Annotated in this window: 49 protein-coding genes (2 of these 49 cut by a window edge); 29 read left to right on the top strand and 20 right to left on the bottom strand. The window is 71.2% G+C overall.

The genetic code is table 11. The features are described from left to right. Window positions 1-194 carry the 5' end (the start) of a GreA/GreB family elongation factor gene (locus ACFYZZ_RS27000; RefSeq protein ID WP_389180856.1) on the bottom strand. It extends 286 nt beyond the left edge of the window, so 194 of the gene's 480 nt are visible here — the first part of the coding sequence; its start codon is at window positions 192-194; its stop codon lies beyond the left edge, outside the window. Window positions 195-631: 437 nt separating this feature from the next. Next, entirely contained in the window at window positions 632-1423 is a 792-nt protein-coding gene (locus ACFYZZ_RS26995) for an SDR family NAD(P)-dependent oxidoreductase (RefSeq protein WP_389180854.1), read from the bottom strand. A gap of 88 nt (window positions 1424-1511) precedes the next feature. Here ACFYZZ_RS26995 and ACFYZZ_RS26990 point away from each other — a divergent pair, with 88 nt between their 5' ends. Further along, window positions 1512-2090, top strand: a complete 579-nt coding sequence (locus tag ACFYZZ_RS26990; RefSeq protein ID WP_386579920.1) for a TetR/AcrR family transcriptional regulator — start codon at window positions 1512-1514, stop codon at window positions 2088-2090. Here the strand turns inward: ACFYZZ_RS26990 and ACFYZZ_RS26985 are convergent. Next, a complete protein-coding gene (locus tag ACFYZZ_RS26985; protein ID WP_389180851.1) occupies window positions 2084-2806 on the bottom strand; it encodes an FAD binding domain-containing protein in 723 nt (240 codons plus the stop codon). The two genes, ACFYZZ_RS26990 and ACFYZZ_RS26985, sit on opposite strands and share 7 nt — an antisense overlap. Before the next feature lie 212 nt (window positions 2807-3018). On the opposite strand from ACFYZZ_RS26985, the gene ACFYZZ_RS26980 reads away from it, so the two are divergent. From ACFYZZ_RS26980 to ACFYZZ_RS26965, 4 genes are all read left to right on the top strand, one after another. Next, on the top strand, window positions 3019-4734 hold the full coding sequence (locus ACFYZZ_RS26980) for a protein kinase (protein ID WP_389180848.1): 1716 nt from the start codon (window positions 3019-3021) through the stop codon (window positions 4732-4734). Between the two features lie 116 nt (window positions 4735-4850). Further along, window positions 4851-5498: an RNA polymerase sigma factor gene (locus ACFYZZ_RS26975; protein WP_389180845.1), complete on the top strand. Its 648-nt coding sequence runs from the start codon at window positions 4851-4853 to the stop codon at window positions 5496-5498. Further along, window positions 5491-6435: a CU044_5270 family protein gene (locus ACFYZZ_RS26970; protein WP_389180842.1), complete on the top strand. Its 945-nt coding sequence runs from the start codon at window positions 5491-5493 to the stop codon at window positions 6433-6435. The genes ACFYZZ_RS26975 and ACFYZZ_RS26970 overlap by 8 nt, the downstream gene beginning before the upstream one ends. 34 nt (window positions 6436-6469) lie before the next feature. Then, on the top strand, window positions 6470-7054 hold the full coding sequence (locus tag ACFYZZ_RS26965) for a DUF6434 domain-containing protein (protein WP_389180839.1): 585 nt from the start codon (window positions 6470-6472) through the stop codon (window positions 7052-7054). Window positions 7055-7176: 122 nt separating this feature from the next. On the opposite strand, the gene ACFYZZ_RS26960 is transcribed toward ACFYZZ_RS26965, so the two are convergent. Continuing rightward, on the bottom strand, window positions 7177-8118 hold the full coding sequence (locus ACFYZZ_RS26960; RefSeq protein WP_389180836.1) for an Ig-like domain-containing protein: 942 nt from the start codon (window positions 8116-8118) through the stop codon (window positions 7177-7179). 277 nt (window positions 8119-8395) lie between these two features. Between ACFYZZ_RS26960 and ACFYZZ_RS26955 the strand changes: the two genes are divergently transcribed. Next, window positions 8396-9385 (top strand): phosphotransferase family protein, encoded by a 990-nt coding sequence (locus ACFYZZ_RS26955; protein WP_389180833.1) that lies wholly within the window; start codon window positions 8396-8398, stop codon window positions 9383-9385. 16 nt (window positions 9386-9401) lie between these two features. On the opposite strand, the gene ACFYZZ_RS26950 is transcribed toward ACFYZZ_RS26955, so the two are convergent. From ACFYZZ_RS26950 to ACFYZZ_RS26920, 7 genes are all read right to left on the bottom strand, one after another. Continuing rightward, the gene (locus ACFYZZ_RS26950) at window positions 9402-10823 is read right to left on the bottom strand and encodes an aminobutyraldehyde dehydrogenase (protein ID WP_389180830.1); all 1422 of its coding nucleotides are present in this window, start codon (window positions 10821-10823) and stop codon (window positions 9402-9404) included. Next, complete coding sequence (locus ACFYZZ_RS26945) at window positions 10816-12129, bottom strand: flavin monoamine oxidase family protein (RefSeq protein ID WP_389180827.1); 1314 nt, start codon at window positions 12127-12129, stop codon at window positions 10816-10818. The genes ACFYZZ_RS26950 and ACFYZZ_RS26945 overlap by 8 nt, the downstream gene beginning before the upstream one ends. Before the next feature lie 33 nt (window positions 12130-12162). Next, the gene (locus ACFYZZ_RS26940) at window positions 12163-13233 is read right to left on the bottom strand and encodes an ABC transporter ATP-binding protein (protein WP_389180824.1); all 1071 of its coding nucleotides are present in this window, start codon (window positions 13231-13233) and stop codon (window positions 12163-12165) included. A 3-nt stretch (window positions 13234-13236) separates the two neighbouring features. Then, a complete protein-coding gene (locus tag ACFYZZ_RS26935) occupies window positions 13237-14118 on the bottom strand; it encodes an ABC transporter permease (RefSeq protein ID WP_389180821.1) in 882 nt (293 codons plus the stop codon). Next, window positions 14115-15032 carry an ABC transporter permease gene (locus ACFYZZ_RS26930; RefSeq protein WP_389180818.1) on the bottom strand — a complete coding sequence of 306 codons (918 nt, stop codon included), beginning with the start codon at window positions 15030-15032 and terminating at the stop codon, window positions 14115-14117. The genes ACFYZZ_RS26935 and ACFYZZ_RS26930 overlap by 4 nt, the downstream gene beginning before the upstream one ends. 2 nt (window positions 15033-15034) lie before the next feature. Then, a complete protein-coding gene (locus ACFYZZ_RS26925) occupies window positions 15035-16159 on the bottom strand; it encodes a spermidine/putrescine ABC transporter substrate-binding protein (RefSeq protein WP_389180815.1) in 1125 nt (374 codons plus the stop codon). 168 nt (window positions 16160-16327) lie between these two features. Continuing rightward, complete coding sequence (locus tag ACFYZZ_RS26920; protein WP_389180812.1) at window positions 16328-17506, bottom strand: aromatic ring-hydroxylating dioxygenase subunit alpha; 1179 nt, start codon at window positions 17504-17506, stop codon at window positions 16328-16330. 406 nt (window positions 17507-17912) lie between these two features. On the opposite strand from ACFYZZ_RS26920, the gene ACFYZZ_RS26915 reads away from it, so the two are divergent. The 13 genes from ACFYZZ_RS26915 (at window position 17913) to ACFYZZ_RS26855 (ending at window position 30451) form a co-directional block, all read left to right on the top strand. Beyond that, the gene (locus ACFYZZ_RS26915) at window positions 17913-18341 is read left to right on the top strand and encodes a hypothetical protein (RefSeq protein WP_389180809.1); all 429 of its coding nucleotides are present in this window, start codon (window positions 17913-17915) and stop codon (window positions 18339-18341) included. Next, a complete protein-coding gene (locus ACFYZZ_RS26910; protein ID WP_389180806.1) occupies window positions 18338-19591 on the top strand; it encodes an NADH-ubiquinone oxidoreductase-F iron-sulfur binding region domain-containing protein in 1254 nt (417 codons plus the stop codon). The genes ACFYZZ_RS26915 and ACFYZZ_RS26910 overlap by 4 nt, the downstream gene beginning before the upstream one ends. 167 nt (window positions 19592-19758) lie before the next feature. Further along, window positions 19759-19950, top strand: coding sequence for a ferredoxin (locus ACFYZZ_RS26905; RefSeq protein ID WP_389180803.1), 192 nt, complete (start codon window positions 19759-19761; stop codon window positions 19948-19950). A gap of 1 nt (window position 19951) precedes the next feature. Then, window positions 19952-22006: an acetate--CoA ligase family protein gene (locus tag ACFYZZ_RS26900; protein ID WP_389180800.1), complete on the top strand. Its 2055-nt coding sequence runs from the start codon at window positions 19952-19954 to the stop codon at window positions 22004-22006. Between the two features lie 59 nt (window positions 22007-22065). Then, window positions 22066-23238: an acyl-CoA dehydrogenase family protein gene (locus tag ACFYZZ_RS26895; protein WP_389180797.1), complete on the top strand. Its 1173-nt coding sequence runs from the start codon at window positions 22066-22068 to the stop codon at window positions 23236-23238. 39 nt (window positions 23239-23277) lie between these two features. Beyond that, window positions 23278-24450, top strand: coding sequence for an acyl-CoA dehydrogenase family protein (locus tag ACFYZZ_RS26890; protein WP_389180795.1), 1173 nt, complete (start codon window positions 23278-23280; stop codon window positions 24448-24450). Between the two features lie 36 nt (window positions 24451-24486). Beyond that, a complete protein-coding gene (locus ACFYZZ_RS26885) occupies window positions 24487-25386 on the top strand; it encodes a 3-hydroxybutyryl-CoA dehydrogenase (protein ID WP_389180792.1) in 900 nt (299 codons plus the stop codon). Between the two features lie 47 nt (window positions 25387-25433). After that, window positions 25434-26045 (top strand): TetR/AcrR family transcriptional regulator, encoded by a 612-nt coding sequence (locus tag ACFYZZ_RS26880; protein WP_389180789.1) that lies wholly within the window; start codon window positions 25434-25436, stop codon window positions 26043-26045. A gap of 231 nt (window positions 26046-26276) precedes the next feature. Beyond that, window positions 26277-26507, top strand: a complete 231-nt coding sequence (locus ACFYZZ_RS26875; protein ID WP_389180786.1) for a hypothetical protein — start codon at window positions 26277-26279, stop codon at window positions 26505-26507. Beyond that, window positions 26504-26932: a hypothetical protein gene (locus tag ACFYZZ_RS26870; protein ID WP_389180783.1), complete on the top strand. Its 429-nt coding sequence runs from the start codon at window positions 26504-26506 to the stop codon at window positions 26930-26932. The genes ACFYZZ_RS26875 and ACFYZZ_RS26870 overlap by 4 nt, the downstream gene beginning before the upstream one ends. Beyond that, entirely contained in the window at window positions 26889-27647 is a 759-nt protein-coding gene (locus ACFYZZ_RS26865) for a PIG-L family deacetylase (protein ID WP_389180780.1), read from the top strand. The genes ACFYZZ_RS26870 and ACFYZZ_RS26865 overlap by 44 nt, the downstream gene beginning before the upstream one ends. Before the next feature lie 92 nt (window positions 27648-27739). Further along, a complete protein-coding gene (locus ACFYZZ_RS26860; RefSeq protein WP_389180777.1) occupies window positions 27740-28696 on the top strand; it encodes a hypothetical protein in 957 nt (318 codons plus the stop codon). Between the two features lie 108 nt (window positions 28697-28804). Continuing rightward, window positions 28805-30451, top strand: a complete 1647-nt coding sequence (locus tag ACFYZZ_RS26855) for an APC family permease (protein WP_389180774.1) — start codon at window positions 28805-28807, stop codon at window positions 30449-30451. Window positions 30452-30493: 42 nt separating this feature from the next. Here ACFYZZ_RS26855 and ACFYZZ_RS26850 read toward each other — a convergent pair whose 3' ends face one another. The 3 genes from ACFYZZ_RS26850 to ACFYZZ_RS26840 are packed head-to-tail and all read right to left on the bottom strand — an operon-like array spanning window position 30494 to window position 33676. Further along, a complete protein-coding gene (locus ACFYZZ_RS26850; protein WP_389180771.1) occupies window positions 30494-31759 on the bottom strand; it encodes a sugar ABC transporter permease in 1266 nt (421 codons plus the stop codon). A 5-nt stretch (window positions 31760-31764) separates the two neighbouring features. Beyond that, window positions 31765-32547: an ATP-binding cassette domain-containing protein gene (locus ACFYZZ_RS26845; protein WP_389180768.1), complete on the bottom strand. Its 783-nt coding sequence runs from the start codon at window positions 32545-32547 to the stop codon at window positions 31765-31767. Window positions 32548-32587: 40 nt separating this feature from the next. Next, entirely contained in the window at window positions 32588-33676 is a 1089-nt protein-coding gene (locus tag ACFYZZ_RS26840; RefSeq protein WP_389180765.1) for a substrate-binding domain-containing protein, read from the bottom strand. A gap of 189 nt (window positions 33677-33865) precedes the next feature. Here ACFYZZ_RS26840 and ACFYZZ_RS26835 point away from each other — a divergent pair, with 189 nt between their 5' ends. The 3 genes from ACFYZZ_RS26835 (at window position 33866) to ACFYZZ_RS26825 (ending at window position 38814) form a co-directional block, all read left to right on the top strand. Continuing rightward, window positions 33866-36397 (top strand): SpoIIE family protein phosphatase, encoded by a 2532-nt coding sequence (locus ACFYZZ_RS26835; protein ID WP_389180762.1) that lies wholly within the window; start codon window positions 33866-33868, stop codon window positions 36395-36397. After that, entirely contained in the window at window positions 36394-37482 is a 1089-nt protein-coding gene (locus ACFYZZ_RS26830) for a sugar ABC transporter substrate-binding protein (RefSeq protein ID WP_389180759.1), read from the top strand. Before ACFYZZ_RS26835 ends, ACFYZZ_RS26830 begins: the two co-directional genes overlap by 4 nt. Window positions 37483-37854: 372 nt before the next feature. Beyond that, window positions 37855-38814 carry a chitinase gene (locus ACFYZZ_RS26825; RefSeq protein ID WP_389180756.1) on the top strand — a complete coding sequence of 320 codons (960 nt, stop codon included), beginning with the start codon at window positions 37855-37857 and terminating at the stop codon, window positions 38812-38814. Between the two features lie 77 nt (window positions 38815-38891). Here ACFYZZ_RS26825 and ACFYZZ_RS26820 read toward each other — a convergent pair whose 3' ends face one another. After that, complete coding sequence (locus ACFYZZ_RS26820; RefSeq protein ID WP_389180754.1) at window positions 38892-39965, bottom strand: fatty acid desaturase family protein; 1074 nt, start codon at window positions 39963-39965, stop codon at window positions 38892-38894. A 304-nt stretch (window positions 39966-40269) separates the two neighbouring features. Here ACFYZZ_RS26820 and ACFYZZ_RS26815 point away from each other — a divergent pair, with 304 nt between their 5' ends. Next, window positions 40270-41313 carry a PP2C family protein-serine/threonine phosphatase gene (locus ACFYZZ_RS26815; RefSeq protein WP_389180751.1) on the top strand — a complete coding sequence of 348 codons (1044 nt, stop codon included), beginning with the start codon at window positions 40270-40272 and terminating at the stop codon, window positions 41311-41313. Between the two features lie 32 nt (window positions 41314-41345). Continuing rightward, window positions 41346-44147 carry a SpoIIE family protein phosphatase gene (locus ACFYZZ_RS26810; RefSeq protein ID WP_389180748.1) on the top strand — a complete coding sequence of 934 codons (2802 nt, stop codon included), beginning with the start codon at window positions 41346-41348 and terminating at the stop codon, window positions 44145-44147. 23 nt (window positions 44148-44170) lie between these two features. On the opposite strand, the gene ACFYZZ_RS26805 is transcribed toward ACFYZZ_RS26810, so the two are convergent. Beyond that, complete coding sequence (locus tag ACFYZZ_RS26805; RefSeq protein ID WP_389180744.1) at window positions 44171-44707, bottom strand: 2'-5' RNA ligase family protein; 537 nt, start codon at window positions 44705-44707, stop codon at window positions 44171-44173. 337 nt (window positions 44708-45044) lie between these two features. Here ACFYZZ_RS26805 and ACFYZZ_RS26800 point away from each other — a divergent pair, with 337 nt between their 5' ends. The 5 genes from ACFYZZ_RS26800 (at window position 45045) to ACFYZZ_RS26780 (ending at window position 50620) form a co-directional block, all read left to right on the top strand. Further along, window positions 45045-45731, top strand: a complete 687-nt coding sequence (locus ACFYZZ_RS26800) for a FadR/GntR family transcriptional regulator (protein WP_389180741.1) — start codon at window positions 45045-45047, stop codon at window positions 45729-45731. Beyond that, complete coding sequence (locus tag ACFYZZ_RS26795; RefSeq protein WP_389180738.1) at window positions 45728-47167, top strand: hypothetical protein; 1440 nt, start codon at window positions 45728-45730, stop codon at window positions 47165-47167. The genes ACFYZZ_RS26800 and ACFYZZ_RS26795 overlap by 4 nt, the downstream gene beginning before the upstream one ends. Beyond that, window positions 47164-48999: a GMC family oxidoreductase N-terminal domain-containing protein gene (locus ACFYZZ_RS26790; protein WP_389180735.1), complete on the top strand. Its 1836-nt coding sequence runs from the start codon at window positions 47164-47166 to the stop codon at window positions 48997-48999. Before ACFYZZ_RS26795 ends, ACFYZZ_RS26790 begins: the two co-directional genes overlap by 4 nt. Before the next feature lie 163 nt (window positions 49000-49162). Further along, window positions 49163-49558: a GNAT family N-acetyltransferase gene (locus ACFYZZ_RS26785; protein ID WP_389180731.1), complete on the top strand. Its 396-nt coding sequence runs from the start codon at window positions 49163-49165 to the stop codon at window positions 49556-49558. Between the two features lie 96 nt (window positions 49559-49654). Then, complete coding sequence (locus tag ACFYZZ_RS26780) at window positions 49655-50620, top strand: MerR family transcriptional regulator (protein ID WP_389180995.1); 966 nt, start codon at window positions 49655-49657, stop codon at window positions 50618-50620. 62 nt (window positions 50621-50682) lie between these two features. On the opposite strand, the gene nrfD is transcribed toward ACFYZZ_RS26780, so the two are convergent. From nrfD to ACFYZZ_RS26760, 4 genes are all read right to left on the bottom strand, one after another. Next, window positions 50683-51615 (bottom strand): NrfD/PsrC family molybdoenzyme membrane anchor subunit, encoded by a 933-nt coding sequence (nrfD, locus tag ACFYZZ_RS26775; RefSeq protein ID WP_389180728.1) that lies wholly within the window; start codon window positions 51613-51615, stop codon window positions 50683-50685. Further along, on the bottom strand, window positions 51612-52544 hold the full coding sequence (locus tag ACFYZZ_RS26770) for a 4Fe-4S dicluster domain-containing protein (RefSeq protein ID WP_389180725.1): 933 nt from the start codon (window positions 52542-52544) through the stop codon (window positions 51612-51614). The genes nrfD and ACFYZZ_RS26770 overlap by 4 nt, the downstream gene beginning before the upstream one ends. Continuing rightward, window positions 52541-55837, bottom strand: a complete 3297-nt coding sequence (fdh, locus tag ACFYZZ_RS26765) for a formate dehydrogenase (protein ID WP_389180723.1) — start codon at window positions 55835-55837, stop codon at window positions 52541-52543. The genes ACFYZZ_RS26770 and fdh overlap by 4 nt, the downstream gene beginning before the upstream one ends. Before the next feature lie 79 nt (window positions 55838-55916). Next, a protein-coding gene (locus ACFYZZ_RS26760; RefSeq protein ID WP_389180721.1) for a SelB C-terminal domain-containing protein crosses the window boundary here: on the bottom strand, window positions 55917-57671 show its 3' portion. Its footprint extends 48 nt past the window's final position; 1755 of the gene's 1803 nt are visible here — the last part of the coding sequence; the start codon falls outside the window, past its right edge — the gene reads right to left on this strand; its stop codon occupies window positions 55917-55919.

Here is a 57671-nt window from a genome sequence, read left to right as displayed (position 1 = left end):
TCGGAGATGCGGGCGTCCAGGCGATCCAGTTCATCGGCGCGCCGCAACTGGTCGGCCTCGTCGGCGCGGTCGCCGGTCGTGTCACTGTCGCGCAGAGTCGCCGCGACCGATGAGCGTTCCGCGCGGACTTCGGCGAGTTCCTTTTCGAGCGCCTGACGGGCGGCCTCACTGATCGGCTCGGGTTCGCTGGTCATGCGTGCTCCTGGGGCGTGGGGGAGAGGGATGAAGTGGCTGAAAACGTGAATTTTCGGTCATGCTAGTCGAGGTGCTGCGGATGATCCCTCGGCATGGCCTGAGGAGAGCGACGACGTCACAGGGGTCGGCCAGTGGCAGGGCAGCCGCCTGATCACGGGCGACGACATCACCGGCCAGCTCCAGACCCTCAAGCAGCAGCCCGGCGGCAACATCAACGTCGGCGGCAGCATCACCCTCGTCGAGTGGCTCATGGCCAACGGCGTGCTTCGTCCCAGGCCCGCAGCCGCGCCTTGTGCACGAGACACACCAGCAGCGCGAGCCGCTTCACCAGGATCCGCGACGGCAGCGCTACAGCGCGCAGAGCGGTCAGCCCCTGATGAAACACGTCAAGGTCACGATCGAGCCCGCGACCTGACGGGGCGGCACCCTCAAAGGCTCAGCGGCTCGACTTCTGGGACGCCACGATCGTGTCGACGGTCTGCTCGGCCCCGGCCAGCCGCTGCACGCGCTCCGCGAAGCCCGGGAACTGCGAGGCGACCTTGGTGAGGAACTTCAACTCGAGCGGCGCCACGTTGAGTTCGGCGACATCGCGCTCGATCGCCCGCGTCACGCCCTTGACGACCCGCTCCGGCGCGACGGTCCGCACCCCGCCGGGCGTCGGCGAGCCCGTGTTCGCGAACATCCCCAGCTCGCGTACGAAGCCCGGCTGGACGATCGAGACACCGACGCCCGTGCCGTGCAGATCCTGGCGGAAGGCCAGCGAGAAGCCGCGGAGCCCGAACTTCGTCGCGGTGTACATGGACGACGACTTGGTGGCCGCCATCCCCGACAGCGACCCGACGAAGCAGATGTGCCCGCGTCCGGCGGTCACCATGGCGGGAGCCAGCAACCGCGCGAGCATCGCGGGCGCGCGCAGGTTCACCGCGAGCGCCCGGTCGATCTGCTCCGGCGTGTAGTCGAGCACGTCACCGCTGGAGGGCAGGGCGGCGTTGGCGATGAGGATGTCGGTCCCGGCGGCTTCCTCGGCGAGGCGCACCACATCGTCGGCGTCACCGAGATCGGCCAGGATCGTGCGCGCGCCGTAGCGTTCGGCGAGGGGCTCAAGCGCCTCGCGCCGTCGGCCGGTGAGTATGAGGTCCGCGCCGCGAGCGGACATCTCCGCGGCGATCGCGCCGCCGATGCCGCCCGTGACCCCGGTCAGCAGAACAGTTGCCCCAGCAATGTGCACGATTACCCTCCCGTACTGTTCGTTCGAACGAACAATAGAGAGGGTGCGAGGGACTGTCCACCCGAACGCGGATGGAAGAATGCGGGGCATGCCGAACGACGCTCCCGCCGCCACGACGCGCCAGCGCATCATCACAGCCGTCCTGCAGATCATCGGCGAGGGCGGGGTCGCGGCGGTCACCAACCGGCGGATCGCCAAGGAAGCCGGAGTGTCACTCGGCTCGGTCACCTACCACTTCGAAACCCAGCACGATCTGCTGCGGGAGAGCCTGCTGCACTTCGTACGCGAGGAGGCCCGGTACTTCACCGAGCTGGCCGACCAGTGCCAGACCGAGGGCATCGACATCGAGGACGCGGCATCCCTGGCCGGGCAGGTCGCGTGCGGCACGGCACTGGACAGCGCCCATCTCGCGCCGTTCGAGCTGTACATCCAGGCCGGGCGCGACGAGCGGCTGCGTGAGGCGGCGGCGGAGGCGTTCCGCGCCTACGACCGGCTCGCCACCCAGATCCTCACCGCTCTGGGTGTGCCGGATGCGGAACGCCTTGCGGCCACCACCGTCGCGGTGGTGATGGGGCTGCAACTGCGGCGTCTGGCCACCGGCAGCCCCGCCGAGGACCTGGTCGACGCCCTCCTGCTGCTCGCCCGAGGCTGTCCGCCCGCTCAGTGACCGGCGGCAGGCCGCAGCAGTTGCGTCGCCTGTTCGCCGATGATGTCCCATGCGGCGGACGGGAGATCACCCAGCGCCGTCCAGCGCAGCGCGCCTATCGCGTCCTCGCTGCCGGTGTCGCCCGTGGCGCTGCCGCTGACCACGTCGTAACCGTCGCGTACGGCGACACGGAGGAGCTTTCGCCCGCCGGCGTCGGCGTGCAGCGCCGTGGCGACGACGAGCGGCGGTGCTCCGCCCGCTGCGGCCGGCAGTTTGCGGTAGGCGGTGGCGACGGGCTCACGCCAGTGGATGCTCAGCAGCAGCGGACGCTTGGCCGTCGCCTCGGACAGGTCGATCTCCTGCACACCCTCGGGTCCCAGCACCGAGGCCCGCGCGTCCAGGACGAGTGCCGCCGGCAGCAGGCAACGCAGCGTGCTGCCCACGAGGTTGCCGCCGACCGTCGCCGTCCGGCGTACGGCGCCGGTCCCTACCGAGGCGGCGGCCAGGCGTATGACGTCCGGGACCCGGTCGTCGATCCGGTTCAGCACCACGGCGGCGCCCAGCGTCTCGCGCCCGATGACGTTGGCCTCCGGGAGGCTGCGCAGCGACATGGCCAGTTCGGGGAACCCGTCCCGCTGCCAGTCGGCCCACAGCAGCGTCGCCCCGCCGATCGGCACGGCCCCCTCGGCCAGACACTCCCGCGCCTCGGACACGGAGCTGGGCAGTCGCAACAGCATCGCAGCCGACCTGCCTTTCTGGGTAGTTGAGCAGCGGGGCCGTGAACCGGTCGCCCGCCCACAGGCATGGCGCATTCTCGTCGCACGAAGTGGGGCGCACACAGGGCTCACACGAGCATGCCGGGCGTCGTCGAATCCCCCGCTGCTCGGGCAACGGGGACCGGCCCCCCTGCGGCGAAGACGGCATCCAAGCTCCCGCTAAGCTCGCGCGCATGAACGGTGAGGGCAGCGACAACAGCGGTAGACGGGTTGTCGACGGGCGGTTCGAGCTGGAAGCACGGCTCGGCGGTGGCGGTATGGGCATGGTCTGGCGCGCGACGGACCTGGTGCTGCATAGGAGCGTGGCCGTCAAGGAGGTCCGGCCGCCCGATCCCGACCTCGCCGAGTACGACCCGGAAGCCGCCGGGATGCTGCGCGAGCGGGTCCTGCGGGAAGCACGCGCGCTGGCCCGTATCGATCACCCCAATGTGGTGACCATCCATCATGTGGTCGACGGAGGTCCGGGTACCTACCCCTGGATCGTCATGGAGCTCGTCACCGGCGGCTCCCTGGCCGACCGCCTGGCCCGCGGACCGATGTCCCCCCAGGAAGCGGCACGGATCGGACGTGAGGTGCTGGCCGCGCTGCGCGCCGCACACCAGGCCGGCATCCAGCACCGCGACGTGAAACCGGCCAACGTCCTGCTGCGTCCCGACGGGCGTCCGGTGCTGACGGACTTCGGCATCGCGGCGATCCGCGAGGCGACCTCCCTCACGGCCACCGGGTCGGTCATCGGCACCCCCGACTACATGGCGCCCGAACGCGTCTCCGGCAAGGACGGCGGTCCCGCCTCGGACCTGTGGTCGCTGGCGATGATGCTCTACACGGCCGTGGAGGGCCACCACCCGCTGCGCCGCGGCACGACACTCGCCACCCTGGCAGCCGTCCTCAGCGAGGAGATCCCGCCGCCGGTCAACGCCGGTCCGCTGCAGGACGCCCTGACGCGGGTCCTCGTCCGGGACCCCGCGGCGAGGCCCGATGCCGAGCAACTCGACCGGATGCTCGCCGACGTCGCCCGCGAGCCCGAGTCGCCCACCTCCTACCAACTGCACCGCCCGTCGGCACCGTACGTTTCCGGGCCCGCCACGGCACCCACGGGCTTCGGCCCCGCGCCCGCGATGTCCGGAGGGCCGTACGCCGCTCCTGCGGCCCCGACGACGTTCCAGGGCCCGCAGGACGCGCGTCCGGTCTCTCCCACCGTCCCGGTACGGCCGGACCGTGGCCGGCGCTGGAAGGTGGTGGGCCTGCCCGTCGCCGCAGTGGCGCTCGCCGGGGTTCTCGTCTGGGCGGGGCTTCCCGACGGAGACTCGAAGGCAACCGATTCCGCCGCGTCCGGCGGCTCCGCCGGCAAGTCGCCGTCGGGCGGCGGCCCGACCGCCCCGGACGTCACGCCATCGGCGAAGGAGTCGACCGGCGCGACGGCGAGCGCGAAGGAGAACATGCTGACTCCGGCCGGCATCCGCACCGCCATCAGCGCGTTCAAGCAGCAGACCGGACGGACCCGGTTCGGGTCCTTCGTCGTGTATCCGGAATACGTCTCCGCCGACCTGATGGTGAAGGGCAGCGACACCAAGAAGGACTCGTACACCTATCGCCCCGGCCAGGGCGTCCAGAAGGGCATCATCAGCGACACGCTCAGCGGCGAGGAGAAGCCCGTCAGCCTGGACGACTTCGACTGGGACAAGGTCCCGGCCCTGCTGGCCGAAGCAGAGCGGAAACTGAAGGTCGATCACGTCACGACCCGCTACCTGACGGTGATCCTTCCGGGCAACCCCTTCGGCGACCCTGCCGGAATGTCCGTCTACCTCACCAACGCCTACGGCCAGACCGGCTACCTCCAGGCGAACACCCAGGGCAAGGTCACCAGGGTGATGCCCAACGAGGGCTGACGCGGCATGTGAGGCAGGTCACTTGGCAGGGTGGAACTCGAGAGACGGCATCGGCGAACAGGAGGTGACCACGACACGGCTTTCGAGGGATACGACATGAACCACAGAGGTGAGGCGTGACGCTCCAGCCGGGCACCGCTGCCGCACTCGCCACGGCAACGGACGGGGTCGGTGACTCCGACGGCTCGGTGATCGAACGGTCCTGGCGGACGCCCGACGCATTCGCCCTGATCTTCGACCGCTACGCCGACGACATCCACCGCTACATCGCACGACGTCTGGGCTCCGACACCGCCGACGACCTGATGGCGGAGACCTTCGTGATCGCGTTCCAGCGTCGTCGGCGCTACGACCTGTCGCACGCGCACGCTCGGCCCTGGTTGTACGGGATAGCGACCAACCTGATCGGGCGTCACCGCAGGGACGAGGCACGCCGGCTGCGGGCACTGTCGCGCATGGCGTCACTGTCCGCGGACCGGGAGCACGAAGGCCCCGAGGACGGGATCACCGAGAAGCTCAGCACCGGCGGGACGCACGGCACCCTGGCCGGCGCTCTCGCCGCACTGCCCGCCCGGTACCGGGACGTGCTGCTGGTGATCGCCTGGGGAGAACTCGACTACACGGAGGCCGCGCAGGCCCTGGGCGTGCCCGTCGGCACCGTGCGCTCCCGCCTGCACAGGGCCCGCACCAAGCTGCGTCGGGCACTGGGCGCACCGGATCCCACCACCTCGACCGCGCCCCAGAAGGAGACGGATCATGGATGAACTGACGATGGTGCGCGGCTGGGAAGCCGACCGGCACGCCCTGTCCGACGACGCCCGCGTCGCCGCCCGGGCCCGCCTCGGAGCCGCGATGGTCGAGGAGTCCCGCAGTGGCGCATCCCGTGGACATGCACTGAGCCGACGCCTCGTCTTCCGTACCGCACTCGTCGGCGTCACCGCGGCGGCAGTGGGCGTCACGGTCGTGGTGGCCGACGACGCCAAGGACGACGACAAGCCCCGTCTGGGCGCGATCAGCGCAACGGAGGTGCTGCAGAAGGCCGCTGACAGGTCACGCGCCGCGGGCAACGACCTGCCCGTGCCGCGCAACGACCAGTACTTCTACACCAGGACCTACATCACGCGGACGCCGGTCAAGGGCGGCAGGACCAGGACGTGGACCGACGAGAGCTGGATGTCGGTGGACGGCTCCAAGCCGTCCCTGCGTCAGGAGCACGGGAAGATCCACCACGATCCGCCGCTCGGCAAGCACGAGGTGCGCTGGCCTCCCACCGTCTACTCCAAGCTCAAGACCATGCCCACGGACCCCGACAAACTCCTCGCCCAGTTCAGGGGGAGCCAACCGAGCACGCCCCACAACGACATGTACGCGTTCTTCAACGGATGCATGCTGCTCATGGGACCGCGTGTGATGCCCCCGGGCTTGCAGGCCGCCGCCTTCGAAGCGCTGGCGAAGCTTCCCCGGATCCGCCTGGACTACGACGAGGTGGACGTGGCCGGCCGGACCGCCGTCGGAGTCTCGTACCCCAAGACGGCGTGGACCTTCCTCTTCGATCGCAAGACCTACGACTACTTGGGCCTGCGGACCAAGGGGAGCAGCCCGAAGAAGGTGCACGGCGAGTGGAAGCAGGCCAACTGGTACTACGAGACCAGGATTCTGCAGGACGTCCAGGTGGTCGACCGCATCGCACAGCACGGCTGAGCATCCTAGGACGCGGTCCGGCAGAATGACGGCCATGAACGGGAACCAGAACACCAGTGCGACGGCCGCCGAGCCCAGGCCGCCGCTGACGGCCGACCTCACCGGTACCGAGCTGCTGCGCTGGTACTGGACGCTGGACGAGCTCACCGGTCTCGCCCGCACGATGGGCGTCGCGCGGCACGGCGGCAAGGCAGCGCTCACCGCCCGGCTCGCCGCGACGCTGGACGGCCTGCCGCTGCCTGCCGCCCCGGCCCGCCGTCGCCCGGCGACCGTGCAGTTGGCCGAGCCCGTCGACGGCGACACCGTGATCCCGGCCGGACAGCGGTGCAGCCAGGTCCTGCGGAGGTACTTCGTCGAGGCGATCGGCCCCGGCTTCCACTTCGACACCTTCATGCGCGACTTCATCGCTCAGAATGCCGGCCAAACCCTGGCGGACGCCGTTGCTCACTGGCACGCCACGCGCCCGGACGCGGCCCGGCCCCGCGAGATCGAGGAGCAGTTCGAGTTCAACCGCTTCACCAGCGCCTGGCACCGCCAGAACCCGGCCGGCACCCGCGCCCAGGCTCTCGAAGCCTGGTACGCCCACCGCGCACTCCCCAAACTCCCCGGCGGCGGCTGACGGGGCACGCTCGTCGGGCGAGGACGGAACGAGCCGGTTCCGGTCAGCCCGAAGGGCGCGTACAACGATGGCGGCGCCGGTCGGCATCATGGAGTGCCGACCGGCGCCGCCACCGCAGCACATCACAGCGTCGCGGTCGTCCCCTCCCCGGAGCCGCTGCCCGCTAGCCACTCGTCCCATCCCAGGTTGAAGTCGGCGTAGCCGTTGTCGGCCGGGGCCTTGGCGCGGGTCGAGCCGGTGATGGTGACGGGGTCGCCCTGCTTGACCTGGCCGTAGAACCACTTGGCGTCCGACAGGGACAGGTGGACGCAGCCGTGCGAGCCGCGGGCGCTGCCGCTGCCCGGATTGGGGTCGCCGGTCGAGTAGTGCACGTACGTGCCGGACTGGGTCAGGTGGATGTCCCAGGGAAGCGTCAGGTCGTAGTAGTTGGGGCTGCCCTTGTCGCAGCTGATGCCGACGCTGCAGGAGGTCATGTGGACCTTCTCCTGCTTGTCGATGACGGCCATCGTGCCGTTCCACGTCGGATACTGGGGGCTGCCCGCATTGATCGACAGGGTGCGCACCAGCTTGCCGTTCCGGGTCACCTTCATGGTGTGGCCGGTCACCGACACATCCGCGCGCACGTCGTCGCCGACCTTGAAGGTGTGCGTGTAGGTGCGCACGCCGTAGCGTCCGTTGCCGTTGCTGACGCCCGTCATGTCGGCGTCGATCTTCACCGTCGTGCCGGAGGGCCAGTACGTCTTCGGGCGCCAGTCCGCGCGCCTGTCCCCGAACCAGTGCCAGGCGCCGGCCACCGGCTGCGAGGCGCTCACCTTCATGTGCTTCTCGACCGTGGCCCGCGCCTTCGCCGCCACCGGGTTCGTGAAGACCACCGAGATCGGCATGGCCACACCGACCGTGTTGCCCGTCTGCGGGGTGATCGTCTCCAGCAGCATCGGCGGGCCCGCCGGCTTCTTCGGCGACGGAGAGGCGCTCGCACTCGGCTTGCCCGGCGCCTTCGCGTCGTCACCACCGGCCTTGTCGCTGCCGCCCCCGCCGCCGCAGGCAGTCACGCCCACCAGCATCGCACCCGTGACAAGTGCGATCCCTATGCTGCCCTTGCGCCGTCCCACGCCCCGCCCCGCTCTCTCGCTCTTCGGCCCTGAAGGGCCCGACTCCCTGTCAGACAGTGAGGACCCGGGCCTCAGTTGCACGTGTCGTGTAAAGCATGTCCCAAAAATCGGCGCGCATCCCCGGATCGGGGCCGCTGACACAGGTCTTCTGCCTGCTGATTTCGCTCGTTTCCACGCTGACGCTCCCGTAGGGTGCACGGGTTGCCGTGACGGAGAGGCGGGGCGAGGCGTGGCAGCCGGGGCAGTGACGCGGGAGCAGTTGGCGGGGGCGGCTCGGGCCGCGCTGGGCGGCGGGCGGCGGCTGGAGGCGGTCGAGCGGGTCGCGGGCGGCAGCAAGAAGGGCGTGTACCGCCTGCTGCTGGACGACGCGACGACGGCGATCGCCTACCTCTGGCACGACGCCGAGAACTACTGGCCGGCGGCCGAGGGCGACGACGACCTCACCGACCCGTTCTCGCCCGGCCTCGGGCTCGACCTCTTCGAGGCCGCCCACGCCCGGCTGGACGCGCTCGGCGTCCGCGTCCCGGCCATCCGCCTCGTCGACCGCGAGGGCACCCACGGTCCGGCCGACCTCGCGATCGTCGAGGACATCCCCGGCGAGAACCTGGAGCAGCTGCTCGCCCGTGGCCCGAGCGCGGCAGCCCCCGTCATGGACCGGCTCGGGGAGGCGCTGGACGCGATGCGGCGGCACCGGGCGTCCACGTACGGCAAGGTGGCCGTGGTCGACGGCGGCGGCACATCGCAGGGGACGTCGTGCGAGGGAGTGGTCCTCGACCGCGCACTGCGGGACCTCGCCGAGGCCGCGTCGCGCGACCCGCGGATCGCGGAAGCCCGCGACCGGCTGGAGGAGCGACTGACGGACCTCGCGGCGGCTGTGCGGCCCCGCGCGCAGTACGCGGTCGTGCACGGCGAACTCGGGCCCGACCACGTGCTGGTCGACGCGACCGGGAACCCCGTGGCGATCGACTTCGAGGGCTTGATGTACTTCGACGTCGAGTGGGAGCACGTCTTCCTCCGGATCCGCCTGCACGACGCCTACCGTCCACTGGCGGTGGACGGCCTGGACGAGAACCGGCTCGCGCTCTACACGCTCGCCCAGCGTCTCTCCCTGACGGCGGGGCCGCTGCGCCTGCTCGACGGGGACTTCCCCCACCGGGCGGCGATGGCGGACATCGCCGAGCACAACCTGAAGGAGACGCTGGCCCTGGTCCACGCCTGAACGCAGGAGCGTGTGGTCACAACATGACGTGCTTGACCTGTGTGTAGTCGAGCAGGCCGGTCAGGGAGAGGTCGCTGCCGTAACCGGAGTGGCGCACACCGCCGTGCGGCATCTCCGAGACTGTCGTGCCATGGGTGTTGACCCAGACGATGCCGGTGTGCAGGGCGCGGCTCGCCCGCATGGCCCGGTCGTGGTCGCGGGTCCAGACACTCGCGGCCAGTCCCTGCGGAACGGCGTTCGCCATACGCAAGGCCTCGGACTCCTCGGTGAAGGGCTGCACGGTGACGACCGGGCCGAACACCTCGCTCCGTACGATCTCGTCCTCCTGCCGGGCTCCGGCGACCACCGTGGCCTCGTGGAAGTAGCCCGGGCGGTCCAGGGCCCCGCCCCCGGTGACGACCTCGGCGTGCTCCGGGAGCCGCTCCAGCAGGCCGCGCACGGAGGCGAGTTGGGCGGCGTTCGCGAGGGGACCGAAGTCGGCGTGCTCGTCGTCGGGGCCGCCGGGCAGCAGCCGTGCGGCCCGGTCGGCGAAGGCGTCCAGGAAGGTCTCGTACACACGATGGTGGACGAGGATCCGGGTGGCGGCCGTGCAGTCCTGCCCCGCGTTGTAGAAGGCCAGCGACGACAACTGCTCGACCGCTGCGTCGAGATCTGCGTCCTCGTGGACCAACACGGGTGCGTTGCCGCCGAGTTCGAGGTGCAGCCGCTTGAGGTCGGCGGCCGCCGCGGCGGCGATCTCCTGCCCGGCACGGACGCTGCCCGTGACGGCGACGAGCCGGACGTCCGGGTGGGCCACCAGCGAGCGCCCGGTGTCGCGGTCGCCGCACACCACGTTGAGCACCCCGGGCGGCAGATGCCCGGCGGCCAGCCGGGCGAGGAGAGTGGCCGACGACGGCGTGGTGTCGGACGGTTTCAGGACGACGGTGTTGCCGGCCGCCAGCGCGGGGGCGACCTTCCAGACGGCCATCATCAGCGGATAGTTCCACGGGGTGATCTGCGCGCAGACACCGACCGGCTCTCGGCGCAGGACGGAGGTACGGCCCGGCGTGTACTCGGCCGCGGCGGCGCCCGGCAGGTTCCGGGCCGCCCCGGCGAAGTACCGCAACACGTCGACGATCGCGGGCAGTTCGTCCGCCAGGAAGAGTGCGCGCGGCTTGCCCGTGTCGGTCACCTCGGCGCCCGCCAGCGCGCCGGCCTCCCGCTCCAGGGCGTCGGCGATACGCAGTAGCGCGGTCTGCCGCTGCGCCGGAGTCGTGGCCGACCAGCCGTGAAAGGCCTGCTCGGCTGCCCGGCAGGCCGCGTCCACGTCCTCGGGGCCGGAGAGCGGGGCCGTGCCGTGGGGGAGTCCGGTGGCCGGGTCGATCAGCGGCACGGAGGCACCGGAGGCGGCCGGTACCTCCTTGCCGTCGATGTGGTTGAGGCGGACGTCGTCAGCCACGGCGCAGCGCCTCCTCGGCGGCGGCGCGGCCGGTGCGGACGGCGCCCTCCATGTATCCCGCGACCCACTGGTCGGAGCCGCAGACGTAGAACGGCGGCTCGTGCGTGCCGTGCAGCGGGCCCACCGTCATGACCTCGCCCGGCGGCCACTGGGTGACGTAGCCCTGGGTCCACGGGTCGGTGCCCCACAGCCGCAGATGGCAGGCGGTCGGCCGCAGCGCCTCGTCGCCGAACATGGCGGCCATCTCGGCGAGCAGCTCGGGCGTGCGCAGATGGGGCGGGGTGCCCAGCAGGACGCCGTAGCGCTCGGGCGGGACCAGCGCCGACAGGACACCCTCGTTCTGTGGCCAGGTACTGCCCAGAACGCCCTCGGTCTCGGAGAGGCCGTTGAGCCCGTTCGCGCGCCAGAACGGACGGTCGTACACGGCGGCGAACTTCGCGGCCGTCGCCTGTCGTTGTCGGTGCAGCGAGGCCAGACGGGCGTCGCTGACACCGGTGACGGCGACCGACCGGAGCGGCCCCACCGGCAGGGCACTCACCACGGCCGCCGCCGTGAGCACTTCGCCGGTGACCAGGCGTACGGCGCAGTGGCCGGGGCGTACGTCCAGCGCGGCGACCGGCGAGCCGAGGCGTATGCGCGGCCCCAGCTCGCGGCCCATGACCTCGGCGAGGGTGGCCGACCCTTCCGCCAGTCGCAGTCCCTCCCAGTTGTCGTAGTCGTAGTCGCCCGTACCGGGGACCGCCGCGCTCTTGCGGAGCGCGGCCAGGAGCGAGATGCGCTCGTACGATCCTCCCGCCAGGGCCAGTTGGCCCATGTCCCACAGCCGCACCACTGCGGGTGTGGCGTGGCGGGAGCGCAGCCAGTCGGCCACGGACAGCCGGTCCAGGGCGGTCGCGTCCGGGTGCGACCAGGGGTCGTCGGGGTCCACAGTGGAGGCGAGTTCGCTGAACTCCTTGCCGACTTGCTCGTGTCGGGCCATGTCGCCGGGGCCGAACCAGTGCGGTGGGTCGCCGGCCGAGCGACCCTCGGGTGTGGAACGGGTGATACGGCCGGGTTCGGCGACGTAGCTGGCGACCAGCTCCAGGCCGAGTTCCTCGGCGAGTTGCAGGTATGCGGTGTGGGCATGGCCGACCACTTCGCCGCCCAGCTGGACGGTGCGGCCGTCGGGCGTGCGGGTCTGCTCGACCCGGCCGCCGACGCGGTCCCGGGCCTCCAGGACGAGCACGTCGGTTCCGGCGGCCGCGAGGTCCCGGGCGGCGGCGAGCCCGGCGAGACCCGCGCCGAGCACGATCACGTCGTGATGCATCAGCTTCGCTTTCGTGAGTGAGGCGGGTGGGGATCAGGCCAGGACCAGACAGTGTTCGGGCCGCCAGCCGAACTCCACCGTCTCTCCGCCGCTCCAGCGGTCCTCCATGCGCGCACGGGCCGTGTTCTGCTCCAGCACGGACAGCGTCACGCCCGGGGCGAGTTCGATCAGATAGGTCGTGGTGGGGCCGCTGTAGACGGTTTCGCGGATGACACCGGTCAGTATCGACATGCCCGGTTCGAAGTCCGACAGCCAGATCTTCTCGGGGCGCACCGACACGCTGACGGCGGTGCCGTCCGCGATGCCGCTCCGGGCGCCGACCGGCAGGGCGGGCCCCTGGTCCAGGGCGACCTCACCGCCCCGGTAGGTGCCGGTCATCAGGTTGGAGGTGCCCATGAAGGAGGCGACGAAGCGGGTGGCGGGGTGTTCGTAGACGTCCTCCGGGGTGCCGCACTGTTCGATACGGCCCTCATTCATCACGGCGATCCGGTCGGACATGGTCAGCGCCTCGTCCTGGTCGTGGGTGACGAAGACGAAGGTGATGCCGACCTCGCGCTGGATCTGCTTCAGCTCGACCTGCATCTGCCGGCGTAGCTTCAGGTCGAGGGCGGCCAGCGGCTCGTCGAGCAGGAGGACGGCCGGACGGTTGACGAGCGCGCGGGCGAGCGCGACGCGCTGCCGCTGGCCGCCGGAGAGGGTACGGGGTTTGCGGTCGGCGAGGCCGGCGAGCTGGACCAGGTCCAGCATCTCGCCGACACGCTGCCGTATCTCGGCCCTGGCGACGCCCTTGCGCTTCAGCCCGAAGGCCACGTTGTCGGCGACGCCGAGGTGGTCGAACAGCGCGTAACTCTGGAAGACCGTGTTGACGTTGCGCCGGTTCGGCGGCAGCGCGGTCACGTCCTCACCGGCGAGGAGCACCGAGCCCTCGGTGGGGTCGCTGAACCCGCCGATCATGCGCAGCGAGGTGGTCTTGCCGCAGCCGGAGGGGCCCAGCAGGGAGAAGAAGTGGCCGGCCTCGATGTCCAGGTCGAGCCGGTGGACGGCGTAGGAGTCGGCGAACTGCTTGGAGACGCCGTCGAGCCGGACGGCGGGGGTCGCGTCCATGGATCACTCTCCGGAGAGGATGTCGAGGCCGCCGCGGCGGCCGAAGAGGCGCGGGATGAACAGGGCCAGGGCGATCAGGGCGATGGAGCCCGCGAGCATCAGCGTGCCGACCGCGTTGATCGTGGGCTGCACCCCGAAGCGGATCGCCGAGTAGATCCGCACCGACAGCGGCTGGGGGTCGACGCCGGTGGTGAAGTAGGCGAGGACGAAGTCGTCGAAGACGAGCGCGAAGATCAGTACGGCGCTGGCCAGTACGGCGGGGAGCAGGGCCGGCAGGGTCACCAGGCGGACCGCCTGCCACCGGGTGGCGCCGAGGTCCATCGCGGCCTCCTCCACCTCCGGGTTCAGTGCCGCGACCCGGGACCGGAGGATGACCGTGACGTACGAGATCGAGAAGGTGATCTCGGCGAGCATCACCGTGCCGGTGGACAGAGCCACGCCCAGGCCCTTGAACAGCAGCATCGACGCCACGCCCGTGACGATCTCCGGCGTGATCAGCGGCACCAGCATGATCAGGCCGGCCAGCGAGCCGAGCCGGGTGCGGCAGCGGACCAGGCCGAGCGCCAGCGCCACACCGAGGACGACCGACCCGGCCATCGCCACCAGGGAGATCCGCAGGCTGGTGCCCAACGACGAGATGAGGACGTCGTCGTGGACGAAGGCCCGGTACCAGCGCAGGCTGAACCCGCCGAACACGGTCAGGGACTTCTTGGAGTTGAAGGAGAACAGGGCCACGACGGCGATGGGCAGGTAGAGCAGCGCGAAGAAGAGCCCGGTGATCGCGATGAGGATGCGTGGCCGGCGGTCGGCGCGGCCGCGCCGCGTGCGGGTACGGGCCGCCGGCCGGGCGGGGGCGGTGGCGGAGGACGGCTTGAGCAGCGTCATCGGCGGGCCTCCGCCTCGTCCTTGCGGGTGCGCCGCAGGTAGCCGAACATCCCGACCAGCAGGACCAGCATCAGCAGCATGGTGAGCGCGGAGCCCAGCGGCCAGTTCTGGCCCTGGAAGAACTTGTCCTGGATGAGGTTGCCGATCATGATCTGGTCCGGTCCTCCCATGAGCTGTGCGCTGACGAAGTCGCCCATGGCGGGCAGGAAGACCAGGACGAGTCCGGCCGCCGCTCCCTGCCGGGTGGCGGGCAGGGTGACGTAGAAGAAAGTGCGGACCGGGCCGCCGTACAGGTCGCGGCCGGCCTCGATGAGGGAGACGTCCAGCCGCTCCAGGGCCGCGTACAGCGGGATGATCATGAAGACGACGAACCCGTAGACGAGTCCCGCGACCACGCCGACTCCGGTGTTGAGGATCTTCGTGCTCCCGTCGGCGAGCCCCACCGCGCGCAGGGCGCGCAGCACGGGTCCGTCGTCGGAGAGGACCACCGACCAGCCGTACATCCGCACCAGGTAGTTGGCGAAGAACGGCACCACGATCGCGGCGATCAGCGCGTGTTTGTACCGACCGCCGTGCAGGGCGATGGTGTACGCCACCGGGTAGGCGATCAGCAGGCAGATCGCGCAGGTCAGCAGGGCGTAGCCGAGAGAGCGGGCCAGGACCTCGGTGTAGGCGGGGTCGGCGAGGGCGCGTATCGCGGACAGGTCGAAGCCGAAGCGCGGGTTGCCGAGGTCGTCGGTGGTGCCGACCGCGAGAACGGCGACGAGGACCAGTGAGGCGATCAGGAAGCCGGTCATCCAGAGGGTGCCGGGCATCATGAACCAGACCCACATCCGGTTTCCGGTGGTGTCCCGGCGACGGGTGCGCGAGGAAGGGCGGGTGCGGGTGCGTGAGGAGGGGCGGATCAGCGCCATGGTCAGCCCGCCTTCACATGGGTCCAGGCGGTGTCGCGGGCGTCCTCCGCCGCGCGGCCGCCGTTGCGGAAGAACAGGTCCGCCTTGAGGTCGTCCTCGGTGACCAGGCACTCGGGGAAGGGCTTGACCAGCTCGGCGTAGGTCTTCTCGGAACCGGCCACCGGCATCGGGTAGCCGATGTACTCGATGTTCTTCTTCACGTTCTCCGGCCGGAGCATGTAGTCGATGAACAGCATCGCGGTGCCGGGGTGAGGGGCGTTCCAGGGGATGGCGTAGCAGTCGGAGTTGATCGGCGTGCCCTCCCTCGGGGCCTGGAAGCCGAACACGGAGGGGTCCTTGGCCTGGTTGAGCATGGCGGCCATGTCACCGCTCCAGGCCTGGGTCATGACCGCGTTGCCGTTGAGGAGGTTGTTGTAGCTGTCGCTGGAGAAGCCGCGCAGCCGTGGGCGAAGCGTGCTCAGCAGGGAGGTGATGCGGTCGAGGTCACCGGTGTCTCCGGTGCTGACGCCGAGGCCGAGTTCGAGGGCGCCCATGCCGAGGACCTCGTCGCGGTCGTCCAGCAGAAAGACCTTGCCTCTGGCCTTGTCGCTCCACAGGTCCTTCCAGGACCCGGTCAGGTCACCGATCTTGTCGCGGCGCCAGCCGATGCCGGTCTTGTACGCGGTGAAGGGCACCGTGTGCGCGGAGCCGGGGTCGTACCAGGGGTCGGCGAAGTACGCGTACGCGCCGAACACGGCGTGCGAGTTGGTGAGCTGGGAGTGGTCGATGCGGCGCAGCCGGCCGCCCCGGACCAGGCGCTGGGCCCATTTGGCCGTGGGGAAGACGATGTCGTAGCGGTTGCCGGCGTTGAGCTTGGCGACCATGCCTTCCATCGAGTCGAAGTTCGACTGGATGACCTTGACGCCGTACTCCTTCTCGAACCCCTTGAACACGGACGGGTCGACGAAGTCGGCCCAGTTGAAGTAGACGAGATCGCCGTCGACACGCGCCCGGACCGGGGCGAGCTGCTTGGCGTCGGGCGTTTTGGCGGGCATGAACCCGCAGCCGCCGGCCGCGGCGCCCAGCAGGCCGCAGGCGCCCGCTCGCAGCAAGGTGCGTCGGGTCGGCGGTGGTACCTCGGGGGACATGGAACGTCCTCTCCGTCGAGGAACGGCACAAGTCCAGGGCGGGACCGGCTGGTCGGCTCACGGAGGCCCTGACTCCGTAGGGAGGACCGGTCTGGGGAGGGTGCGTGCGTCAGCGGACGCGGCGTAAGCCCGACAGGAGACGTACGGCGTACGGCGCGCGGGAGGACGTCACCGGGTGTCCCCCTCCAGGTCGTCCCGGACCCGGCGGGCGAACCAGCCGACGGCGGCCTCGCGCTGCGACAGCGGCCCCGGCTCGAAACCGGGCGTCCGCAGGCCGGCCTGCACGCGTTCCACCAGCTCGGCGTCCTCGTCGTTGGTGACCCAGCCGATGTGGATGTTCAGCCGCCGGGCCAGCCGGGTGCGGACGCTCTCCCCGTGCCGGGTGTAGAAGCCGCCGGGGATCGCCGCCCGGTCCTGGGCGGTGGGCAGGGCGGTCCACGCGAGCACGTGGTCAGGGTAGAAGTCGATGAGCGTGTTCGGATAGATCACCGCGTACCGCCACACGCGCCGGTCGGCCTCGGTCAGTCCCGGCATCGGCGTGGCGAGCCGCTGGTAGAGCCGCTCGGTCCAGTTCGAGGAGGGCTTGTCGCGCAGCGGGGACTCGAACAGGACGTAGTTCTCCTGCACGTCCACCGTGTAGGCCTGGTAGTCCAGCAGCCGCATGAGCGCGGGGTGGGCCACGGGGACGTGGTAGCCCTCGAGATAGTTGTCGACGATGACCTTCCAGTTGGCGTTCTGCTCCTCGCCGCCGGACAGGTCGTGGATGCGGTGCCTGCCGACGGGGACCAGGCCGGGGTCGGCGTAGTGGCCGACGGCCTCGGCGAGCCCGGCGCAGCTCTCCGCGAGCGGGGTCGCCTCCATGTCGAGGTTGACGAAGACGAACCCGAGGAAGGACTCCACGTTGACCGGGTGCAGTCCGAGCCGGGGCTTGTCCAGGCAGGGGATCCGGCGCGCCTCGGGGGCACCGACGAGCCGCCCGTCGAGTTTGTAGGTCCAGCCGTGGTACGGGCAGCGGATCGCCTTGCCGGACGGCTCAGGGGCGGTGACGAGGCGGGTGCCGCGGTGCCGGCAGACGTTGAGGTGGGCGGCGAGGCCGCCGTCCTCCGTGCGGACGACCAGCACCTCCCGGCCGGCGGCGGTGGCGGTGAGGCGTGCGCCGGGTCCGGGAAGGTCGGACTCGTGGCAGACGAGCTGCCAGGACTTGGCGAAGATGCGTTCGCTCTCGGCCTCGGCGATGGCCGGATCCGTGTAGTAGCGGGCCGGCAGGGCCTGCCCGGGGTGCTCGGGGGGCGGTTCCGGCGGGGCAGGCGAGACGGTGTCGGTTGCCCGGGTGGTCGAGGGGTGCATGAGGTCCTCCTCCGCGCCGCGGCGGCGGCGATGGGCGGTGAGGCTGTGCCCGGAACGGACGGCAGGTAGGCGTCACGTACGTCGCCACGTGCGACGTCGGGTGAGGCTCCGGACCTGCCTGCATCCGGCTGACTAATTGGTTAGTCAGAGTGGGCCGACGGTGGGATCAAGTCAAGACTTGTGGGCTGACTAATTAGTTAGTTAGTGTCGTGCCAGGCGGACGACCGCGCACCTCGCACCGGTCCGGACATCCTCTGTCACCGTCCACGCCGTGCCCGGTGCCGGCCGGGCACCCCGCACAGCTCCCCACCCCCTCTCCTCGCGGTTACGGGAGCCCCCCGTCCACGCCATCGCCGCGCCACCCGTCTCCGGACCACCCGGAGTCGGTGCGCCCCCGGAGGCACGCATGAGCGCTCGCCGAAGTCTCGTCTGGCTCGGTCTCACGCCGGAGCCCGAACAGGAACTGCCCGCCGCCGTGGCCGCCCTGCGATCCCCGGCGGAGGACCGCCCGCCGGCGGCCCTCGTCGTCGCCGAGCGACACCGCGTCGAGCGGCTGGTGCTGCGCGGCACGCAACGCGACTGGCTGCGCTACCTCCGTGAAGTCACCGACCTGGTGGTCGAGGCCGCGGCGGAAACCGCCCCCGCCGACCCACGGCCGGCGTTGGTGGCCGGCGAGGTCGTCCTCGACCACCACCGCATGCTGATCGGCCTGCCCGGCTCCGGATACGTACGTACGGCCACGCAGCGACGGGACCTGGAACGGGCGCTGGTGCGGCTGAGAGCCCGCGACTACACCAGCCTCTTCGGCCACCCCGACCCCAGGAGCACCGCATGACCGGCGTCTTCTCCCTCCTCCCCGACGGCCGGCCCGGCCTCCTCGCCCCGCTGCTGTCCGGCGCCTGGCTGTCCGGCGGCAGCGAGGACAGCTCCCGGTACCTGGCCGCGGGCGGCTACGCCCCGCTTACCTCGCCCGACCGGCTGCTCGACCGGATCGCCGCTGTGGGGCTGCGCGGCCGCGGCGGGGCCGGCTTTCCCGCCGCGGTCAAGATCCAGGCCGTGCGCGACGCACCGGGCCCGCCCGTGGTCGTGGCCAACGGTGAGGAGGGCGAGCCGGGCTCGGTGAAGGACCGCTGGCTGCTGCGGCACCGGCCCCACCTCGTCCTGGACGGCATCCGCCTGGTCGCGGCCATGACCGGCGCCGAGCGCGGCTGCGTGTACCTCTCCGACGCTCCCGCCGAGCAGGCCGTGCGCCGGGCCCTCGCCGAGTGTCCCCCCACGCTGCGCATCGACGTCGTACACACGGAGCACACCTACGTCGCGGGGGAGGAGACCGCGGTCGTACGACGCATCGACGGCGGTCCGGCGCTGCCCACGGCGAAACCTCCGCGCCCCTTCGAGAGCGGTGTCGGCGGCGCGCCCACCATCGTCGCCAATGTGGAGACGCTGGCACGCATCGCGCTGATCTACTCGCGTCCCGAAGCCGCGGACGCCGTCGCCGGAGCCCATCTGGTGACCCTCTCGGGCGGCAGTGGTACGTCCGCGCTGGCCGAGGTGCCGGCCGGAACACACCTGAAGGTCCTCGCCGACCTGTGCCGGCACGGCACAGCCCAGGCGGTCCTGCTGGGCGGCCTCTTCGGCGGCCTGCACGGCACCGGCTGGACGGACCTTCCCCTCGACCACGACCGCCTGCGCGCGGCCGGCGGAGCCCTCGGCTGCGGGGCGCTGCACTTCCTGCACCCCGAGGACTGCCCGGTCGCCGTCGCCACCGAGGCCGCCGCCTACCTCGCGGCGCAGAGCGCCCGGCAGTGCGGGGTGTGCGTCTCCGGCACGGGGGCGCTGGCCCGCACCCTCACGGCCCTCACTCGCGGCCAGGCGGGTGACGACACGGCCGGCAAGCTGCGCCGCTGGTCGCGGCAGCTGCCCGGCCGCGGGGCCTGCGGGCTGCTCGACGCCGCCGCCCGCGTCGTCGCCACCCTGCTCGCCCACTTCCCCGACCGCGTCGACGCCCACCGCCGCTCCGCCTGCCCCGCCTGCGAAGGCGCGGCGCCCGAGGACGGGCGCCGGTTCACGGTGGCGGTGCCCTGAGCCGCATCCGGGCACCTGAGCCGCATCGGGACTCCTGAGCCGCATCGGACACCTGAGCCCCGTCCAGCCCCTGTGCCGCATCCGGACCCTGAGCCGCAATCCGGCCTCCCGACCGTAACCGGACCCCGCCACTCACCCTCACTCCGCCGCACCGAAAGGACCGCACCATGAAGCTCCTGCTCGACTCCACCCGCTGCCAGGGCTACGGCCTCTGCCAGGAACCCGCGCCCGAGCTGATCGACCTCGACGAGTGGGGCTACGCGCAGGTGCGCGCGCACGACGTCCCGCAGGGCGACGAGGACGCTGCCGAAGCAGCCGTCGCCGCCTGCCCCAACTCCGCGCTGCGGCTGGTGAAGTGACATGGGACGTGACCTGTCGGCCCTCTTCGACCCCGTCTCCGTCGCCGTCGTCGGAGCCAGCGACGACCCGGCCAAGTACGGCCATGCCATCGCCGCCCAGGCCATCCGCGCGAACGGGCGCCGCCCCGTCCACCTGGTCAACCGCCGCGGCGGCACGGTACTCGGCCGTACCGCCGCCCGCAGCCTGAGCGCGATCGGCGAGCCGGTCGACCTGGCGGTGGTCTCGGTGCCCGCCGCCGGTTTCGAGGACGCCGTCGACGAGGCGCTGCGGTGTGGGGCGCGGGCGATCGTCGCGATCACCGCCGGGTTCGCCGAGACCGGCGAGGCGGGGCGCAGCCGCCAGCGTGCCGTGGCCGAACGCGTACGCGCCGCCGGAGCCGTGATGATCGGCCCCAACTGCCTGGGTCTGGCCGACAACACCACCGACCTCTTCCTGGCCTCCGACACCTTCACGCCCGGCGGCATCGCGCTGCTCAGCCAGAGCGGCAACCTCGCCCTCGAACTCCAGCTCCGCTTCGGCCCGCACGGCCTCGGCTTCTCCCGCTTCGTCTCGCTCGGCAACCAGGCCGACGTCACCCTCGTCGACCTGATCGCCGACTGCGCCCGGCACGAGGGCACGAACGCCATCGCGGTCTACGCGGAGGACTTCGCCGACGGACGCGCCTTCGCCGAGGCGGCCGCCGGCGCTGGGAAGCCCGTGGTGCTGCTCACCGCCGGACGCGGCGACGCCTCCGCACGCAGCGCCCAGTCCCACACCGGCGCGCTGACCACCTCCGCCGACGTCGTGACCGCGGCCTGCCGCGACGCCGGTGTGGAACTGGTCGCCACGCCCCGTGAACTCACCGTCGTCCTTGCCGCGTTGAACAACGCGCGACGGTCGGCCGGTCGCCGGGTCGCCGTGCTCACGGACGGCGGCGGGCACGGCGTGGTGGCCGCCGACGCCGTCGAGACGGCCGGCCTGACCGTCCCCGAACTCCAGGAGCCGACGCGGCAACAGCTCCGCGAGGCCCTGTGGGCGCAGTCGGCCGTCGCCAACCCGGTGGACCTCGCCGGAATGGGTGAGCAGGACCCCGGCTCGTACGCGGAGACCGTCGCCGCGCTGCTGGCGGCCGAGGAGGTCGACGCCGTGCTGATGACCGGCTACTTCGGCGGCTACGCGGCCTCCGACGGCGGGCTCGGCGGCGGAGGCACCGTGCTCGCGGACGGGGAACAGGCGGCCGCGCGCCGCATAGCCGCCCGGCACCACGCCACCGCGAAACCCCTCGTGGTGCAGTCGATGTACCCCGAGTCTCCCAGCTGCCGCACCCTCACCGCGGCCGGCATCCCGGTCTTCGCCGCCACCGAGGATGCCGCCCGCGCCCTCGCCGCGACGGCACCCCGCGCGCTTCACACCGGCGTCACGCCCCTTCCCCGGCCGACGTCAGCACTGCCCGAGAGCGGCTATCTGCAGACCCGCAGAGCCCTCGAGGCGGCCGGACTCGCCTTCCCCGCCGCCCGGGAGATCCACGACGAGGCGGAACTGCTGCCCGCGACCGAGGAGTTCACCGGCCCGTACGTCCTCAAGGCCCTCCACCTGCTGCACAAGTCCGACGCGGGCGGCGTGGCACTGGGCCTGGCCGGACCCGACGAACTGCTCGCCGCCTTCCGCGAGATGCACGCCCGGCTCGGCGCCTCCTCCTACTCCGTGGAGGCCATGGCGGACCTGACCGACGGCATCGAGCTGATCGTCGGCGTCAACCGGGACCCGCGCTTCGGCCCGGTCGCCATGGTCGGCCTGGGCGGAGTGCTGGCCGAGGCCCTGCACGACGTCGCCTTCACCCTCGCCCCCGTACCCGCCGACCGCGCCCTGAGCCTGCTGCGCGGACTGCGCACCGCCGCCCTGCTCGACGGGGTGCGAGGCCGCCCGCCCGTCGACGTCGCCGCGGCCGCAGCAGCCGTCGAGACGATCACGACGTTCGCCGCCGCCCACCCGGAGATCGCCGAGATCGAGGTCAACCCCCTGCTCGTCGGCCCCCACGGCGTCCTCGCCCTGGACTCCCGAGCCGTACTCGCCTGACCGGCACCGCCCCACCTGCCCCCCCCCCGCACGCCGTCCCGCCGACCGAAGAGGCTCCCATGGACATGCGCTACACCCCCGAACAGGCAGACCTCAAGCGCCGCGCCGCCGAGTACGCGCGCCTGCTCATGCGCTACGAGGACCAGTCCGAGCAGGCCGGCGGACCCCTGCCGCAGCAGCTCGTCACCGAACTGACCCGCGCCGCCATGGACGCTGGTGTCTACGCCATCAACATGCCCGCCGAGTGGGGTGGCGCCGGCCTCAGCCTCCTCGACCAGGTCATCGTCGAGGAGGAGTTCGGCAAGGTCACCAACTGCCTCTGGGACATCCCCTGGCGGCCCGCCAACGTCCTGGCGTACGGCGACGAGCGGCAGCGCGAGAAGTACCTGCTGCCGGTGATCCGCGCGGAGAAGTTCGACGCGTTCGCCGTCACCGAGCCGGGCGCGGGCTCGGACCCGTCCGCCGGCACCTCCACGGCCACCCGTACTGACGGCGGCTGGCTGCTCAACGGGGAGAAGTGGTTCGTCACCTGCGGCGACATCGCCGACTTCCTGCTGGTGCAGGCGGATGCCGGCCCCGAGCGGCAGCCCACGTTGTTCTTCGTGGACAAGGCCGCGCCCGGAGTCGAGATGACACGCGTCCCGCGCTTCATGCACTCCGCGGTCAACGGGCACCCCGAGTTCACGTTCACCGACGTCTTCGTGGCCGACGAGGACGTCCTCGGCGGCGTCGGCAACGGCTACGAGCTGACCAAGGAGTGGTTCACCGACGAACGCCTGATGATCGCGGCACGCACCGTCGGCGCCGCCGAGCGGGCCCTGCAACTCGCCCGTGACTGGGCCGTGGAGCGCGAGCAGTTCGGGGCGCCGATCGCGTCGTACCAGCTGATCCAGGGCATGCTCGCCGACTGCGCCGTCGACATCGCCGTCAACCGGGCCTACACCCACCAGGTGGCCTGGGAAGCCGACCAGCCGCACACCGACCGCAAGACGCTGCACGCCAAGGCCTCCACCGCCAAGCTCGCCGCCAGCGAGGCCGCCGGCCGGGTCGCCGACCGCTGTCTGCAGATCTTCGGCGGCCGCGGCTACGACCGCTCCTACGCCGTCGAGCGCATGTACCGCGAGCTGCGCGTCGACCGGATCTGGGAGGGCACCTCCGAGATCCAGCGGCTGATCATCGCCAACGAGCTGATCAAACGCGGCACGCGCGCCCTGGCCCTGCCCACGCACTGAAATCCGCCCGCCCCCGATCACCCCACAGCGAGGACTTCCATGGACTTCCGCCTCACCCCGCGCCAGGCTCAGCTGAAGGCCGACGCGCGCGCCCTCACCGACGTCATCGCCGCCTACGAGCTCCAGTGCGAGGAGGACAACGGCCTCCCCGCGAGCGCCCACGCCAAGATCCGCGACGCGGTCCTCGACGCCGGACTCCAGGCCGTGAACATGCCGGCCGAGTGGGGCGGCGCTGGACTCACCATCGCCGAGCAGGTCACCGTGCAGGAGGAACTGGGCCGGCTCACCGGCGCCCTGTGGGACATGGTGTGGCGCCCCGCCAACGCCCTCAGGTTCTGCACCCCCGAGCAGCGCGAGCGCTTCCTCGTCCCGGTGATCAGGGGCGAGCGGCGCGACTGCTACGCCGTCACCGAGCCCGGCGCGGGCTCGGACCCGCAGAACCTGGCCACCACGGCCACGAAGAACGACCACGGATGGGTGCTCAACGGCGAGAAGTGGTTCGTGACCGTCGGCGACCACGCCGACTTCATGATCGTGCTCGCCGCGGCGGGCCCGGACCGCGCGCCCACCCTGTTCCTCGTCGACAAGGACACCCCCGGCATCGAGATGACACGGGTGCCCCGCTTCATGCACACCTTCGTCTACGAGCACCCCGAGTTCACCTTCACCGACGTCCAGGTGGGCGAGGACGCCGTCCTCGGTGGCATCGGCGAGGGCTACGACATCACCCGCTCCTGGTTCACCGAGGAGCGCCTCATGATCGCGGCCCGCACGACCGGCGCGGCCGAGCGGGCCCTGGAGCTGTCGCGTGACTGGGCGGTGGAGCGGGAGCAGTTCGGGGCGCCGATCGCGTCGTACCAGCTGATCCAGGGCATGCTCGCCGACTGTGCCGTCGACATCGCCGTCAACCGCGCCTACACCCACCAGGTCGCCTGGGAGATCGACCAGGCCTCGGCCGAGGACCGCAAGACGCTGCACGCCAAGGCCGCCATCGCCAAGCTCGCGGCGAGCGAGGCCTCGGGCCGCGTGATCGACCGCTGCCTGCAGATCCACGGCGGCCGCGGGTACGACCGCTCGTACCCCGTCGAGCGGCTCTACCGCGAGCTGCGCGTGGACCGCATCTGGGAGGGCACCTCCGAGATCCAGCGGCTGATCATCGCCAACGAACTCATCAGGCGGGGCACGGGGGTTCTGGACCTGCCCGTCGCCTGACACCCGTACGTCGGCACAGATCGGAGAGGAAGACGGATGACCGAGATCGAGCGAGTGGGGGTCGTCGGCTGCGGCCTGATGGGCGCCGGCATAGCAGAGGTCTGCGCTCGCGCCGACGTGCCGGTGACGATCGTGGAACGCGACACGCAGGCGGCCCGTGCGGGCCTGCTGCGCATCACCCGCTCGCTCGACCGGGCCGTCGCACACGGCAGGCTCGACGCCGAACGACGCGAGGCCGCGGCGGCCCTGATCACCGTGGTCGACCAGATAGAAGCCCTGCACGACCACGACCTGGTGATCGAGGCGGTGCCGGAGGATGAGAGCCTCAAACTCGACGTCTTCACCCGCCTCGACTCCGTGATCAACGGCGACCACACCATCCTCGCGACCAACACCTCCTCCATCCCGGTCATCCGGCTCGCCACCGTGACCAGCCGCCCCGACCGCGTCGTCGGCGTGCACTTCTTCAACCCTGTACCGGTCCTGCGGCTCGTCGAACTCGTTCCGTCGCTGCTGACCTCGCCCACCACCACGGCACGGGCCGAGGACTTCGTGACCGGCACCCTTGGCAAGGAGGTGGTCCGGACCCGGGACAAGGCCGGATTCGTCGTCAACGCGCTGCTCGTCCCGTACCTCCTCGCGGCCGTCCGCATGCTGGAGTCGGGCAGCGCGACGGCCGAGGACATCGACCGCGGGATGGTCCTCGGCTGCGCGCACCCGCTCGGCCCGCTGGCCCTGACGGACCTGATCGGCCTGGACACCACTCGCGCCATCGCCGAGTCCCTGTACGCCGAGTTCCGCGAGCCGCAGTACTCACCCCCACCGCTGCTCTCCCGGATGGTGGAGGCCGGCCTGCTGGGACGGAAGTCCGGGCGGGGCTTCCACGTGTACGAAGAACAACAGCGTGGGGCCGCGACACCGGCGAGGCAGCGGTGAGGGAAAATGGCCAGGGCGTACGACCACCGAACGAGGGGAGCCGCAGGGTGTCCACGAAGGTGCGCACGGCAGACACACGCGAGCGCATCCTGACCGCGGCGTGCGAGGTCATCGCTGAGATCGGCTTCGAGAAGATCCGCATGCGCATGGTCGCCGAGCGGGCCGGTGTGTCCACGGCGCTGCTGCACTACCACTTCGACACGCGCGAGAAGCTGTTCACCGAGGCGATGACCCACTCCTTCGCCAACACCGCCCTCGACGTCGACCGCGACGCGGACACGGCGCCGGCGGCCGTCATCCTGGCCCGCGTCCTGCGCAACCTGCTGCCGACCGATCCCGAACTGCGCCAGGACTGGCGGCTGTGGCAGGAACTGTGGGCCAGGGCCCTGCGCGACGAGACCACCCGGACCTTCGCGGTCGACCTGTACGCGCAGCTGCACACCTGGGTGGCCGACGCGGTACGACGCGGCATCGCGTCCGGCGAGTTCACACCGACCGATGTGGACGACCTCAGCACACTCGTCCTGTCCCTGAGCGACGGCTACGGCATCCGCCTCATGCTCCGCGACCCGACGGTCACCCTGGACAGCGCCCTCACGGCCATCTGGCGTCAGGTGTCCGCGGCGCTGGGCCTGCCGGACTCGATACCGGCGGACTGACCTCCCACAGCTCGGGCACCCGGCCCCCGCCGGTGTGCATCCGGGTCGCCGGCGTCCGCAGCGCGGCGGCGAACGCCACCGGGCTGCGGAGGGACTCCATGTGGATGCCGGGGGATTCGCCGTTCACCTTCGCCTACAACACCTGCTGGTGGTGCCGGCGCGGCCTGCAGACCGCACAGGACCCCCGTGTCGGCTTGGCTCAGAAATCGAACATGTGACCTAATTGAAGATATGGAGCACGCCCCCTTCCCGTCCGACCTCCTGCAGCTCCAGGCGGACTGGCACCGCACGTACGCAGCACTCGCCGCGCCGCACCCACTGCACCCCACCGCCCTGCGCCGCCGCTTGCTGGCACTGTCCGGGCGGCTGCTGTGGCATCCGTACTGGTCCGGCCCGGCCGGAACGCCGGCGGCACGGGTGGAGCTGCGCCGCCGGGCTCGCGCCCTGGAGCCGCTGCCATGACGATGCACCTGGTTTGCCTCCAGTTCGTGGCCGGCGGCCCGATGGTCACGGGGGAGTGGGCCGACGGCGCGACCGCCCGCCGCACCTGGCGCGACTGGGTCGGGCTGTACGGCAGCGACGAGAAGGTGGTCATCCGGCTCGCCGAGAACGCGGACGGCGGCGAGCGGGTGCTGATGGCGTGGAAGCGGGGGCATGCGGTCGAGGCGAGCTCGGACGGGCCCGTCGCGACGGAGAGTTATATCCACACATCCACACATCGGCACAGCGGCACAACGGCACGTCGACACTGCACCGACGCCCCCGGCAGCACCCCGCCGGTCGACCTCAGGCCGCCCCGCCCCCTGGTCTACGATCCAGCCCCCTCACCGGAAGGCGGTCTCCATGCCCATGCCGAGCCTGCTCGCGGTCTTCGCTCATCCGGATGACGAGTCGTTGTTCGCCGGGGGAGTTCTCGCCCGTCACGCGGCCGCGGGTGCGCGCGTCGGTGTTGTCACGGCGACCTGGGCGGCCGACACCCCGCGTGCCGCGGAGCTGGCCGATGCGCTGCGCATCCTCGGGGCCGGGGCACCACGCATGCTCGGGTACGCCGATGCGCGCGTGCCTCAGTCGGCCCCGGGTGGTGCGCGGTTCTGCGATGCGCCGCTCGACGAGGCGGTGGGGCGGTTGGTGACGCACATCCGGGACTTCCGTCCGGAGATCATGGTCACCCATGACGCGTACGGTGGGCTGACCGGCCATCCGGACCACGTGCACACTCACCGGGTGGCCGTGCTCGCGGCCCAGGCGGCCGGACTTGAGCAGCTCTACCCCGATGCGGGTGCCCCCTGGCAGCCGCGTGCCCTCTACCTGGCCACGCACCCGCACTCCGCCGTGCCGGCGCTGAGGGATGTGGTGGGAGTGCACAAGGCCGTGTACAGCGTTCCGGATGAACGGGTCACCGCGACCGTCGACGTCGGTCCCTGGATGGAACAGAAGATCGCCGCCGTACTGGCTCATCGCACCGAGGTGGAACGGGGAGCCGTACCCGGCCTGATCGCCGGCCTTTCCCAGGAGGCTCAAGAGCGGCTCTTCTGTACCGAGTGGTACATCCGGCACAGCCTCGACTCCGCGCCGGCCGCCCGGACGGAACTGACCGTCTGAGTCGCGTACGGGGTGACCCTGGTGATTCGTGTAATCCATAACGATCTTGGCTGAAACCTTGCGTTATTCCGGGCCGCCTCTAGCCTCCCGACATGGCTTTTCTTTCAAGTCGCCGCAAGCGGGCACGCCTCGCCCCGGAACTCGACGACCAGGACCTGGGCAGGTTGCTGAAGTCCCTGCTGGCGACCACGAGGACCGGAACGATCGCGACGACGGACCTGTGCGCGGCGCAGATCTCCCGGCTCCTGGACCAGGAGCCGGGAGACTGGGACCGCCGGACGCACCGCCTGGGCACCCTGGCGGACTTCCTGGCCGACTCGCATCTGCCGCGGTCCTGGGCCACGCGCGAGCCACGCAACGCGAGCGCGCTCGTGCTGCACGCGTGGACCCAGCTGGCGCGTGCCCGCGCGCAGGGGCGCCCGGAGGACACGGGCGACGCCACGGACGCCTGTCTCCGTGCCGCCGACATCGCCCCCGAGGACCCCACTCCCTGGGTGGTGCTCCTGGGGTTGGCCCGCCTGCAACGCTGGGAGCAGCCCCAGGTGTTCGGCGTGTGGAACGAGGTACTCGCGCGCGATCGCTGGAACCGCGAGGCCTACCTGAGCATGCTGGGCTATCTCACCCCGGAGGAGGCGGGCTCCCGTATCCAGGTCCTGGACTTCGTGGACGCCCTGTGCGCCCGCATGCCGGCCAACGCGCCCTGCGCGGTCACGGAACTCACCGCCCAGGTCCTGCAGTACCAGTCCGTCCTCGGCCGGGGTGGATTCGAAGCACTGGTGGCGCGCAACCACTGGTCGCAGGCGATGGCCGCCCAGGCACTCGACCGCGTGGCCCGGACCTGGGTGCAGCCGGGATTCCTGCGCCATGCCAAGGCTCTGGCCGACCTCAACGTCCTGGCCTACGCGCTGATGGCCGCCGACCGGCGCCACGATGCCCGTCCGGTGTTCGAGGCCCTCGGCGGCACCGTCACCGGGTGGCCCTGGCAGGCCGGCGGCGACCCTCTGACGGAGTTCGACCAGGCTCAGCGGAGGGCCACCGCCGGGCAGTGATCCGACGCCCGCCGCACCCCCAAGTCCTCGGCGCCGCAACCCGACCGCCGGTTGGGCCACACCGTGGCACGATGGTGGTGAGCATCACCTACTGAGGGGGTGTGGGGCATGGCCACATCGGAAAGGGCACCTGCCTCAGGAACCCACCACCCGGGGTTGCGCCGCGAGATCGGCTTCGTCGGGCTCATCTGGGCCTCGGAGGGGTCGATCATCGGATCCGGGTGGCTGTTCGGTGCTCAGACGGCACTGGCGGCGGCCGGGCCCGCGGCGATCATCTCCTGGGCCATCGGCGGCGTCGCCATCCTGATCCTGGCGCTGGTGCACGCCGAACTCGGCGGCATGTATCCGGTCTCCGGCGGCACCGCCCGCTTCCCGCACTACGCCTTCGGCGGGGCCGCCGGGGCCTCCTTCGGCTGGTTCTCCTGGCTGCAGGCGGCCACCGTGGCACCCATCGAGGTGCTGGCGATGATCACGTACGCCCAGCACTACTCCTGGGCGAGCGGCTGGGAGAAGATCCAGGGCGGCGAGCACGTCCTGACCCCGACGGGCATCGCCGTCGCGGTCGGTCTGATGGCGGTCATCACGGCCATCAACTTCCTGAGCATCCGTCTGCTGGCCCGCACCAACAGCGCGGCCACCTGGTGGAAGGTCGGCGTCCCGCTGGTGACGATCTTCGTGTTGGCCGTCGCCCAGTTCCACACCAGCAACTTCACCGCGGCCGAGGGATTCGGCCCCTACGGGGCCAAGGGCATCCTGTCCGCCGTTTCCACCAGCGGCATCATCTTCGCGCTGCTCGGCTTCGAGCAGGCCGACCAGCTCGCCGGCGAGAGCGCCAACCCCAAGCGGGACATCCCGCGGGCCGTGATCGGATCCATCGTCCTCGGCATCATCATCTACATCCTCCTGCAGGTGGCCTTCCTCGCCGCTCTGCCCGCGTCCCAGATCGGCAGCCACTGGGCCACCTCCGCGTTCACCGCCCTGAGCGGACCGTTCGCCCAGGTCGCGACGCTCATCGGCCTCGGCTGGCTGGCTACGGTCCTCTACCTGGACGCCGTGGTCTCGCCCGCCGGTACCGGTCTGATCTACATCACCGGCTCCTCCCGGGTCTCGTACGGCCTCAGCCGCAATGGCTACGTGCCCACCGTGTTCGAGACCACGAACCGGCGCGGCGTCCCGTGGGTCGGCCTGATCACCGCGTTCGTGATCGGCTGCATCTGCTTCCTGCCCTTCCCGAGCTGGCGCTCCCTGGTCGGGCTGATCACCAGCGCCAGCGTGCTCATGTACGCCGGTGCCCCGCTGTCCTTCGGCGTGTTCCGCAACCGTCTGCCGGGCGCCCACCGCCCCTACCGGCTGCCCGGCGGCAGCTGGATGTCGCCGCTGGCCTTCGTCGTGGCCAACCTGCTGATCCTGTGGTCCGGGTGGGAGACCGACTGGAAGCTCGGCGTCGCCATCCTCATCGGCTACGTCATCCTGATCGCCAACCGCGTGTTCAAGATGAACCCGATCACGCCCCAGCTCGACCTGCACGCCGCGCAGTGGCTGCCGGTCTACCTCGTCGGCATGGGCCTCATCGTCTACCTCAGCGACTTCGGGCCCCTCAAGCACCCCTGGTTCCCGCTCTGGTGGGACATCGGCGTCGTCGCCGCGTTCAGCCTCCTCATCTACTACTGGGCCCTGGCGGTCGCCCTGCCGACCGAGAAGATCCAGCGCATGGTCGACGAGGTCGTCGTCCCGGAGGAGGAGACCATCCTCTGACCGTCCGCCACCGAAGGCTCTGACGGTCCGCCACCGCACGCGTCAAGCCCGTCCGTGTGCCTCCTGCGAGCGCCGCGACAGCGAGTCGATGACCACCGCGGCGAACAGCACCCCGCCCGTGATCACGAGCTGGACGGCGGTGGGGGTGTCCGTGAGCGCCATGCCCGACGCGATCGACTGGATGACCAGGATGCCGAGCACCGCGGACCACGTCGTACCGCGCCCTCCGAACAGGCTGGTGCCGCCGATCACGGCGGCCGCGATGGCGTTGAGCAACAGCACCCCCGAGCCTGAACCCTGGCTCACCGAGGTGATGCGCGAGGCCAGGAACAGGCCGCCCAGCGCGGCCATGGTGCCGGAGACGGCGAGCACCGCGGTCTGCACCAGCAGCACGCTGAGACTGGCCCGGCGGGCCGCTTCGACACCGCCGCCCAGGGCGTAGACCTGCCGTCCGTAATGCGTGCGGCGGAGCAGGATGTCGAGGCCGGCCACCACCACGAGGAAGATCAGGAGGGCGAGTGGCAGACCCTGGAACTGGTTGAGCACGTAGGCGGCGGCGAAGGTGATCACCGCGAGAACCGCCGTACGTACAGCGATGCCCCGGAACGAGCGGTACGGCATGCCGACGGCCTTGCGGCGCCGTCGGTCCAGGTAGGACCCGAGGAAGACCATGCCCGTGCCGACGGCCGCCAGACCGTAGGCGGCGGCGTGGTTGGTGAAGTAGTGGCTGGTCAGCTTGGCGACGAGTCCGTTCTCGTCGAGGTTGACGGTGCCGCTCGTCCCGAGGACGGCGAGCATGACGCCGTTCCAGGTCAGCAGCCCGGCGAGGGTGACGACGAACGCCGGGACCCGGATCTTGGCGAAGGAGAAGCCCTGGATGGTTCCCGCCAGGGTCCCGGAGAGCAGCGCGATGATGAGCGCCAGCCATTCCGGCACGCCCTGGTTCACGTTCAGGACGGCGAAGACCGCCGCCGCGAGGCCGCTGATCGAGCCGACCGACAGGTCGAGTTCACCGAGAAGCAGCACGAAGACGATGCCGACCGCGATCATGCCCGTACCCACGATGTCCACGCTCAGATTGGACAGGTTCCGGGGGGAGAGGAAGTTCTGGTTGAGGGACTGGAAGATGATCCAGACCAAGGCGAGGACGAGGATGACGGGGAACGAGCCCACTTCGCCGGCGCGCAGCTTGTGGCGGAAGACGGCGGTCCCGCGCTCCAGGGCCCGGGTGACCGCCCGCATGCGCCGGGGGGCCTCGGTGGTGGGTGCGGAGGATTCGGTTCGCGTGTGGTCCGCCATGTCGTGCATCCCTTTCACCACCCCGACTCCTGGTGAGCCATCCGGCGGGGCACGTTTTCCGTGGCACCGGTGATGGAGGAGATGATCTGTTCCTGGGACGCGGTGTTCACGTCGTAGAACCCGTTGTTGCGGCCCAGCCGCAGCACGGCGGCCCGGTCCGCGAGGGCTTTGACGTCTCCCAGGTTGTGGCTGATGAGCAGCACGCCCAGACCGCGGTCGCGCAGCCGGTCGACGAGGTCCAGGACCTCGGCCGTCTGCTCGATTCCCAGCGCCGCGGTCGGTTCGTCCAGCAGCAGGACCCGCGGCTCACCGAGGAGGGAGCGCGCGATGGCGACGGTCTGCCGCTGGCCGCTGGACAGGGAGACGACGGGGCCGCGCAGATCGGGGATGCCCCGGGTCAGCCGCTCCAGCAGGCGTCTGCTGCGGCGCTCCATCTCCACCTCGTCGAGGAACCCGAACCTGCGGATCTCCCGGCCGAGGAAGAGATTGCCGACCACGTCGAGGTTGCCGCAGAGCGCCAGGTCCTGGTAGACGGTGGCGATGCCGAGGGCGCGGGCGTCATGGGGACGCCTGATGGTGACGGGGCGGCCCTCCCACTCGATGGTGCCCTTGTCCGCGGGGGCGACGCCGGAGATCACTTTGACCAGGGTGGACTTGCCGGCCCCGTTGTCGCCCAGGAGAGCGAGGACCTGGCCGGCGTGGATCTCCAGCTCGATGTCCGTCAGGACGTCGACGACACCGAAGCGCTTGCACACGCCGTGCAGCGCCAGCAGCGGGGGAGCCGGCACGAGAACCATCTCCTTCCCGGGGCACGGCCGCGGTCGGGCAACCGCGCTGTCAGGTCAGCCCGGCCCTGTCGCAGGCGGCCGCGAGCCGGGGGGTGCAGATCTGCCGGACCGAGTACACGCCGTCCTTCACCAGGGTGCTCTTGATGTTGGAGGCGGTCACGGACACCGGGGTGAGCATGACGGCCGGCACCTCTTCCCCGCTGCGGGTCCTCACCTTCGTCGTGGCGATCCGGTCGAGGCTCTCGCCGCGGGCCGCGGCCACGGCCATGGCGGCGGCGGCGGAGGCCTCGGGTGTGAACGGCTTGTAGACCGTCTGGTACTGATCACCGTTGACGATGCGGCGCACGGCGGCAAGTTCGGCGTCCTGGCCGGTGACGGGGGGCAGTGGGCGGACCTTGTTCGCCTTGAGCGCGGAGATGATCCCGCCGGCGAGGCCGTCGTTGGCGGAGTAGACCCCCTGGATGTTCTCGGCGCCGAGTGCGGCGATGGCGCCGTTCATGTTCATGTTGGCTGCCTCCGGCCGCCACTGGGTCGTGTCGTACGACTTGCCGATCTTCACCTTCCCTCGGAGCACGGACAGTGCGCCCTCCTTGAACGCCACTGCGTTGGGGTCGGCGAGATCGCCGTTCATCATGACGATCTGGCCGCCGTCCGCCTTGTCGCCCATGGCCTGCAGCAGCGATCGGGCCTGGAGCCTGCCGACCTCCTTCCCGTCGAAGGAGACGTATCCCGAGATCGGGCCCTCGGCGAGCCGGTCGTAGGCGATGACCGGGATGCCGGCCTGATGTGCCTTCTGGACCGTGGGGCGCATCGACCTGGCGTCCACGGGCACGAGCAGGATGGCGTCGACCCCCTCGGTGATCATCGAGTCCATCTGTTCCTGCTGGAGGGCCACGTCGTTCTTGGCGTTGGCGTGCTCGATCACACAGCCGTGGCACAGGTCCTTGATCGTCTTTTCGAGCAGGGGCCTGTCCTGGGTCTCCCAGCGAGCGGTGGTGGCGTCCGGCAGCAGCACACCGATCGTCGGCGAGTTCCCCCCGGCGGAGGCGTTCCCGGCCTCCGTTCCGCAGGCCGCGACGGCGACCACCGCCGAGACAACGGCCATCGCCATGGCCGCGTTCCCCATGAAGGTCTTCATCGGAGAGACCTCTCTGAACCGGCTGGCCGGGAGGACGACCACGTCGTCAGTGTGACACCGGCCGCAGTGATCTGCGAACCCGGCCACCACCCCGTCGACCTGTCCGGTTGGTCCGCATATGCGATTCTGGTGTAAGGCCCTCATCGCACCCTGTCGGCACCTCGGCCTGGACGGGAGGTGGGTGCGGACATGCCTCAGGACGGCAGTGCCCGGGCCGGTGTCGCACAGCTGCGGGCATCCGACGCCGACCCCGCCGGTACCGGCCCGCCGCCGGTGCCCGAGGCCGCCGCGAGTGCGCGCGTACTGACGTTCGCCGGAGCGGCGCTGGCAGCGGTCTACGTGCTCGGCTCCGGGACGGAAGAGCTGCGACTGATGGAGACCGCCGGTCGCGCCGCCGCCGAGTACGGGCTGCCCGAGCGCCTGCTCCTGTCCGGTGGCTCACCCGCGGCCCAGGCCTTCCGCACCGGCCGTCCGCTGTGGCTGAATCCCACGGCACTCGCCTCCTTCTCCGAGGGCGGCCCGACTCCGCCGCACGCGCAGACGTCGCTGGGCGCACTGCCGCTGCGCGCGGAGGGCCGGCGTCTCGGCTGCCTCGTCGCCGTGGGCACGTGCGCGGACGGCTTCGAGCCCGAGCAGCAGCGCTTCCTGGAGGGGTACGCCGACGCGGTCGCCGGCCTGCTCCAGGCGACGGCCGGGGGCACCGCGCCGTCGCCGCCGCTGGGTCCCGCACTGCGGTGGCTGCGCGTGGGCTCGTTCGCCCTGGTGCCGGACACCGGCCTGGTCGAGGCGGACGAGACCCTCCTCGAACTGGTCGGCATCACGCCGGACGAGTTCGACGGCAAGGCGGACACCCTGCTCGCCCACACCCTCCCGGAGGACATGCACGCACTGATGTCGGTCCTGGAGCCCTCCGCGCACGCGCTCGGCAGCCGGGTGCTGGAGTTCCGGGTCCGCCGCCCCACCGGCGAGATGCGCTGGCTGAGCATGAGCTGCCGGGTGATCGCCGGCACCGACGACCGGCCCGACCAGGTGCTGGGTGTGGTGACGGCGACCTCGGTCCTGCCCAGGAGCACCGACGACGTCTCCAGGATCCAGTGGCTGACCGCCGCACTCGACGACGCCACCACGGTCGCCGACGTCAGCCAGGTGGTGGTCACCGCGCTCCGGGAGCCGCTCGGCGCCGACCGGGTCGCGCTCGCCGAGCTGCAGGACGACCGGCTCATGGTCACCGTGCTCGACCCGCCGGAGCCCGCCGCCTGGCCCGAGGCGTGGCGCTCCGAGTGGCGCTCGCAGTGGCCCGACGCACCGGTCAGCGCCCTGCCCACCCTGCGGCTGGCACTGCGGGACGGACGCATGGACCTGTGGCCGGCCGGCACCGCCCTCGAACCCGGACTCAACGGCATCGGCCCCGGAGGTCTCGCCGTCCTGCCGCTGCCCGCCAAGGGCCGCCCCGCCGGACTGTGCCTGATCGGCTGGGACCGGCCGCACGAGTTCGTCCCCGAGGAACGCTCCCTGCTGACGGCGACCGCGGCGCTGGTCGGTCAGGCCCTCACACGTGCCCACGCACACGACGCCGAGCAGGAACTCGCCACGATGCTGCAGCGCAGCCTGCTGCCCCGGCGCCTGCCCGAACTGTCCGGCGGGACGGCCGTCGCCCGCTATCTGCCGGCCCGGCGCGGGTTGCAGGTGGGCGGCGACTGGTACGACGTCATCGCCCTCTCCGAGGACCGGGTGGCACTGGTCATCGGAGACGTGCAGGGACACAGCGCCGGAGCGGCGACGATCATGGGCCAGATGCGTACCGCGGTCAGGGCGTACGCGGTGGAGGGTCACCCACCCGACGTGGTCGTCTCCCACGCCAACCGACTCCTCGTCGGCATGGAGACCGACCTGTTCGCCACCTGCTGCTACGCCGAACTGGACATGGAGCAGGGCAACACCCTGTTCGTCCGCGCCGGACATCTCGCACCGCTGGTACGGCATCCCGACGGCAGCACCGAGGAGGTGCAGGTCGAGGGCGCGCTCCCGCTGGGCATCTCCGCGGAGGCGGAGTTCCCCATGACATCGGTCGCACTGGCCCCCGGCACCCTGCTCGCCCTGGTCACCGACGGTCTGGTCGAGGCCGCCGACCTGCCCCTGGACGAGGGCATGCAGCGCACGCGCACCGCGCTCGCCACAGCCGACCCCTCGGACCCGGGCCGGGTGGCCGACGAACTGCTCGGTGACGTCGGCCGCCGCGAGGACGACGTGGCGCTGTTGCTGCTGCGCTACGACGGCATGAAGACCCTGCCGATACGGGCCGGCTGGGCGGTGTGGCGGCTGCCGGACGCCGTCATGCACGCCCGCCGTTTCACCGCGCGCACGCTGCGCCGCTGGCGCATCGAGCACGTCGCCGACTCGGTGCTGCTGGTCGTCTCCGAACTCGTCACCAACGCCCTGGTGCACACCCAGGGGCCGGTCCACGTCGACCTGACGCTCCGCGGGGACCGGGTACGGGTCTGCGTGAGCGACTCCTCCCCACGCGCGCCCGCCAAACCGGTGATCGTGGACTGGGAGTCGACCGGCGGCCGGGGCCTGATGCTGGTGGAGGCGATGTCGGAGTCCTTCGGCTCCATGCCGGTCGCCAGCGGCAAGCAGGTGTGGAGCGAGATCGTCGTACCGCCACCCGATCCGGACCGCCCGGGCCCGGGGCTCTGGACGGACCAGGAGGGGCTGCCATGAGGGCCCGTACCCGGCACGTCGTGACGGCACTCGTCGCGGGCCTCCTGGTGATGCCCGCGGCCTCCTGCGCGGGCAACGACAGGACGGGCGCGGACAGTTTCACCGTCGGGCTGCTGCTCCCGAGCCGGACACTGCCCCGCTGGGAGCACTTCGACAAACCGCTGATCGAGAAGCGGCTGAAGGATCTGTGTCCCCGGTGCGGCCTGGAGTACGCCAACGCGGACAACGACGTGACGAGACAGCAGCAACAGGTGACCTCCATGGTCACGAAGGGGGTCAGGGTCCTGATCCTCGACGCCACGGACACCAAGGCCCTCCGCTCCTCGATCCAGCAGGCGCACGCGGCGGGCGTCCCGGTCGTCGCCTACGACCGGCTCGCCGAGGGCCCGATCTCGGGCTACGTCAGTTTCGACGGTGCACAGGTCGGCAAACTCCAGGCCGAGGCACTCCTCAAGGCCATGGGCGACAGGGCGAACGGCGGCAACGTCGTCATGATGAACGGCGATCCGACCAACCCGAACGCGGCATGGTTCAGGAAGGGGGCGCTGTCCGTCCTCACCGGCAAGGTGAACATCCGCCGGTCGTACGACACCCCGGGCTGGAGCACGGACAACGCCCACACCAACATGTCCGCCGCCATCGCAGCCCTGGGCCCGGGGCGGATCGACGGCGTCCTGGCGGCCAACGACGCCATCGCGGCCGGTGTCATCTTCGCTCTCAAGGGCGCCCAGGTGCGGAAACTTCCTCCCGTCACCGGCCAGGACGCCGACCTCGACGCCGTACGTCGCATCATCAAGGGCGAACAGGTCATGACGGTCTACAAGCCCTTCGCGGCGGAAGCCGCCGCGGTCGCCGCCATGGCCGTCGCCCTCGGGCGCGGCGAGAGCGTGCGCGACATCGCCATGACCACGATCAACAGCCCCACCACCAAGAACATCCCGACCGTCCTGCTCACTCCCAGGGCAGTGACAGCCGCCGACATCCGGCGAACGCTCCTCAAGGACCGCGTCTACACCGTCGAGCAGCTCTGCACCCGGGCGCTCCGCCGCGCCTGCGAGAAGGCCGGCCTGGAAGCAGCGGACTGACCACTCCCACGGCTTCGTCCCGCATCTGACGGTGCTCACGGCGCCGCGCGCGCATCGGCGAACCGGCGAACTGCCCCACACGCACCCGGTGTTCACCCGCCCCGACTTGGTCAGTTAATTGTAAAGAACCTTGACAGTTAATTGGTCTAGTCCAACTATGGACCCGGTTCGACCTCACGCACATCTGTCCTCGCGGTCTTCCCGCTGTCCCCGTCTGCTCATTTCGCCATGGGAGCGTCAATGCGACGAACCGGTCCTGTCCACGCGCTGCTGTCCAGCGTGACCGTAACTGCCTTGTCGGCCACGCTGGTTGCCCTCGGGGGAGGCGGCGCACACGCCTCGTCGCAGCTGTCCCGGCACCCCGCCAGGCCCATGCCCGCACACGTGGCGGCCCCGTACTTCGAGGCGTGGACCGGTGAGAGCCCGGCGGCGCTCGCCGCGCAGTCCGGCAACAAGTACCTCACGATGGCCTTCCTCCAGACGCCCGCCGCGGGCTCGTGCGCGACGTACTGGAACGGCGACACCACCCAGCCGATCTCCCCGTCGGTCTTCGGCGGCGACATCGCCGCGATCCAGGCCCGCGGCGGCAACGTCATCCCCTCCTTCGGCGGCTACGGCGCCGACACCACCGGCACCGAACTCGCCGACAGCTGCACCAGCGTCGACGCCATCGCCGCGGTGTACGAGAACCTCGTCACGACCTACGGCATCACCCGCATCGACCTCGACGTGGAGGCCGACTCCATCACCAACGCCGCCGGCGTCGACCGCCGCAACAAGGCCGTCGCCAAGGCCGAGCGCTGGGCCGAACGTACCGGCCACAGCCTGCAGTTCTCCTACACCCTGCCGACGACGACCACCGGCCTCGCGCCCAGCGGCGTGGCCCTGCTGCAGAACGCCGTCGACAACCGCGCCCGGGTGGACGTCGTGAACATCATGACGTTCGACTACTACGACGGCGCCGCCCACGACATGGCGGCCGACACCAAGAGCGCCGCCGCCGGCCTGTACGGCCAACTGGCCGCCCTCCACCCGAAGAAGAGCCCGGCGAAGCTGTGGGGCACGATCGGCGTCACCGAGATGCCCGGCATCGACGACTACGGCCCCGAGGAGACCTTCACCACGCAGAACGCGGCCACGGTCGAGAAGTGGGCCGAGGCCAAGGGGATCGACACCCTCTCCTTCTGGGCCCTCCAGCGCGACAACGGAGGCTGCGTCGGCACCGGCGGCGCCAACTCCTGCTCCGGAATCGCCCAGGACACCTGGCAGTTCAGCCACACCTTCGAGCCGTTCACACGGGGCCACCACGCCCACACGCCCACTGACGACTGAGCCGAAGCCGCCGATCGAGCCGGCCCGATCGGCTCGGTGCCCCCGGGTTCATGACCGGGGGCACCGAGCCGGCGCGATCACGCCCTGCGCTGCTGCCGGATCGGTTCTCCCACCCGGTGCATGTGTGCCAGGGCCTCGCGGTACGACTGGATCAGCCCCGTCTCGTGGTACGGCACCCCGATCTCCGCGCAGTAATCCCGCACGATCACCTGGGCCCGGCGCAGGTGGACCGTGGGCATGCTCGGGAACAGATGGTGCTCGATCTGGTAGTTGAGCCCACCCAGCATCACGTCGGTGAGCCAACCGCCGCGCACGTTGCGGGACGTCAGCACCTGGCGGCGCAGGAAGTCGAGCCGCTGCGCACCGGTGATCGTGGGCATGCCCTTGTGATTGGGGGCGAAGGTGCAGCCCAGGTAGACGCCGAACAGGCACTGGTTCACGGCGAGGAACGCCACCGCCTTCCCCGGTGAGAGCACCAGGAACAGGACGGTGAGCAGACCCGCGATGTGCAGCACAAGCAAAGCGGCCTCGACCAGCCGGTTCCTCATGGACGGCGAGCGCAGCGCCCGCAGGCTCGCGACGTGCAGATTGAAGCCCTCCAGGGTCAGCAGCGGGAAGAACAGCAGCGCCTGGTGGCCACCGAGGACACGGGCCAGGCCACTGCTGGCGCGGGCTTGCTCGGTGGACCACACCAGGATGTCCGGGGCGACGTCGGGGTCCAGCTCCTCATGATTGGGATTGGCGTGGTGGCGGGTGTGCTTGTTCATCCACCAGCCGTAGCTCATACCTATGCCGAGGTTGCCGAACAGCCGTCCCCAGATCTCGCTGTGCCGGCGCCGCCGGAAGACCTGCCGGTGGGCCAGGTCGTGCGCCACCAGGGCGACCTGCCCGAACATCACGGCCAGAAAGGTGGCCACGGCCAGCTGCCACCAGGTGTCGCCGAGCGCGAAGAAGGCTCCCCAGCCCGCGGCGAACAGCCCGACCACGAGACCGAGCCGTACCGTGTAGTAACCGGGGCGCCGCTTCAGCAGCCCGGCCTCGCTCACGCGCTGGGACAGTCTCGCGAAGTCGCTGCCGGCGCCGGGGGCGGGCGTGCCCGCACACGCGTCGGAGGCCCGGGTCGCCACGGAGGCATCAGGGGAAAACGTCATGCCGAAAATTCTGGGGACGGCCCACCGCCCCGAAGAAGCCTGCCAGCCACCCGGTGGATACGAGGGCTGCCCCACGTGACCTCCGGGGGTTTTCCCCCGTGCGCGCCGGCAGCCTGGCTCCTGCCGCTGCGACTGGCTCTTGCCGCTTCGAGCGGCTGATCACCGACTGCTGACCGCGGGTGTGTACCTCTACATGGCGTGCTGTCCGTAACATCCCGTTAAGATGCATTTTGTGATCAGGTCGGGATGGCTCCAGCGTCGCCCTCCACTCGGCGGCCGACGGGATCCCGTGATGCTGTCACCGGTGATCCTGACCCTCCTCATCAGCGGCCTGGCCTTCGCCACACCGAGGGAGATCGCCTTCAGCCGCCTCCTGCCCGCAGCACCCGCCCTCGCGGCCGCGCTGTGGACCGTAGTGCCGACGATCCTGCTGGGGGCGTTCTGCCTGCTGGTCATGATCGGACTCAGCCTCGTCTACTCCGACCTGGGGACGCCGTACACGGGTGCCGCGATCGTCGCGGTCACCTTGGCGGCCGCATACGCCAGCCATCTACGACTCGAGCGCGAGGAGATGCTCTTCCAGGTCCGGCTCGTCGCCGACGCAGCCCAGAAAGTGCTGCTCCGCCCGCTGCCGCGCCGCATCCAGGACGTCGAGATCGAGTCGCTCTATCTGGCCGCCCAGGAGCAGGCCCGGATCGGCGGCGACTTCTACGAGGCGGCCGACACCCCGTACGGGGTCCGGCTCCTCATCGGCGACGTGCGCGGCAAGGGACTCCAAGCGGTGGGAGCGGCCTCGGCAGTGATCAACTGCTTCCGGGAGAACGCGTACGACCAACCCGACCTGAGGAGCATCATCCGTCGCCTGGAAACCAGCATCGCCCGGCACAGCCTTGCCATCCCCGCCCCGGACCAGCCCGAGCACTTCGCCACCGCACTGATCGCCGAGATCCCGAACGGCGGTGGGCAGGTCAGAATTCTCAACTGCGGGCACCCGCCACCCCTGCTCGTGCAGAACGGGAAGATCCGCGTCCTCGAGTCCAGCATGCCCTCGCCGCCCCTCAACCTCGCGACGCTCCTCGGGGACCACTACATCGTTGACACCGTCAACTTCTGCGACGGCGACCAGTTGCTTCTCTACACGGACGGCGTAACGGAGACCAGGGACCGCGACGGCACGTTCTTCCCCCTGCCGGAGTGGATGCGGCAGCTCGGCCCGGCGCCGCCCCGTGAGCTGCTGGACCGGCTTCACCGGGACCTGCTCCACTACAGCGGCGGACGCCTCGACGACGACATCGCGGCTCTCGCCATACGCTGCCGGACCCCACCGGGTGACGAGCGGCCCGCCTAGAGCCGACGCTGCCCCAGTGTTAGAAAAGGGGCATGAGCGGACGCTCCCGCCGGCCATGGGGGAGAGCGGCGCCGCCGCCCGCCCCGGGGCGGGCGTCCGATCCGCCCCGCCGTACCCGTCGTGGTCGTACCGGCCCCTGGCCGTCCCAGGGACGCCGCCTCTGGCCGTCCCTGAGTGTCCGCACGCTCGCCGCGCAGGTCTTCCTGCTGCAGGCCCTCATCATGCTGCTGCTGGTCGCGGTGGCAGCGGCCGCACTGGTGGTGCAGGGGCGGTACGACGCCGAGCGCAACGCCAAGGACCGTTCCCTGGCCGCGGCGGAGGCGTTCGCGCACGCACCCGGCACGGTACTCGCGCTGCAGTCACCGGACCCGACGGCACGGCTGCAGGCGCCGGCGGAGCGGGCGATGCTGGGATCCGGCGTCGACTTCGTCACCGTCCTGGACGCACACGGGGTCCGGCTCACCGACCCCGACCCCGACCTGATCGGCACCAAGGCACAGGGCGTCGGCCGAGCCGCCGCGGGGGAGACGTTCACGGAGACGTACCACGGCCGGCCGTCCGACGCCGTGCGCGCGGTCGTCCCCGTGACGGATGCGAGCAGACGCGTGATCGGCATGGTCAGCGCCGGCATCCAGTACGAGAACCTGGGCCACGCGCTGAGCCAGCAGCTGCCGATACTGCTCGGCGCGGCGGCGGGGGCACTCGTGCTCGCGACCGGCGGTGCGGCTCTCGTCAGCAGGCGGCTGCTGCGGCAGACCCACGGACTCGGCCCCGCCGAGATGACCCAGATGTACGAGCACCACGACGCCGTGCTGCACGCGGTGCGCGAGGGAGTCCTGATTGTCGGCGGCGACGGGCGACTGCTGCTCGCCAACGACGAGGCACACCGGCTGCTGGACCTGCCCGAGGACGCCGACCAGCGGCACGTGACGGAGCTGGGTCTCGGGCCCGGCCTCAGACGGCTGCTGGCGTCGGGCGAGGCCGTCTCCGACGAGGTGATGCCGGCCGGGGACCGACTGCTGGCGGTGAACACGCGGCACATCGCACCGGACGACGGCGCACAGGGCCTGGTGGCCACCTTCCGGGACACGACGGAACTGAGAGCCCTGTCCGGCCAGGCCGAGGTGGCGCGGCGCCGGCTGTCGTTCCTGTACGAGGCTGGCACGCGGATCGGCACCACGCTCGACGTACGGCGTACGGCCGAGGAGCTCTCGGAGGTGGCGGTCCCGCGCATGGCCGACTTCGTCACCGTGGAGCTCCTCGACTCCGTGCTGCGTGGCGAGGAACCCACCGGCGCCGTACTGCGCATGCGACGCACCGCGCTGAGCGAATCACGGACCGGACACCCCTTGCAGCCGGTGGGAGACCTGATCCAGTTCGTGGTGGCGGACACCCCGATGGCGGCGGCGCTGCAACGCGGCAAGGCCGTCCTGGTGCCGGACCTGCACACCGCCCAGGACTGGCGGGCGCAGGACCCGGAAGGAGCACGACAGGCCCTGGACTACGGCATCCACTCACTGGTCACGGTCCCTCTGCGGGCCCGGGGGATCGTCCTCGGCATGGTCAACTTCTGGCGCGGCGCCGACTCCGCCCGGTTCGACGAGGAGGACGTCGCCGTGGCCGAGGAACTGGTCGCCCGGGCGGCCGTCGCGATCGACAACGCGCGCCGGTACTCCCGCGAGCACGCCATGGCCGTGACACTGCAGCGCAGCCTGCTGCCCCTGGACCTGCCGGACCAGGACGCACTGGAGATCGCCTCCCGCTACCTGCCGGCGCAGTCAGGCGTGGGCGGCGACTGGTTCGACGTCATCCCCCTGCCCGGCTTCCGGGTGGCCCTGACCGTCGGCGACGTCGTCGGGCACGGGCTGCACGCCGCCGTGACCATGGCACGGCTGCGGACCGCCGTGCTGAACTTCTCCTCCCTGGACCTGGCCCCGGACGAACTGCTGAGCCGGCTCGACGAGATGGTGACCCGCCTGGACACCCAGACGGCGAACGCCGGCGACGACCGTGCCCCGCTCACCGGCGCCACCTGCCTCTACGCCATCTACGACCCGGTCGGCGGCCGCTGCACCGTCGCCCGGGCCGGCCACCTAGCACCGGCCGTGGTCGACGAACACGGCACGGTGACCATGCCCGAAATCCCCCTGTCGCCGCCCCTGGGGGTGGGTGGGCACCCCTTCGAGGCCGGCGAGCTGGCCCTGTCGGAGGGCAGTCGACTCGTCCTGTTCACCGACGGCCTGATCGAGAGCCGCGGCCGGGACATCGACGAGGGCCTGGACCTGCTCCGCTCGACCGTCGCCCACGCGGACCAGACACCGGAGGAGACCTGCCGCGCCCTCATGGAGACCCTGCTGCCCGAGACACCCGGTGACGACGTCGCGCTGCTCGTCGCCCGGACCCGGCTGCTCGACCCGTCCCAGGTCGCCACCTGGGACGTGCCCTCCGATGCGCAGGCCGTCTCCCGGGTGCGTACCGACGTCAGCCGCCGCCTGGACGACTGGGGGCTGCAGGAGTCGGCGTTCACCACGGAACTGATCCTCAGCGAGCTGCTCACCAACGCGATCCGGTACGGCGCTCCGCCCGTGCGGGTCAGGATCCTGCTGGGAAACACCCTGGTCTGCGAGGTGTCGGACGGCAGCAACACCTCACCCCGGCTACGACGCGCGGCCACCACCGACGAAGGGGGCCGCGGCCTGTTCCTGGTCTCCCAGTTCGCGGACCGCTGGGGCACCCGCTATGCGGCACAGGGCAAGGTGATCTGGGCCGAACAGACCCTGAACCACGGCCGGGAACCGGACGCGGCGGCTGTGTTCGACGCCGTGGCGTGGTGACGCCGTCCGGTGCGGACCGATTCCTACCACAGAGGGAAAGTGACACACTGCCGCCACCGTGTCCCGTCGTGGACCAGCAGGTCGACCGACGAGACGCGCGCGACGACGGGGAGACTGCCGAGCAGATCGGACTCGACCTTCTCCAGGACGGCCTCGTCCTGGCCCTGGGCGACGGTCAGGTGTGGGACGACGTCGTCGAACTGCCCGCCGAACGGCGGGTTCTCCGGCCACCGCTCCACGATCGACTCGGTGAGGCGCCTGAAGGGAGTGTCCGGTTCAGGGGCGAGATACAGCACCCCGGGAAACCGTCCGCAGTGCTCGAACCGGACCTCGAAGGACTGATGCCGATCGAGTGCCTCCCCGATCGCGGCACAGACCCCTTCGTCGATCCGGCTCGCGTCGAGAAACGGGAAGAGCACCGTGACATGAGCCGGGACACCGGCACCGGCCGAGGGATCGAACCGCTCGCGCCACATCCGCACAGCAGGCTCCGCCTCCGGGACCTTCACGATCAGCCCCGACTGCCTTGCCTGGAACCGATGGGAGTCGTTGTCCGTCATCACGCCTGTTTATCAGCAGGGCTCGACCGTGGGCGACCCGCGTGTCTCATGCGCAGCACAGGAACGCGGAACATCACCGTCGACGATGGGCGAGAACGGGATCGACCTGTGCGCGACGGGACCCCAGCGCTCCGCGCACGAGGCGCACTTGACCATGATCGCGTCGCCAACAACTGGGCCCCGATCACTCTCGGCCCCGATGGCACCGCCTACGTCGGAGTGTTCAACGGCCTCACCGCTGTCCACGACGTCAACTGAGTTGCAGCTGCCGGACCGTTGACTCCACGAACGTCTATTGGTTGAGTGGATCATCCACTGAGCCACTCGGGAGGACGGCGTGGAGGCACTGCCCCGCGAGACCATCGTCGATGTTCTGGAGAGCCGACTGCGTGAGGACATCCTCGCCGGGCGCCACCCGGCGGGCAGTTACCTGCCGCCCGAGCGGACGCTCGCCGACGGTTACGGCGTCACCCGCACCACCCTCAAGCACGCCTTCGGCCGCCTGATGCAGGCCGGACTGCTGGAGACCCGGCACGGCGTCGGCACCCGCGTGCGGGACTACCTGCGCCTGGGCGGTGCCGACCTGCTGCCCATGCTCGTACGGCACAGCCCCGACTGGATCGGTGAGGTCTTCGAAGTACGGCGCAGCATCGGCGCGTTGATCGCCGAGCGGGCCGCGGCGCGGGCGACCGACCGGCAGCGGGCCGAGCTGCGCGCGCTCCTGGCAGCCGTGGGGGAGGCGGCCGACGCCGATGCCGTACAGCTCGCGGACATAGAGGTCCACCGAGCGCTGGCCCGCGCCACCGGCAACCGCGTCTACGTCCTGCTGACCAACACCCTCTTCAATGCCTATCTGCCGGTGCGTGCCGCACTCAGGGGCCCGTTCACGGACGCCGGGGTGGCTCGCGGGCGCCTGGAGCCGGTGGTCGAGGCGGTGGTGTGCGGCGACGAGGTCGCCGCCCGGCGGGCGGCCGAGCACTACCTGACGGCGACCGAGCGGATCATGCTGGAGGGCCTCGCATGAGCGGGCGGACGATCTCACGCGCGACCACGAACACCGGCTCGCCCACTCGAGGCACCGTCTTTCGCGAGACGATGCTCGGCACGTTGCGGCTCGACGACGAGGACCGTACACGCCGGGTCCGCCTCGATCTGACAGTCTCGGCCGACCGCATTCTCCGCCTCCTCGGTACGACCGAGGCCCGCGCCACCGGCCGGATCCGGATCGCGGGCTGGGCCGACGACCCGTACGCCGAGGGAGAGTTGGAGATCTCGCCGCTCGCCCGACGTCGTATCCGCTACCGCATCACCTTCACCACCGAAGGCCGCCGACTCACCCTCGACGGCTGGAAGTCCGTCACCCCGCGCAGCCCCATGGCCTCCATGACCGTGCTGCCGTACACCCTCCACGAGGACGGCGAGCGGATCGGCGCCGGCACCCTCCGCTTCCCCCTCGGCACGCAACTCCTCCCCTTCCTGGCCAGTTTCCGCTTCCCACGGCAGGAGGAACCCGAGGCGTTCCTCGCACCCCGCTGGTGCGGCGAACCCGGCCGTACCGAGGTCTGGTACACCACCGTCACCGACCCGGCCACCGGCAGCGGACTGTGGCTGCACCACGAACTGACCGCGCCGGCCGACGGATCCGAGCCCTACGCGCACGGGTGGGCCGCGGTCTTCCCCAAGGACGGACCCGTGCGGCACGCCCGCTTCGGCCCCGCCGAATGGACTCCCGACGACTCCGGTTTCAGCGCCGACGGAGTCGCGGTCCGACCCGGACGCCTGTCCGGAGCGGCCGAGGGTGGCGCCCTGCGCTGGGACCTGACCGAACACCCCACGGGCGAACCGCTGTTCACCTTCCCCCGTTGGTCCTGGCACCGGCCCCTGCTTCCTGCTGCCCAGATGCTCCCCGCGGCCAGGGCCACCTACGACGGCACCTTCACCCACGACGACACCACGCTGACCCTCACCGCCGCTCCGGGCGCCTCCGCCCGCATCTACGGCCACGGCAACGCCCGCCGCTGGGCCTGGCTGCACGCCGACCTCGGCGGCGGAGACGTCATGGAGATCGTCGCCGCCGTCTCCATGCGCCCGGGCCTGCGCAGGCTTCCCCCCTTGGTCTTCCTCCGACTGCGCCGGCAGGGTCGCACCTGGCCGCGCCGCCCCGAACGGCCGGCCGCCGGCTGGGCCGGAGCAGGGCGTTTCCGCGCCGGCATCGCCCTGCCCACCTGGACGGTCACCGGCCGCACCGGCCTGCGCCGGATCCGGGTCGAGGTCACCCAGCGAGCGGACCGTACCCTCGCCCTCGACTACACCGACCCCGACGGCCAACACGCGACGTGTCACAACAGCGAGCGAGCCGACGCGCACGTCCTGCTGGAGCGGTGGTGGTTCGGCGGCTGGCGCACCGAGGCCGAGTGGACGCTGGAGGGCACGGCCCACGCGGAAGTGGGCACACGATGACTCTCACCGGCCTCGTGTCCGCCCTGCTCGCCGACGACGGCACAGCCGACTGGCCCCGTCGCGTCCCCGCCAGACTGGCGACGGTCCTCACCTCGATGCCTCTCGCCGCGCGAGCCGGCCTCAGGGCAGCAGCGCACGGCGTGGACGCCTACGCCATGACACGCACCGGGCGCACGCTCGGCGCACTCACCACGCCCGAACGGGAATCCGTACTGGCTGAACTGGCCGCACGGCCCGCCCTTCTCCCGCTCCTCGACGTGCTGAAGGTGCCTGTCCTCCTGGCCGCCGGAACAGAGCGGATGCTCCAGGACGGTCCCGCACCGCGCGGCCTCACCCGCCAGGATCCGCCGCTCGACCTGACGTCCGCGCCCGCCTGGCCCGCGCGCTCCACCGCCGACGCCGTCGTCGTCGGGTCGGGCGCGGGCGGGGCGATGGCCGCGCGGACCCTGGCCCGAGCCGGGCTGGACGTCGTCGTGCTCGAGGAGGGGCAGCACCACTCCACCGAGTCGTTCGGCCGGCGCACGCCCCTGGACCGCTTCACCGACCTCTACCGGGACGGCGGAGCGACCGTGGCCGTCGGCAACCCACCGCTGCTGCTGCCTACGGGCCGAGCAGTCGGCGGCACCACGGTCGTCAACTCCGGTACCTGCTACCGCACTCCGGGCCACGTCCTGGCCCGCTGGAGCAAGGACTTCGGATTCACGCCCGCCGACGGCTTCGACCGGCACCTGGACGAGGCCGAGCGCACCCTGCGGGTGGCCACCCAACCGGTCGACGTCCTCGGCAACAACGGCCGCATTGCGCTGGGCGGCGCGCGTGAACTCGGCTGGCAGGCCGCGCCCCTGCGCCGCAACGCGCCCGGCTGCCAGGGCTCCTGCCAGTGCGTGGTGGGCTGTCCGACCGGCGCCAAACAGAGCGTGCAACTGTCCGTGCTGCCCGAGGCCTGCGCCGCGGGGGCCCGTGTCGTCACCGGAGCCCGAGTCGAGCGCATCCTCGTCGACACGGACCGGCCCGGAGGCCCGAGCGCGGCAGGGGTACGCGCACGCTGCGAGGCGAACGGCGGGTTCGAGATCCTCGCCCCCCTGGTCGTCGTCGCCGCGGGCGCGCTGCAGTCCCCGCCACTCCTACGCCGCTCCGGCCTGGGCCGGCACCCCCGCCTCGGCCGCAATCTCAGCGTCCACCCGGCCACGAGCGTCGCCGGACGCTTCGCCGAACCGGTCACCGCCTGGGAAGGAGTGCTGCAGAGCGTCGGAGTGGAGGAGCACCACTCGCAAGGCATCCTCATCGAGGCCACCGCCACCCCGCCCGGCATGGGCTCCTTCATCCTCCCCGGACTGGGCGCCGAGCTACGCCGCGAACTGGAGACCGCCGACCGGCTCGCCACGCTCGGCGCGATGATCGCCGACCGCCCCTCCGGTCGCGTCCTCGGCCGCGACCGCACACTGATCCGCTACGACCTGGACCACCGCGACGCAGGCCGCTTGCTACGGGCCGTGCGCGCCATGGGCGAGCTGCTGTTCGCCGCAGGAGCCGAGGAAGTGCTCACCGGCATCCCCCGCACACCCCGCGTACACGGCCTCGCGGAACTGGACACCGCCCTGGCGGGCACGACCGCACGCCACCTCCACCTCTCGGCCTACCACCCCACCGGCACGGTCGCCGCAGGCGCAGACCCGCACCGCTTCCCGGCCGACCCGTGGGGCAGGCTCCGAGGAGTACACGGAGTACTGCTCGCGGACGCCTCCGTGCTCCCCAGCTGCCCGCAGGTGAATCCCCAACTGAGCATCATGGCAGCGGCGTTGGCGATCGCCGAGGCGGCTGTCCGCGCATGAGAACCAGGACCGCGAAATGTCCGTCAGCGCCGGACTTCACCGCCGTCATCACCTCACAGGCTCGTGCCCAGGCTGCCGCCGGACGGCGCGTACACGCAGGAGGCCCGCCGGACGTCCCCAGAATCGGGCAGCCCCCGGCTCGGCCACGCCATACGATCGGGACGTGACGATCAAGTACGAGTGGCGGGCCGACGTCGACAACGCCTCCCTCAACGCACTGCACGCCGACGGCTTCGGCCACCCGGTTGCTCAGACCGACTGGCGAGCACGACTTGAACGCCACAGCCTCGGCTGGGTCTGTGCGCGGGAAGACGGCATCCTGGTCGGCTTCGTCAACGTCGTCTGGGACGGCGGAGCTCATGCCTTCATCCTGGACACGGTGGTCGCCCAGCATTGCCGGGCAAGAGGAGTTGGCGCCAGGCTCGTCGTGATCGCGGCCGAGGAAGCCCGTGCCGCGAAGTGCGCGTGGCTTCACGTCGACTTCGAGGACCACCTGCGTCCGTTCTATTTCGATGCCTGCGGCTTCAAAGAGACGACGGCCGGGCTGATTGCTCTATAGCCCCATGCCTGGCCCACGGCACCCCGTGAGAGTCTCCGGAGAGCGACTTGACCTTGCCCTTGAGGTCAAGGTCTAGCGTTCGTGGAGATGAGCGGCATGAAGATCGGTGAGCTGGCCAGACGCGCCGGCGTGACAATCAAAGCGGTGCGTTACTACGAATCGCTCGGGTTGATCACGCCGCGTCGGCTCGCCAACGGGTACCGGGACTACGACGAGGACGACGTGCGGATGGTGCGCGAGATTCGGGCGCTTGGCAGCCTCGGCATCCCGGTCGAGCGCACACGGCCGTTCCTGGAGTGCCTGGCGTCCGGGCAGCAGCACGCCGACGACTGTCCGGCGTCGCTGGCCGGCTATCGCGAGGCCATCGACGAGCTGACCGAGCGGATCGAGGCCCTGACCAGCCGCCGAGCGACCCTGATACGGCATCTGAGACAGGCCGCCTATCGCGACAGCAACAGCAACAGCCCGGCGCCCGACGACGGAGAGCACATCATGAGCGACTTCCACCGCCTGCCCGCGGACCTGCCCGTCCCGGAAGACGACGGCGCGGCCGCCCACCTTCCCGGCCTGAAGGCACCCGAACTCGAACTGGCCGACACCACAGGTGAGATGGTCCGTATCGATGCCCTTGGCTCCGGCCGCACGATCGTCTACATCTACCCGCTCACGGGCCGCCCGGATGCCGACCTCCCCGACGGCTGGGACGCCATCCCCGGAGCACGGGGCTGCACCACCGAAGCCTGCGATTTCCGGGACCACCACCAAGAGCTTCTTACGGCCGGCGCGCGGAGGGTCTTCGGCCTGTCCAGCCAGGACACCGCCTATCAACGCGAGGTCGTCGAGCGGCTCCGCCTGCCGTTCCCGATGCTCTCCGATCCTCGGCTGAACCTGGCCGCGGCCCTCGGCCTGCCCACGTTCGACGTGGACGGGATGACGCTGTTCAAGCGGCTGACCCTCGTCATCCGTGACGGGGTGATCGAGCATGTCTTCTACCCGATCTTCCCGCCCAACGTGCATGCCCAACAGGTCCTGGCATGGCTGCGCGACAACCCCGTGGCATGAACTTCCCTGTGTTCAGCGGGTGGTGAAGCCCCCGTTGACGGAGATGCTCCGGCCGACACGGCCTACGCGCCATCCAGACCCCCCGCCCCGAGGCGCTGCCGCTGCGGAGTCACGACGTACAGCGGGTCCTGAGCGGACGCGAGACCCGCCGCGAAGATGCCGAACCGGGTGCACAGTCCCGCTGCCAGGTACGCCCCTGCGGCCAGCAGCGGAGCCGCCCGACGCCCCGTGAGAAGCGACAGGCCGGCTCCGGTCACGACCAGCGCCTTGCTCAGGGTCAGCAGTCGCCCGGGCCGGCCCGTGACGTAGGGCTCACCGACCAGTCCGAGCCGCCGCTCGATACGGCGCATCGCGGCGAGTTCCATGCCCGCGCCGAGCAGGCCCATGCGGATGGGCGGACCGTGGTCCGCGCGGGGCGCGCAGAGCAGTGCCGCTCCCGCGGCGCTGGTGAGCGCGCTGCCCGCGAAGACGTACGGCAGTTCCGGGTACGCCTCGTGCCACGCCGGCACCGCGGTGTCGGAGAGCAGTACCGCGGTGTACGTGCACATCGCCGGCCCCAGGACGGCGGATCCGAGTCCGGCGACGCGGCCCAGCCCGGGCAGCCTTCCGGTGGCCTGCGAGGCGGCCGCGGCGGTGGCAAGCGTGGAGAACGGCGCGAGGATCCAGGAGCCCACCGACAACGGCGAGGTGGGCTTGAGGACGCGCAGCATGTGCGTGAAGCGCTCGGGGCGGCCGAGGTCGTGGACCAGGGCGGCGACGCTCGCCACAGATGCGGCACCAGCGACCTGCCGGCCCGCCCCGGCCAGCCCCCGCCGCCCGGTCAGCTCGGCCACCGCGGCCATGATCGCCGACGCACCGGCGGTGCCGCCGAGGAAGAGATACCCCGGCACGTCCGGCACCTTCCAGGTGGGACGCTTGAGGATCGGCCGGCCGTAGTACGACCGGAACTCCGCGCGCGGAACCATGGGCCGCTCCCGCTCACCGCGCCCCGTCACGACCGCGTCCTCTCCCACGTCCCCCGCCCCAGAAAGGACAGCGCCACACTCACCGCCACACCGACTGCGGCCGCCGCCGCATGCCGCCACATCGACGGCAGGTCATGCGTGGTGACCACCGGGTCCGGCGGCAGTCCGTACACCTCGGGCTCGTCCAGGAGAAGGAAGAACGCGCCGTCGCCGCCGACGCCGTCCCCCGGATCCCGGCCGTACAGCCGTGCCTCGTCCACCCCGCGCTCGTGCAGCTCGGCCACCCGCCGGTCGGCCCGCTCGCGCAGTTCCTCCAACGGGCCGAACTGGATGGAGTCGGTCGGGCACGCCTGGGCGCAGGCCGGTTCCCGGCCCGCCCCCAGACGGTCGTAGCACAGCGTGCACTTGAAGGCCCGGCCGTCGCCCGGGCGGATGTCGATCACGCCGTACGGGCACGCCGGCACGCAGTATCCGCAGCCGTTGCAGATGTCCTCCTGCACCACCACGGTCCCGAACTCGGTGCGGAACAACGACCCGGTCGGGCAGACGTCCAGGCAGGCGGCGTGGGTGCAGTGCTTGCACACGTCACTGGACATCAGCCAGCGCACCTGGCCGTCCCCGGAGCCCGCGTCGTGCCCGGGTGGTGGCCCGACGGCCGGCATGCCCAGGTCGACCGGCGGCCGGTCCGGTGCCACCGTCTGCTCGACGAACGCCACGTGCCTCCAGTTGTCGGCGCTCAGCGCGCCCGTGTTGTCGAACGACTGCCCCAGCAGGTCGAGTTCCTCGGTCTCGGCCGGCACGAGGTTCCACTCCTTGCAGGCCACCTGGCACGCCTTGCAGCCGATGCAGACGGAGGTGTCCGTGAAGAAGCCCATCCGGGGCGGGTGGGTGTCCGGGTAACCGGCGTCCGCCGCGGGGTCGGCCAGCGGGCCGGACAGCCTGTTGCGGTCGGAAGTCATCGCTTCCCCTCTCCTGCGCCCGGCGGGATGTCCTCGGGGAGGCCGGCGCGCCGCCGGTAGGCCGCCACATGGGCCCGCAGCGCCGGGCCCCGTGGACGCCTGCCGGGCCGGATGTCGCAGGTCGCCGCCTTGGACTCCTGGATGCGTACGTTCGGGTCGAGGACGACGGACAGCAGCTCGTTCGCCGCGTCGCCCGTCGACAGACCGTTCGGACCCCAGTGGTAGGGCAGTCCCACCTGGTGGATGGTGCGGCCCCGGATCCGCAGCGGTTTGATCCGGTCGGTCACCAGCACTCTCGCCTCGACCGCCGTACGGGCCGTGGTGATGGTCGCCCAGCCCAGGTGTTCCAGGCCGCGCTCCGCGGCGAGTTCGGGGGAGACCTCGCAGAAGAACTCCGGTTGCAGCTCGGAGAGATAGGGCAGCGTACGGCTCATGCCGCCGGCCGTGTGGTGCTCGGTGAGCCGGTAGGTGGTGAACGCGTACGGGTACACCTCGCTCCCGGCCCGGTGGTACCGGTTGGCCGGGTGGTCGTAGGTCTGCAGCGCCGGGTTCGTCTGCTGTCCGTACAGCGGGTTGTCCACCGGCGACTCGTACGGCTCGTAGTGCGCGGGCAGTGGGCCGTCGGTCAGCCCGGCCGGCGCGAACAGCCAGGCGCGGCCGTCGCTCTGCATGATGAACGGGTCGGTGCCGGCCAGGGCGTCCTGTGCTGTCGCGTCCGGCGGCGGCCGGTAGTCGGGCGGCTTGTCCGCCTCGCAGTCCGGGACGTCGTCCCCGGTCCACCGGCCCTGCTCGGCGTCCCACCACACGTACCGCTTGCGCTCGCTCCACGGCCTTCCCTCGGGGTCGGCCGACGCCCGGTTGTAGAGGGTGCGGCGGTTGGCCGGCCACGCCCAGCCCCAGCCGGGGGCGACCCGGCTCTGTTCGTCGCGCGGCCGGCGGTTCGCCGCGTGGTTGTGTCCGTCGGCGTGGACCCCGCAGTAGATCCAGACGCCGCAGGAGGTGGAGCCGTCGTCCCGCAGCTGGGTGAACGACGACAGGGACTGCCCGTCCTGTCCGTACCCGTTGATCTCGGCCAGTACGGCGTCGGCGCTCGGTTCGGCCAGCGGGCCCGACGTCGGGTAGTCCCATGTGAGGTCGAGCAGCGGACGGTCGCGCGGCTCGGTGGAGCCGGCGAGCTTCTCCCTGATGATCCGTCCGAGGTGGTGGTAGAACCACAGGTCGCTACGGGCGTCCCCGGGCGGGTCGACCGCCGTGTGGTGCCACTGCAGCAGCCGCTGGGTGTTGGTGAAGCTGCCGTCCTTCTCCGTGTGCGCCGCGGCCGGCAGGAAGAACACCTCCGTCGGGATCTCCTCGGTGCGCAGCTCACCGGTCTCGATCTCCGGCCCGTCCTGCCAGAAGGTCGCGCTCTCGATGAGGCGCAGGTCGCGCACGACCAGCCAGTCCAGGTTCGCCAGGCCGAGGCGCTGCAGCTTGCTGTTGGCCGAACCGACCGCCGGGTTCTCTCCGACGAGGAAGTACCCCTTGCACTCGCCCGACAGCTGGTTCAGCACCGTCTGATAGGTGCCATGGTCGCCGGTCAGCCGGGGCAGCCAGTCGAAGCGGTAGTCGTTCTCCTCGGTGGCGGCGTCGCCCCACCAAGCCTTGAGCAGACTCACCGCGTACGCGCGCATGTTGCCCCAGAAGCCGGTCGTGCCGGCGTCCGCGGCCACGAACGCGTCCAGGTCCTGGTGCTGGTGGGCGTGCGGCATGGGGATGTAGCCGGGCAGCAGGTCGTACAGCGTGGGGACGTCCGTGGAACCCTGGATGCTGGCGTGTCCGCGCAGCGCCAGGATGCCGCCTCCCGGCCGCCCGATGTTGCCCAGCAGCGACTGCAGGATGGCCGCGGTACGGATGTACTGCACCCCGACCGTGTGCTGGGTCCAGCCGACGGAGTAGCACAGCGCCGTGGTGCGCTCGCGCCCGGAGTTGGCGGTGATCGCGTCGGCCACGCGGGCGAACAGCTCGCGGGGGACACCGCACACGTCCTCGACCAACTCCGGCGTGTAGCGGGCGAAGTGCCGCTTGAGCACCTGGTACACACAGCGCGGGTGTTGCAGCGTCGGGTCCATGGCCGGCGTCCCGCCCAGGGCAGGACCGCCCGAGCCGTACGAGTGCGCGCGGCCGCTCTCGCCCAGCTCCCTGCCTCCGTGCTGCCGGGCAGTCGCGTCCTGTTCGCCCTCGTCGCCCCCGTCGCGCGAAGCCGGCCACCGGTCCCGGTCACCGGCCGCGGCCGCGGCTTGCGCTCCCTCGTACATCCAGCTGGTCGTGTCGTAGTGCCGGCTCTCCGGGTCGAAGCCGGAGAACAGCCCGTCCAGGTCCTCGGTGTCGGCGAAGTCCTCGCGCAGGATCGCCGGCGCGTTGGTGTAGGCGACCACGTACTCGCGGAAGTCCTTGTCGTTGCTGAGCACATGGTTGATCAGGGCGCCGAGGAAGGCGATGTCCGTCCCGGCCCGCAGTGGCACGTGGACGTCGGCCAGCGCGCTGGTGCGGGTGAAGCGGGGGTCGACATGGATGATCGTGGCACCCCGTTCCTTGGCCTCCACCACCCACTGGAAGCCGACCGGATGGCACTCGGCCATGTTCGAGCCCTGGATGAGGATGCAGTCGGCCTCGGCCAGATCCTGCTGGAACGTCGTGGCTCCGCCACGGCCGAACGAGGTCCCCAGACCGGGAACCGTGGCGGAGTGTCAAATCCGCGCCTGGTTCTCGATCTGGATCGCGCCCAGTGCCGTGTACAGCTTCTTCATCAGGTAGTTCTCTTCGTTGTCCAGCGTCGCTCCGCCGAGCGAGGCGATGCCCAGCGTGCGCCGGACCGGAACACCGTGATGCGTGTCCTGCCAGGTCTGCCGCCGGGTTGCGATGACCCGGTCGGCGATCATGTCCATCGCGCGGTCGAGCGGGATCCGCTCCCACCCCGTGCCGTACGGCGCCCGGTGCAGGACGGCGCTGATCCGGCCGGGGCCGGTCACCAACTGCTTGCTGGCCGAGCCCTTCGGGCACAGCCGGCCGCGTGAGACGGGGGAGTCCGGGTCGCCCTCGATCTGGATGACCTTCTCGTCCTTGACGTAGACCTTCTGGCCGCAGCCCACGGCGCAGTACGGGCACACGGACCGTACGACCCGGTCGGCCCGCTCGGTACGGGCGGACAGCCGCTCGGTGCCGCGCGAGCGCGCCGCGCTGCCCCGGCCCAGCGCATCGTCACCGGTGAGCTGCCGGTACACCGGCCAGCCGTCGATCCACTGCCACAGGCCCATGGCGATCTCCCGCCTCGTGCCCTTGCGCCGTCGCAGCCAACGTAACGCCGGGACCCGCCAGGGGCATGTCGAACACAGATCACGCCGACGCACTGCGCACACGATGGGTGTTGTCCGCAAGCCGCTCGGTGACACCCCGCCGGTCCAGCAGCTCCAGCAGGGGCACCGCGACCCGCCGCGTGGTGCGCAACGCCTGCCGCGCCTGACTGAGGGTGAACGGCTGGGGCAGTTCCGCGAGCACTTCGGCGGCCCGCCTGTCGCCGTCGGGAAGCAGGAAGACACCGTCGGCCACCTTCAGCAGACGTCCGGCGCGCACGGCAGCGGCCAACTCCCGTGCCCCGAGCCGCAGTTCCGCCATCCTCGCGGCGTCCGGCGCTGCGAACGGTTCAGCGCGCAACTCGGCGGTCAGCGCGGTCACCGCCGCCTCGACGGGTTCGGGAAGCACCGCGAGGCTGCCCGGCGCGCACACCCGCCCCTCCACCACCGGCAGCGACGCCGCACCGGCAAGCCGTTCCACGACACCGGCGCTGGGCAGCCGCATCCGCCGTCGTACCGCCTCCACGGGCATACCGGACTCCAGAGGATGCTCGTCGCGCCACTCGTCGACCACGGCACGCAGGGAGACGACCAACTCCCGCCACACGACCGGATGAACCCTCAGACCGTCACCCACCGGCTCGCCGAGCACAGGCAGCCCCATGGCGTGCAGCTCGCTCACGGTCGCGAAGCGGCGGCGTCGCACCATCGCCTCGGCCGCCGCCTGCGGTGGAGCACCGACGAGCGCGGCCAGCTCCGCAGCGCGCAACCGTGCGGCTCCGCGCCGGCTCAGCTCGGGCGGCGTCACGTCGAGTACGTCGACACCGGCGGCGATGCGGTGCCGGCCGGGATCGCGCAGCAACGCGCGGTCGCCGACGCGCAGCGGCAGGGGCCGGGCCAGCCGCAGCCGGGCGCTGCCCGCCCCCAGCGGCCGGACCCGGGCGGCGACGGACGCGGATCCCACATGCAGCACGAGTTCGCGAGGGAGGTCACGGTGCTCGGCGGCGTCACCCTCGCTGCCGTCGGCGCCGCGCAGCGCGACGTCGACCTCGGCGGTCGTCAGCCACCGGCCCGGAGTGAGGAGCGCGTCGCCACGGCCGATCGCCCGGTGCTCGACGCCGCGCAGATTGACCGCCACGCGGGCCACGGCATGGACCTCGGGCGTGTCACGGCCCAGCGTCTGCAGGCCGCGCACCCGTACCACCGCCCCGGAGGACGCCAGCTGAAGCTCCGCATCCCTGCGCAGGGTGCCGGCCGTCAGCGTTCCCGTGACCACTGTGCCGGCGCCGACGACGCTGAACGAACGGTCCACCCACAACCGCACGTCGGCGTCCGGATCGGCTGGTGGCAGGCCTCCCACCAGCCGCTTGAGTCCGTCGTGCAGCCGGTCCAGGCCCTCGCCGGTGCGCCCGCTCACCGTCACCGAGTCGACCGGTCCCAGGCCGGTCGCCGCCAGGCGGGCCAGCGCCTGTCGCCGTGCCGGCTCCGGGTCGGCCAGGTCGCAGCGGGTGACGGCGAGCAGGGCATGCCGCACGCCCAGCGCGTCCAGTGCCTGCAGATGCTCCGCCGACTGCGGCATCCAGCCCCCGTCGGCGGCCACCACGAACAGCACGGCGGGGACCGGGCCGACACCGGCGAGCATGTTGGGCACGAACCGCTCGTGGCCCGGCACGTCGACGAATGCCACCTCCGGTCCACCGGGCAGGGTCGTCCAGGCGAAACCCAGGTCGATGGTCAGCCCGCGCCGGCGCTCCTGCTCCCAGCGGTCCGGCTCCATTCCGGTGAGCAGCTTCACCAG

It is taken from the genome of Streptomyces sp. NPDC001816 (assembly GCF_042892235.1).
Classification (GTDB): Bacteria; Actinomycetota; Actinomycetes; order Streptomycetales; family Streptomycetaceae; genus Streptomyces.
Note: the sequence above shows the minus strand (reverse complement) of the source record. Positions and strands in the feature narration are given on the sequence as shown.

Bases quoted from the DNA above. Each gene is read 5' to 3' on its own strand.
- ACFYZZ_RS26990 (WP_386579920.1), top strand. From the start codon at position 1,512: ATGCCGAACGACGCTCCCGCCGCCACGACGCGCCAGCGCATCATCACA.
- ACFYZZ_RS26985 (WP_389180851.1), bottom strand. From the start codon at position 2,806: ATGCTGTTGCGACTGCCCAGCTCCGTGTCCGAGGCGCGGGAGTGTCTG.
- ACFYZZ_RS26980 (WP_389180848.1), top strand. From the start codon at position 3,019: ATGAACGGTGAGGGCAGCGACAACAGCGGTAGACGGGTTGTCGACGGG.
- ACFYZZ_RS26970 (WP_389180842.1), top strand. From the start codon at position 5,491: ATGGATGAACTGACGATGGTGCGCGGCTGGGAAGCCGACCGGCACGCC.
- ACFYZZ_RS26965 (WP_389180839.1), top strand. From the start codon at position 6,470: ATGAACGGGAACCAGAACACCAGTGCGACGGCCGCCGAGCCCAGGCCG.
- ACFYZZ_RS26960 (WP_389180836.1), bottom strand. From the start codon at position 8,118: ATGCTGGTGGGCGTGACTGCCTGCGGCGGCGGGGGCGGCAGCGACAAG.
- ACFYZZ_RS26945 (WP_389180827.1), bottom strand. From the start codon at position 12,129: ATGCATCACGACGTGATCGTGCTCGGCGCGGGTCTCGCCGGGCTCGCC.
- ACFYZZ_RS26940 (WP_389180824.1), bottom strand. From the start codon at position 13,233: ATGGACGCGACCCCCGCCGTCCGGCTCGACGGCGTCTCCAAGCAGTTC.
- ACFYZZ_RS26935 (WP_389180821.1), bottom strand. From the start codon at position 14,118: ATGACGCTGCTCAAGCCGTCCTCCGCCACCGCCCCCGCCCGGCCGGCG.
- ACFYZZ_RS26930 (WP_389180818.1), bottom strand. From the start codon at position 15,032: ATGGCGCTGATCCGCCCCTCCTCACGCACCCGCACCCGCCCTTCCTCG.
- ACFYZZ_RS26925 (WP_389180815.1), bottom strand. From the start codon at position 16,159: ATGTCCCCCGAGGTACCACCGCCGACCCGACGCACCTTGCTGCGAGCG.
- ACFYZZ_RS26920 (WP_389180812.1), bottom strand. From the start codon at position 17,506: ATGCACCCCTCGACCACCCGGGCAACCGACACCGTCTCGCCTGCCCCG.
- ACFYZZ_RS26915 (WP_389180809.1), top strand. From the start codon at position 17,913: ATGAGCGCTCGCCGAAGTCTCGTCTGGCTCGGTCTCACGCCGGAGCCC.
- ACFYZZ_RS26910 (WP_389180806.1), top strand. From the start codon at position 18,338: ATGACCGGCGTCTTCTCCCTCCTCCCCGACGGCCGGCCCGGCCTCCTC.
- ACFYZZ_RS26905 (WP_389180803.1), top strand. From the start codon at position 19,759: ATGAAGCTCCTGCTCGACTCCACCCGCTGCCAGGGCTACGGCCTCTGC.
- ACFYZZ_RS26900 (WP_389180800.1), top strand. From the start codon at position 19,952: ATGGGACGTGACCTGTCGGCCCTCTTCGACCCCGTCTCCGTCGCCGTC.
- ACFYZZ_RS26895 (WP_389180797.1), top strand. From the start codon at position 22,066: ATGGACATGCGCTACACCCCCGAACAGGCAGACCTCAAGCGCCGCGCC.
- ACFYZZ_RS26890 (WP_389180795.1), top strand. From the start codon at position 23,278: ATGGACTTCCGCCTCACCCCGCGCCAGGCTCAGCTGAAGGCCGACGCG.
- ACFYZZ_RS26885 (WP_389180792.1), top strand. From the start codon at position 24,487: ATGACCGAGATCGAGCGAGTGGGGGTCGTCGGCTGCGGCCTGATGGGC.
- ACFYZZ_RS26875 (WP_389180786.1), top strand. From the start codon at position 26,277: ATGGAGCACGCCCCCTTCCCGTCCGACCTCCTGCAGCTCCAGGCGGAC.
- ACFYZZ_RS26870 (WP_389180783.1), top strand. From the start codon at position 26,504: ATGACGATGCACCTGGTTTGCCTCCAGTTCGTGGCCGGCGGCCCGATG.
- ACFYZZ_RS26865 (WP_389180780.1), top strand. From the start codon at position 26,889: ATGCCCATGCCGAGCCTGCTCGCGGTCTTCGCTCATCCGGATGACGAG.
- ACFYZZ_RS26860 (WP_389180777.1), top strand. From the start codon at position 27,740: ATGGCTTTTCTTTCAAGTCGCCGCAAGCGGGCACGCCTCGCCCCGGAA.
- ACFYZZ_RS26855 (WP_389180774.1), top strand. From the start codon at position 28,805: ATGGCCACATCGGAAAGGGCACCTGCCTCAGGAACCCACCACCCGGGG.
- ACFYZZ_RS26850 (WP_389180771.1), bottom strand. From the start codon at position 31,759: ATGCACGACATGGCGGACCACACGCGAACCGAATCCTCCGCACCCACC.
- ACFYZZ_RS26845 (WP_389180768.1), bottom strand. From the start codon at position 32,547: ATGGTTCTCGTGCCGGCTCCCCCGCTGCTGGCGCTGCACGGCGTGTGC.
- ACFYZZ_RS26840 (WP_389180765.1), bottom strand. From the start codon at position 33,676: ATGAAGACCTTCATGGGGAACGCGGCCATGGCGATGGCCGTTGTCTCG.
- ACFYZZ_RS26835 (WP_389180762.1), top strand. From the start codon at position 33,866: ATGCCTCAGGACGGCAGTGCCCGGGCCGGTGTCGCACAGCTGCGGGCA.
- ACFYZZ_RS26830 (WP_389180759.1), top strand. From the start codon at position 36,394: ATGAGGGCCCGTACCCGGCACGTCGTGACGGCACTCGTCGCGGGCCTC.
- ACFYZZ_RS26825 (WP_389180756.1), top strand. From the start codon at position 37,855: ATGCCCGCACACGTGGCGGCCCCGTACTTCGAGGCGTGGACCGGTGAG.
- ACFYZZ_RS26820 (WP_389180754.1), bottom strand. From the start codon at position 39,965: ATGACGTTTTCCCCTGATGCCTCCGTGGCGACCCGGGCCTCCGACGCG.
- ACFYZZ_RS26810 (WP_389180748.1), top strand. From the start codon at position 41,346: ATGAGCGGACGCTCCCGCCGGCCATGGGGGAGAGCGGCGCCGCCGCCC.
- ACFYZZ_RS26805 (WP_389180744.1), bottom strand. From the start codon at position 44,707: ATGACGGACAACGACTCCCATCGGTTCCAGGCAAGGCAGTCGGGGCTG.
- ACFYZZ_RS26795 (WP_389180738.1), top strand. From the start codon at position 45,728: ATGAGCGGGCGGACGATCTCACGCGCGACCACGAACACCGGCTCGCCC.
- ACFYZZ_RS26790 (WP_389180735.1), top strand. From the start codon at position 47,164: ATGACTCTCACCGGCCTCGTGTCCGCCCTGCTCGCCGACGACGGCACA.
- ACFYZZ_RS26780 (WP_389180995.1), top strand. From the start codon at position 49,655: ATGAAGATCGGTGAGCTGGCCAGACGCGCCGGCGTGACAATCAAAGCG.
- ACFYZZ_RS26770 (WP_389180725.1), bottom strand. From the start codon at position 52,544: ATGACTTCCGACCGCAACAGGCTGTCCGGCCCGCTGGCCGACCCCGCG.